48 protein-coding genes and 2 tRNA genes are annotated in these 44,360 nt (G+C 35.0%); 10 read left to right on the top strand and 40 right to left on the bottom strand.

The annotated features are described in order from the left end of the window. Window positions 1-363 (bottom strand): septation ring formation regulator EzrA (locus Q0Y70_RS03580; RefSeq protein ID WP_297816680.1); only part of this gene is annotated, 363 nt, incomplete at its 3' end. A 282-nt stretch (window positions 364-645) separates the two neighbouring features. On the opposite strand from Q0Y70_RS03580, the gene rpsD reads away from it, so the two are divergent. The 5 genes from rpsD (at window position 646) to Q0Y70_RS03555 (ending at window position 4,223) form a co-directional block, all read left to right on the top strand. Next, window positions 646-1,257, top strand: a complete 612-nt coding sequence (gene rpsD / locus Q0Y70_RS03575) for a 30S ribosomal protein S4 (protein ID WP_297816677.1) — start codon at window positions 646-648, stop codon at window positions 1,255-1,257. A 78-nt stretch (window positions 1,258-1,335) separates the two neighbouring features. Beyond that, complete coding sequence (locus Q0Y70_RS03570) at window positions 1,336-1,803, top strand: YueI family protein (RefSeq protein WP_297816674.1); 468 nt, start codon at window positions 1,336-1,338, stop codon at window positions 1,801-1,803. After that, window positions 1,804-3,102, top strand: a complete 1,299-nt coding sequence (locus Q0Y70_RS03565; protein WP_297816671.1) for a replication-associated recombination protein A — start codon at window positions 1,804-1,806, stop codon at window positions 3,100-3,102. A gap of 301 nt (window positions 3,103-3,403) precedes the next feature. Then, entirely contained in the window at window positions 3,404-3,688 is a 285-nt protein-coding gene (locus Q0Y70_RS03560; RefSeq protein ID WP_297816667.1) for a hypothetical protein, read from the top strand. 55 nt (window positions 3,689-3,743) lie between these two features. Then, entirely contained in the window at window positions 3,744-4,223 is a 480-nt protein-coding gene (locus tag Q0Y70_RS03555; protein ID WP_297816664.1) for a universal stress protein, read from the top strand. 47 nt (window positions 4,224-4,270) lie between these two features. Here Q0Y70_RS03555 and Q0Y70_RS03550 read toward each other — a convergent pair whose 3' ends face one another. From Q0Y70_RS03550 to Q0Y70_RS03430, 24 genes are all read right to left on the bottom strand, one after another. Then, entirely contained in the window at window positions 4,271-5,101 is an 831-nt protein-coding gene (locus Q0Y70_RS03550) for a helix-turn-helix domain-containing protein (RefSeq protein WP_297816661.1), read from the bottom strand. A 139-nt stretch (window positions 5,102-5,240) separates the two neighbouring features. Further along, window positions 5,241-6,500 (bottom strand): zinc-ribbon domain-containing protein, encoded by a 1,260-nt coding sequence (locus Q0Y70_RS03545; RefSeq protein WP_297816658.1) that lies wholly within the window; start codon window positions 6,498-6,500, stop codon window positions 5,241-5,243. Between the two features lie 57 nt (window positions 6,501-6,557). Continuing rightward, complete coding sequence (locus Q0Y70_RS03540; RefSeq protein WP_297816655.1) at window positions 6,558-7,502, bottom strand: zinc ribbon domain-containing protein; 945 nt, start codon at window positions 7,500-7,502, stop codon at window positions 6,558-6,560. A 116-nt stretch (window positions 7,503-7,618) separates the two neighbouring features. Beyond that, window positions 7,619-8,362 carry a helix-turn-helix domain-containing protein gene (locus tag Q0Y70_RS03535; RefSeq protein WP_297816652.1) on the bottom strand — a complete coding sequence of 248 codons (744 nt, stop codon included), beginning with the start codon at window positions 8,360-8,362 and terminating at the stop codon, window positions 7,619-7,621. 88 nt (window positions 8,363-8,450) lie between these two features. Further along, complete coding sequence (locus Q0Y70_RS03530) at window positions 8,451-9,209, bottom strand: helix-turn-helix domain-containing protein (protein ID WP_297816649.1); 759 nt, start codon at window positions 9,207-9,209, stop codon at window positions 8,451-8,453. 227 nt (window positions 9,210-9,436) lie between these two features. Then, entirely contained in the window at window positions 9,437-10,876 is a 1,440-nt protein-coding gene (locus tag Q0Y70_RS03525; protein WP_297816646.1) for a zinc ribbon domain-containing protein, read from the bottom strand. Between the two features lie 174 nt (window positions 10,877-11,050). Then, window positions 11,051-12,241, bottom strand: a complete 1,191-nt coding sequence (locus tag Q0Y70_RS03520; RefSeq protein ID WP_297816644.1) for an FtsW/RodA/SpoVE family cell cycle protein — start codon at window positions 12,239-12,241, stop codon at window positions 11,051-11,053. A gap of 18 nt (window positions 12,242-12,259) precedes the next feature. Further along, entirely contained in the window at window positions 12,260-12,487 is a 228-nt protein-coding gene (locus Q0Y70_RS03515; protein WP_297816641.1) for a DUF2969 domain-containing protein, read from the bottom strand. A 14-nt stretch (window positions 12,488-12,501) separates the two neighbouring features. After that, a complete protein-coding gene (gene yidD, locus Q0Y70_RS03510) occupies window positions 12,502-12,795 on the bottom strand; it encodes a membrane protein insertion efficiency factor YidD (RefSeq protein ID WP_297816639.1) in 294 nt (97 codons plus the stop codon). Window positions 12,796-12,984: 189 nt separating this feature from the next. After that, the gene (locus Q0Y70_RS03500) at window positions 12,985-13,974 is read right to left on the bottom strand and encodes a rod shape-determining protein (protein WP_297816633.1); all 990 of its coding nucleotides are present in this window, start codon (window positions 13,972-13,974) and stop codon (window positions 12,985-12,987) included. A gap of 104 nt (window positions 13,975-14,078) precedes the next feature. Next, on the bottom strand, window positions 14,079-14,312 hold the full coding sequence (locus Q0Y70_RS03495; protein WP_297816630.1) for a DUF1146 family protein: 234 nt from the start codon (window positions 14,310-14,312) through the stop codon (window positions 14,079-14,081). A 42-nt stretch (window positions 14,313-14,354) separates the two neighbouring features. Then, complete coding sequence (locus Q0Y70_RS03490) at window positions 14,355-14,795, bottom strand: F0F1 ATP synthase subunit epsilon (RefSeq protein WP_297816627.1); 441 nt, start codon at window positions 14,793-14,795, stop codon at window positions 14,355-14,357. 11 nt (window positions 14,796-14,806) lie between these two features. Then, a complete protein-coding gene (gene atpD / locus Q0Y70_RS03485) occupies window positions 14,807-16,255 on the bottom strand; it encodes a F0F1 ATP synthase subunit beta (protein ID WP_297816625.1) in 1,449 nt (482 codons plus the stop codon). Window positions 16,256-16,273: 18 nt separating this feature from the next. Beyond that, on the bottom strand, window positions 16,274-17,230 hold the full coding sequence (locus tag Q0Y70_RS03480) for a F0F1 ATP synthase subunit gamma (RefSeq protein WP_297816622.1): 957 nt from the start codon (window positions 17,228-17,230) through the stop codon (window positions 16,274-16,276). A 17-nt stretch (window positions 17,231-17,247) separates the two neighbouring features. Then, window positions 17,248-18,759 carry a F0F1 ATP synthase subunit alpha gene (atpA, locus tag Q0Y70_RS03475; RefSeq protein ID WP_297816619.1) on the bottom strand — a complete coding sequence of 504 codons (1,512 nt, stop codon included), beginning with the start codon at window positions 18,757-18,759 and terminating at the stop codon, window positions 17,248-17,250. Window positions 18,760-18,773: 14 nt separating this feature from the next. Further along, window positions 18,774-19,322, bottom strand: a complete 549-nt coding sequence (locus Q0Y70_RS03470; protein WP_297816616.1) for a F0F1 ATP synthase subunit delta — start codon at window positions 19,320-19,322, stop codon at window positions 18,774-18,776. Next, complete coding sequence (gene atpF, locus Q0Y70_RS03465; protein WP_297816613.1) at window positions 19,322-19,822, bottom strand: F0F1 ATP synthase subunit B; 501 nt, start codon at window positions 19,820-19,822, stop codon at window positions 19,322-19,324. The genes Q0Y70_RS03470 and atpF overlap by 1 nt, the downstream gene beginning before the upstream one ends. Window positions 19,823-19,861: 39 nt before the next feature. Next, on the bottom strand, window positions 19,862-20,074 hold the full coding sequence (gene atpE, locus Q0Y70_RS03460) for a F0F1 ATP synthase subunit C (protein ID WP_008471828.1): 213 nt from the start codon (window positions 20,072-20,074) through the stop codon (window positions 19,862-19,864). 20 nt (window positions 20,075-20,094) lie between these two features. Continuing rightward, on the bottom strand, window positions 20,095-20,811 hold the full coding sequence (gene atpB, locus Q0Y70_RS03455) for a F0F1 ATP synthase subunit A (RefSeq protein ID WP_297816610.1): 717 nt from the start codon (window positions 20,809-20,811) through the stop codon (window positions 20,095-20,097). A 103-nt stretch (window positions 20,812-20,914) separates the two neighbouring features. Continuing rightward, the gene (gene upp, locus Q0Y70_RS03450) at window positions 20,915-21,544 is read right to left on the bottom strand and encodes a uracil phosphoribosyltransferase (protein ID WP_008471832.1); all 630 of its coding nucleotides are present in this window, start codon (window positions 21,542-21,544) and stop codon (window positions 20,915-20,917) included. Between the two features lie 96 nt (window positions 21,545-21,640). Beyond that, window positions 21,641-22,639 carry an L-threonylcarbamoyladenylate synthase gene (locus tag Q0Y70_RS03445; protein WP_297816603.1) on the bottom strand — a complete coding sequence of 333 codons (999 nt, stop codon included), beginning with the start codon at window positions 22,637-22,639 and terminating at the stop codon, window positions 21,641-21,643. After that, entirely contained in the window at window positions 22,640-23,482 is an 843-nt protein-coding gene (gene prmC / locus Q0Y70_RS03440; RefSeq protein ID WP_297816600.1) for a peptide chain release factor N(5)-glutamine methyltransferase, read from the bottom strand. It lies immediately after the preceding gene. Beyond that, entirely contained in the window at window positions 23,475-24,563 is a 1,089-nt protein-coding gene (gene prfA / locus Q0Y70_RS03435) for a peptide chain release factor 1 (RefSeq protein ID WP_297816597.1), read from the bottom strand. Before prfA ends, prmC begins: the two co-directional genes overlap by 8 nt. A gap of 27 nt (window positions 24,564-24,590) precedes the next feature. Then, entirely contained in the window at window positions 24,591-25,193 is a 603-nt protein-coding gene (locus tag Q0Y70_RS03430) for a thymidine kinase (RefSeq protein WP_297816594.1), read from the bottom strand. 131 nt (window positions 25,194-25,324) lie between these two features. Here Q0Y70_RS03430 and Q0Y70_RS03425 point away from each other — a divergent pair, with 131 nt between their 5' ends. Next, window positions 25,325-26,677, top strand: a complete 1,353-nt coding sequence (locus Q0Y70_RS03425; protein WP_297816591.1) for a Mur ligase family protein — start codon at window positions 25,325-25,327, stop codon at window positions 26,675-26,677. Between the two features lie 28 nt (window positions 26,678-26,705). On the opposite strand, the gene Q0Y70_RS03420 is transcribed toward Q0Y70_RS03425, so the two are convergent. Next, complete coding sequence (locus Q0Y70_RS03420; protein ID WP_297816588.1) at window positions 26,706-27,725, bottom strand: serine hydrolase; 1,020 nt, start codon at window positions 27,723-27,725, stop codon at window positions 26,706-26,708. Between the two features lie 107 nt (window positions 27,726-27,832). On the opposite strand from Q0Y70_RS03420, the gene Q0Y70_RS03415 reads away from it, so the two are divergent. Then, a tRNA-Glu gene (locus Q0Y70_RS03415) sits at window positions 27,833-27,904 on the top strand. A 5-nt stretch (window positions 27,905-27,909) separates the two neighbouring features. Further along, window positions 27,910-27,982, top strand: a tRNA-Gln gene (locus Q0Y70_RS03410). Window positions 27,983-28,426: 444 nt separating this feature from the next. Here the strand turns inward: Q0Y70_RS03410 and Q0Y70_RS03405 are convergent. Genes Q0Y70_RS03405 through Q0Y70_RS03395 form a run of 3 tightly spaced genes read right to left on the bottom strand, consistent with a single transcriptional unit; the run spans window position 28,427 to window position 29,404 of the window. Next, window positions 28,427-28,693, bottom strand: coding sequence for a hypothetical protein (locus Q0Y70_RS03405; RefSeq protein ID WP_297816585.1), 267 nt, complete (start codon window positions 28,691-28,693; stop codon window positions 28,427-28,429). Window positions 28,694-28,696: 3 nt separating this feature from the next. Beyond that, window positions 28,697-29,098, bottom strand: coding sequence for a type II TA system antitoxin MqsA family protein (locus Q0Y70_RS03400; RefSeq protein WP_297816582.1), 402 nt, complete (start codon window positions 29,096-29,098; stop codon window positions 28,697-28,699). Window positions 29,099-29,110: 12 nt separating this feature from the next. Then, a complete protein-coding gene (locus tag Q0Y70_RS03395; RefSeq protein WP_297816579.1) occupies window positions 29,111-29,404 on the bottom strand; it encodes a type II toxin-antitoxin system MqsR family toxin in 294 nt (97 codons plus the stop codon). A 167-nt stretch (window positions 29,405-29,571) separates the two neighbouring features. Here Q0Y70_RS03395 and Q0Y70_RS03390 point away from each other — a divergent pair, with 167 nt between their 5' ends. Continuing rightward, complete coding sequence (locus Q0Y70_RS03390) at window positions 29,572-30,414, top strand: GRP family sugar transporter (RefSeq protein WP_297816576.1); 843 nt, start codon at window positions 29,572-29,574, stop codon at window positions 30,412-30,414. Window positions 30,415-30,453: 39 nt separating this feature from the next. Here the strand turns inward: Q0Y70_RS03390 and Q0Y70_RS03385 are convergent, their stop codons facing one another. The 3 genes from Q0Y70_RS03385 to Q0Y70_RS03375 all read right to left on the bottom strand — a co-directional run bounded on the left by Q0Y70_RS03385 (window position 30,454) and on the right by Q0Y70_RS03375 (window position 33,991). Next, a complete protein-coding gene (locus Q0Y70_RS03385) occupies window positions 30,454-31,848 on the bottom strand; it encodes a DHA2 family efflux MFS transporter permease subunit (RefSeq protein WP_297816573.1) in 1,395 nt (464 codons plus the stop codon). A 118-nt stretch (window positions 31,849-31,966) separates the two neighbouring features. Then, window positions 31,967-33,307, bottom strand: a complete 1,341-nt coding sequence (locus Q0Y70_RS03380; RefSeq protein WP_297816571.1) for a glucose-6-phosphate isomerase — start codon at window positions 33,305-33,307, stop codon at window positions 31,967-31,969. Window positions 33,308-33,376: 69 nt separating this feature from the next. Next, the gene (locus Q0Y70_RS03375) at window positions 33,377-33,991 is read right to left on the bottom strand and encodes a VanZ family protein (protein WP_297816569.1); all 615 of its coding nucleotides are present in this window, start codon (window positions 33,989-33,991) and stop codon (window positions 33,377-33,379) included. A gap of 161 nt (window positions 33,992-34,152) precedes the next feature. On the opposite strand from Q0Y70_RS03375, the gene Q0Y70_RS03370 reads away from it, so the two are divergent. Next, entirely contained in the window at window positions 34,153-36,342 is a 2,190-nt protein-coding gene (locus tag Q0Y70_RS03370; RefSeq protein WP_297816566.1) for an LTA synthase family protein, read from the top strand. Between the two features lie 70 nt (window positions 36,343-36,412). On the opposite strand, the gene Q0Y70_RS03365 is transcribed toward Q0Y70_RS03370, so the two are convergent. From Q0Y70_RS03365 to alsS, 8 genes are all read right to left on the bottom strand, one after another. Continuing rightward, a complete protein-coding gene (locus Q0Y70_RS03365; RefSeq protein ID WP_297816563.1) occupies window positions 36,413-37,864 on the bottom strand; it encodes a HAMP domain-containing sensor histidine kinase in 1,452 nt (483 codons plus the stop codon). 3 nt (window positions 37,865-37,867) lie between these two features. Further along, complete coding sequence (locus tag Q0Y70_RS03360; protein WP_297816560.1) at window positions 37,868-38,572, bottom strand: response regulator transcription factor; 705 nt, start codon at window positions 38,570-38,572, stop codon at window positions 37,868-37,870. Further along, window positions 38,569-38,964, bottom strand: coding sequence for a hypothetical protein (locus Q0Y70_RS03355; protein WP_297816558.1), 396 nt, complete (start codon window positions 38,962-38,964; stop codon window positions 38,569-38,571). Before Q0Y70_RS03355 ends, Q0Y70_RS03360 begins: the two co-directional genes overlap by 4 nt. 26 nt (window positions 38,965-38,990) lie before the next feature. Next, window positions 38,991-39,959, bottom strand: coding sequence for a type I phosphomannose isomerase catalytic subunit (locus Q0Y70_RS03350; RefSeq protein ID WP_297816556.1), 969 nt, complete (start codon window positions 39,957-39,959; stop codon window positions 38,991-38,993). A 32-nt stretch (window positions 39,960-39,991) separates the two neighbouring features. Then, window positions 39,992-41,164: a MalY/PatB family protein gene (locus Q0Y70_RS03345; protein WP_297816554.1), complete on the bottom strand. Its 1,173-nt coding sequence runs from the start codon at window positions 41,162-41,164 to the stop codon at window positions 39,992-39,994. Window positions 41,165-41,167: 3 nt separating this feature from the next. Further along, window positions 41,168-42,061 carry a DUF3737 family protein gene (locus Q0Y70_RS03340; protein ID WP_297816549.1) on the bottom strand — a complete coding sequence of 298 codons (894 nt, stop codon included), beginning with the start codon at window positions 42,059-42,061 and terminating at the stop codon, window positions 41,168-41,170. Between the two features lie 219 nt (window positions 42,062-42,280). Then, on the bottom strand, window positions 42,281-43,000 hold the full coding sequence (budA, locus tag Q0Y70_RS03335; protein ID WP_297816547.1) for an acetolactate decarboxylase: 720 nt from the start codon (window positions 42,998-43,000) through the stop codon (window positions 42,281-42,283). Between the two features lie 10 nt (window positions 43,001-43,010). Next, window positions 43,011-44,360: acetolactate synthase AlsS (alsS, locus tag Q0Y70_RS03330; RefSeq protein ID WP_297816543.1), on the bottom strand; the 1,350-nt coding region annotated here is incomplete at its 5' end.

Below are 44,360 nucleotides of genomic sequence, written 5' to 3'. Positions count from 1 at the left end.
CTGAGCTTGATCGCATAAATCTTGAGCCTGTTTGATCAGTTTTCTTGCTTGCCATAACTTATATTTTGCATTAGTTTCAGCAGCTTGCTCTAATAAATGTTGCAATTGTCCAATTTGCTTAGTTTCAACTTTTTGATAATCACTTTTACTTTCCTCAAAAGTTGCCAGGCTTTTACCTGCCAGGCCCATTTTTTCCAAGCGAGAAATATCTTGTTTTGCTGCTAGATCATTGAGTTGCTCACTTTCTTTGTCAATTTGAGCGATTTGATGATTAAAGTATTTATTAATGATCACAGCACCAGCAACTAGAGCAATTACAAATACAATAATTAAAATAATGATGATTGATTGAGCTGATGACATAATTTCCTCCAAATTTCTGCTTATATTATAGCAAAAATCAAATATAGAAACATTGCCAAATGCAACTATATTGCTTGCTTTTATTAATCATTTCTACTATAATTGTCGTCGTGTAAAATATTTGCAGCAATAAGTGACAAGAACGTCAACATCTTAAGACGTTTAGTGAACGAGTAACCCGCGCTGCACTGGGCGAAACATACAACTTAAGATGCACGAATGTTGAACTTATTCCTTATATTTTACTCCAGAATTTTATTTATTTTATGGAGGATTATATTTATGTCAAGATATACTGGCCCAAGCTGGAAGCGTTCAAGACGTTTAGGTATTTCACTTTCAGGTACTGGTAAAGAATTAAGTCGTCGTAACTACGCACCTGGTGACCATGGTCCAAATAACCGTGCTAAGGTTTCTGAATATGGTCAACAATTAAAAGAAAAGCAAAAGTTACGTTGGATGTTTGGTTTGAATGAACGTCAATTCCAAAACTTATTCATTCGCGCAGGTAAAATTCGTGAAGGTAAGCACGGTGTTAACTTCATGATCTTACTTGAACGTCGTTTAGACAACATTGTTTACCGTTTAGGCCTTGCAACTACTAGAGAACAAGCTAGACAACTTGTTAACCACGGTCACATCTTAGTAGATGGCAAACGTGTTGATATTCCTTCATACGAAGTTAAAGTTGGTCAAGAAATCAGCTTGAAGGAAAAGTCAAAGAACTTACAACAAGTTAAAGATGCTCTTGAAGCAGTTGTATCACGTCCACCATTTGTTTCATTTGATGACAACAAGATGACTGGTACTTTAGTTCGTCTTCCAGAACGTGACGAAATGGAACCAGAAGTTGACGAAGCACTTGTCGTTGAATGGTACAACAAGAAGCTTTAATTTTACAGCTTCTATTTACAAAGTCTTTTCACATTTGTGGAAAGACTTTTTTATTAGACAAATATTTAAGGAGACAAGATGACCGAAGATTTAAGTAAACGAGTTCAGCAAGCCGCTAGCGGTGTAACTCCTCAAACTAAGCCTGATGAACGTCGACGCTATTTGGGCTCATTAAGAGAAAGAGTTTTACTGCGAATGACAGTTGCTCAAGTAGCTGACCCCAAGTTAGACACCCTCTTTTTAAAAAATATTGATGATTTTAAGGGCTACACTGTTTTAATCAATGGTAAAATGCCACAGAACGATTTTATCAGTAAGTTGATGGGAAAATGCAGTCAAGATGATATTAAATTTACTCTGATAAATGATGAAACCGCTAAAAATGAACCGGATGCAACTGGAATTTTAGTCGTTTCAAAAACAGCAATCAATCGCTATCGCATTGATATTCAACAAGTTTACGCTCCAACTGTCACCCCTAACGCAATTCAAGAGCCTAAAAAGAAGAAATCATTTTGGTCAAAACTATTTAACAGAGGTAAATAAATGAGACCACTTGCCTATCGTATGCGACCAACTAATATTGATGAAATAGTTGGTCAAAATCACCTAGTTGGACCTGGAAAAATTATTAGAAGAATGGTTGAAGCTAAACTTCTTTCTTCAATGATTTTGTACGGCCCACCTGGAATTGGTAAAACATCAATTGCCAGTGCAATCGCTGGTTCTACTAAATATGCTTTTAGGAAACTAAATGCAGCAACTGATTCAAAAAAAGATCTGCAAATTGTCGCTCAAGAAGCTAAAATGAGTGGAACAGTAATTTTATTACTTGATGAAATTCATCGACTTGATAAAACAAAGCAAGATTTCTTATTACCTCTTCTAGAATCAGGAGAAATAGTTTTAATTGGGGCTACAACTGAGAATCCATATATATCAATTTCACCTGCAATCCGCTCAAGGTGTCAAATTTTTGAATTAAAGAGACTTGAACCAGACGATGTAAAAAAAGCAATTGAGCGAGCACTAAAAGATGATAAAAATGGATTAGGTCTTGAACATGCTCTCTTATCAGATGAAGCAATGAATTTATTAATTCAAAAAGGCAACGGTGATTTACGCTATACCTTGAATGCACTAGAATTGGCAGTGCGTTCAACTAAGCAAGAGTTGATTGATAAAGAAAAAGATATATCTCAAATTTCAATTAATGTAACACAAATGGCCGATTCGCTTCAGACTAAAGTACAAAATTTTGATGCAAGTGGCGATGGCCATTATGATTTAATATCTGCTTTTCAAAAATCAATTCGTGGTTCAGACACTGATGCAGCTCTTTTTTATTTAGCCCAATTGTGTGAATCTGGTGATTTACCGGCAATTTTTAGGCGGCTACTAGTAATTGCTTATGAAGATATTGGCTTAGCAAATCCCCCTGCTTGTCAGCATGCAACTGCTGCAGTTCAAGCAGCCCAAATGGTGGGATTACCTGAGGCTAGAATAATTTTGGCAAACGCAGTGATTGAATTGTGTCTTTCGCCCAAAAGTAACAGTGCAATTTCAGCAATTGATGCTGCTATTAATGATGTCAAAACAAAGTCTTCGATCTCAATTCCAAATAATTTAAAAGATGCACATTACAAAGGTGCATCAAAACTCGGACATGGAGTCAAATACTTATATCCACATGACTACCCTAATGATTGGATAGCCCAGCAATACTTACCTAATAATTTAAAAAATCAAAAATACTTTAATCCTAAGGGAAATTCTAAATTTGAGAAGGCATTCAAGCAGCAATATGAAACCCTTAAAAAAATGCAAAAAGATGGCTTAAGCTAGAGTTGTCTTTATTGACAGTTAGTCATATTTTGATACAATATAGTTGATCTGAGTTGATCGCGAAGATTAATAGTACAGTTGACCGATCAAACAATAGACGTTAGAGTTTGCGAATAACTACTGAATCGGAATACTAGTCAATTCTAGGATCCATATTCACTGCGACGCAAGCTCAAATTTTGAACACTGCGGGTTCAACAAGCGTCATTATTCGAGCACGTCAACTCAGATTTTCTTAGTAAATTAATGGAAGCGGCTTTTGGCCGCTTCTTTTCATATCTATGAGTGAGAGGATATTAATTTGGTTATTACAGTCTTTATGTTAATCTTCATTGTCTTGTTGATTTTGACGGCTGCTTATTTACTTTGGTCTCAAAGGCACGGACAATTTTTAATTTATAATTTCGAAACCAATCCTAAAGTGAAGAATTTATTTGTCTTTACTAGCATTGGTCTGCTGATTACAGCAATAATTGGTATCTTGATCTTATTTACTTTAGCTCGTGAATATAACTTCATTACTTTAATTTTGGGAACCATCGTCGTGATGTTTTTTTCACTCAGCTTTCTCAAACTAAATGCATAGTTTTTCTCTGAATTTACTATTTTTTGGTAAAATATTATATGAGAGGTGAAACATTATGTTAAAACAATATCATCATATACAAGTTGCTGTCGATGGATCAAAAGAAGCTGAAATGGCCTTTGGCAAGGCTGTAGAAGTTGCTAAAAGAAATGGTGCCGAACTTGAAATTTTGCACGTTGTTGATACTAGAGCGTTTCAAGATGTTTCTAGTTTTGACTCCGCCATGGTTGAACAAGTTTCTAAAGAAGCACAAGAAAAGATTGAAGAATATTATAAGCAAGCAAAGGATGCTGGCGTAAAAGATGTAAAATATTCAATCGAATTTGGCTCACCAAAGAATATCATCGCTCACGAATTTCCTAAAAAGCATGATATCGATTTAATCATTATTGGTGCGACTGGTCTTAACGCTGTTGAAAGACTATTAATTGGTAGTATTACCGAATACGTTACTAGAACTTCTGAATGTGACGTGTTAGTTATCAGAGAACCAGCTGCACAACAACAAGATATTGAAAAGAATACAAAAAACTAATTATTTTAATTTAAAAAGCTGCTCACTACGAGCAGCTTTTTGTTTAGCTATAAATTCAATTCTTTGGCTATGTCTTTGTTTAAAGTATCTTCGATAGTAGAAATCTTTTTCAAAATGATGGCAATACGTTTTTGCATTTGTAGATCATTATTAAAAAGAGCCTCATAATACGCTCCCACCATCCGATGAAACCCAATAGTTGGCTCTAGTGGTAAAGAGTACAAAAATTCAACTGCACAGTCAGTATATTTCTTACTTGCTTTTTGGTAATAGCAGCAATTCAAATAGTTGACTGCAATCATAGCAACAAATTGTAAGGTAAAGTAATCCTGTTTTTTATTTTTATGAAATGCCTTAAAGGCCGAGTTAACCAAATAATATGCATCATCTAGATCAAGAAAAATTACAGCTTGACTCAAATAATGATAGGCTGGACGATTCCAGTTCTCATCTAAAATCAAAGATTTTACTTTTTTCTTCATCTCATCTGGAACAAATTTGTTAGAATGTAAAATCCAAGCATAAGCATTCTGCAAACGATATTGGAGATAGAAGTTATTTTTACCCCCCCCATTTGATATTTCTGAAGCAATTTTATCCAGCGCCTTCAGATCTTTTTTGTTTTGGGCATAGGTGATCTTGTCTATCAAATTAAAATTCGGTTCAGCGCGAGACTTTTGATATGTTATCAATTGAAAAAATTGAATTACATCAATATGATGAGCTGATAATAATTCGATCAAAGTTTCAGCATCAATTGAATGGACTCCACGCTCAACTTTTGAATAAAAAGATTCAGTTATTAATCCTGATGTCATTTGTTTTTGAGTAAGGCCTGCTTGTAGACGAACTTGCTTTAGTGCTTCACCAATTGTCATTTTTTCCTCCTAAGTAAGCTTTCCAAGTACTAATATTATACTTAATGGAGAGAATATTCACATAAAACAAGAATTATGCGAAAAAAAGCTAGTAAATACGAAATTATTGTATTTACTAGCTTAATTTTCTGATTAAGTATTAATCATCACTGTCGTCATCGTCATCATTATCATTAGTATCAGTAGAGTTATCACTTTGCTGATTATAAATCTGCTTACTCAATTCATCATGATGACTTTTACTTTTTTCAAGTCCATTCAAAATGTCGTCTAAGTCTTGCTTATACGGACCATATTTCTCAATGAGTTCTTTTTTAGAAATTTTCTTTTTCTCTACTGATTCCAATCCTGGTGCATGTGTAAACAAGCTCACGAACTCTGCATGGGTATCATTATTTAACTCTACTTTCGCCCATCTCGAACTTGAGAAATTATAGGCAACGCTATATGAAGTAACACCTGCATCGGTTTCTTCAATCAAACCCCAAATATAGTTTTGCATATCTATTTTCTTAGCAGTGCTATTTAAAGACTGGTCGATATCAGTTTTTATTACGTTAATCTGGTCTTTTACTGAACTTTTTTGTACCCGTGTAAGTATAGCGGCTACAATCATTTCTCCATCACTCAATGTCACATTAGACTTATTCTTTTTTTCTTTATTAGCTGACGCTTCAGAAACTGTATTCTCACTTATTCCTCCACTCACCTTTTCAATCTGACTCTTATACTTGCCAAAAGTCTTCTTCAACTCAGATTTAGAAGTGACCTTCGTTCCATCATTAGTTACCTTAACGTTTTTCTTATTAACAGCAACGTCCACACTACCATACTTATTAGAAACAGTATAAGTTGATTGAGAGTTTTGCTCAGCTTCAAGAGTGCCATCACTAAAATCTCTAACAACTGCTTTTACTAAATCGCCTGTGTTATCGGTATTTTCACTTTTTTCATAGTTCTTGCGAGCATATGCCATATATCCCATCAACATCCAGATCTTATTAGAATACTCTTTCTTTTTTTCTTTCTTAGGAACTTTTTTTGGAGTCTTTTTGTGAGTTTTGGTCGTTTTAGCTACACTAGCTTGGTTATTACTACTCTTTTGAGTAAAATACCAAAATCCTCCACCTGCTAGCAAAATAACCAACACGCTTACAACAATCGCAATTACTTTCTTATTTGACTTTTTTGGTCTGTGGGGTCTTTGCATATTAGGTTGGCCTTGAGTGCGATTATTAGTTAATTTTGGCTGCTGAGTTGGTCTCTTAAAATCTGCTTGAGCCGGCTGCTGACTATCACGTTGGGGAACTTTATTAGCATTAACCGGACTACCACATTTTTTACAAAACTTATCGTCAGGTTTTAACGGACCACCACAATTAGGACAGAACTTTTTCATAAACTTCTCCTTATAAAAAAGCTGAATTATTCATTCAGCTTCTATCTAGGTATTATATTAAAAATGAATATTGTTTAAATTAAAGTATTGACTGATATCGACTTGGAAAGTATCTCTAATTTGACTGACTAATTGGCCCTTCACAACGAGATATGCAAGTGCAGCAAATAAAACTACAATTACCAAATAAAGAATTACCCCATAAAACGGATCTCTAATGCTTTCTTGATCTTCATGAATTGAAAATGCTCCAGCCATTAAATACAAAATTGCTACAAATAACATCAATCCAATAATTACTTGCGGCATGCTTTTAAAACTTAACCAGCAAATTAAGGATAAAACTAAAACAACAATTGCATTGATATTACTTAATTGAACAATCTTATTAATTAGGGACCAAATTGATGAATTTTGATTATAAACGATCTTATGAGCTACATAAGAGCCTACAATCACTCCTGCTCCAGTAATTAATACAACTAAAAATTGGTCAAATCCCAGTGAGCGGAAAAATCCATTAAATTTATCCTGATAATAACTAGGAATAGCAGTAGGGATATTTGACATTACTGCTTTCTTAACACCAGCACCAAATGCCCAAGAAAAGATGATCATTTCTAAAAGCAAAGTTGCAATCCCGTACCACTTTTCTCCATTTTGTTTTGCACTTGGAGTCTTCCATGAAGTTACAAACCAATTCCACAAACTATCCTTATCAAAATTTTTCACAGCTTCACTTACTCGACTTAAAGTCTGATTTGGAGTAGTTGAATTATTTGTCACTTGTTGAACTTGAGGTTGCTGATAAGAATTATCAATCACCTGATTCATATTGTTATTACTTTCTTGCCAATTAGTTTGAGTTGGTTGCTCAACTTGTTGTATATCTGCGGTCTGTGAATTTTGATTGGGTGCTACATTTCTAATATCACTACCACATTCAGTACAAAAATTTACATCGGCTTCCATTTGAGCACCACAATTTGGACATGTTTTCACGTTAACTTTCACTCTCAACTTTCTATCTATAATTCTCTTACTTTGTAATAACACCATTTTCTATTTTATGATTTTATAAGAGATTCGTCTTTAATTCTGCATATTTGCCATTTTTATTATTTGAGATATTTAATGTATCCCATATCAGTTAGTAATTTTTTAATCTGCTTTGCTTTTGATAGGTCTTTTTTTATTAAAGCTAAATAATACTGTGCGACCACTCTCTCTAGAGCTGTAATTGATTTTTGCGGTAGAGAATCAATCAACTTTATAGCCTCTATAGCTTTACTATCGTCTCCATTTTCATAAAAACGCCGCATACATACTAGCAAAGCTTGTATTTTCAACCTTAAAGTCAGATCGTCACTTTCACTATTTGGAAATTGTGCTAGCTTATCCATTAATATGCTTAACTCATCTAACTCACAAAGATGAACTAACAAACATTGAACAAGAACTATTTTTTGATTATCTTCTGCTTTCAAAGCATACGTACGTAATTTTTGATAACACTGCTCTGAAATTTTAAAATTTTGATTTTCTAAAATAGCAATCATTAGCTTGATTACGATTTGATGAGATTTGGTTATATTTAGATAATTTTTCAATTTTGGGATATCTTGATCAATAAAAGCCACGATTACCTCATGTTCAAAATGTTCTTTAGTAAGTGATTCAAAAAAATCATACAAAGACACATGGTTATGATTAAGTATCTCAATTAGTTGGGTCATGCTGATATTACTATGATTGCTTTCAACACGAGAATAAAAAGATTCAGTTACAATTCCTGCGCTGAATTCCTTTTGGGTTAGCCCCAACAATATTCTTATTTTCTTTAACTGAGTCCCAATCTTCATTTTTCTACCTCATATTAAATCTTCCACTTCATAATACTCAGAAAAGAAAATATAAGTCTGAAATCTTCTAAATCGACATTTTTATAGATTAGAGAGATTCTAAAACCACTGACATTGAACTCCTTGTTTTGGCAGATCTTTGTTTTTGTTCAAGACATTTTGCCTTCAATTTTTCATAGAAGATACTTGAACAGTTAGGTAATTGATTAATATAGTCGATTACTTTTTGTTCCTTAGCAGAAATTAGATTATATTCTAAATTAATTTCTAAATAGTTAAGCGCAATTTCGGCAAGCAACTTAATTTTATAATCACTATAATCCTCAAAATGATCAAAAGTGGCTAATATTCTATTAACAACACTATTAATCTCATCTATCTCATACATCCCCAAACAATTCGCAATAATCCATAACGCATCGTCATCCCATAATTCGACCTCTAACAAGAACTTTTTGATGGCAGCTTTACTTTTTTCAGGATAAGAATCAGTTTGATCATTTAATGTAGCAATTAACCACTCAATAACCATTCTCATAATAGTGCTAGAATTAGCAGGATTTTGGCTCATTTTATCTAAGGTTGCTATATCATGATTGACATAAGCTTCGCTTGCTTTAATCTGAAAAAAATAGTTCTGAAAATGAATATCATCAAATTCACCTAAAAAATCACTTAGAGAAATATTCTGCTTAGCAAGTAAGTCAATGAAAGTCGTTGCCCTAATTTCGTTTTTATTTTTTTCAACACGTGCCAAATATGAACTGTCTACTATGCCTTCTGCAAAGGCTTTTCTGCTTAAATGCATTTTTGTACGTTTATCTTTTAAATAATCACCAATCGTCATTAGTCTTTTCACCACTTTTGTAGATTTTACTTTTATCTTAATTTGTTAATTATAATTAAGCGGCAAATCTTCCAAATCGACATTTTTATCAAATTTATTTAAGTTATAAATATTCCTTTCTCATACAACCATATTTTTTCTTTGCTGTCCTTGTTCTTGCATATTTGCCAGATTTTTTATCAAAAAAAAGACTGAGGAGCTCAATTGCTACTCAGTCTGTTAATCAACTAATCGTCATCATCATTAGTGTCACTGTCTTCATCATCTGAATCTCCAGTAACCTTTTTATCTTGTTTTACATGAGCGGATCCGATTTTGTCGACTTTAAAGTCTCTATCAACATTCTTCAAAATGCACCCAGTATATTCAATTACTTGGACATGAGTATAATCATCATGTTCAAAGGTAAATGTAACCACGTAATTAACTTGACTTTCATCAGTATCATATGGTGTGATACTTTCGATTTTAACATCTGTATCAAAATTATTAACTGAGTCATCATCCCTAAAGCCATCAAACATCTTTTTCATTGCGAGATAACTACTGTTGCCAGCTTCACCGACATATTGGCTCTTTTCTCCGCCACTTTCAAAAACATCAGAAAGCAAATGACCTGCTTCCTCATTTGAAGCTAGGCCTTTCCATTCAGGACGAATGACATATTTCTTGCCACTAGCTGAAATTATCGCACTATCATCATCTGTCGCCGCATTTTCAAGTCCTTCATCAAGATCAGTTATGGTCTTGGATTGAAGTTCTTTTTTACCGAACTTTCCACTTACATACAACGTCATATGCTTAGTAATCGGATAATCAGATAAGGTTAATTCTCCCTTATTACTTAAACTACCCACTTTTTTATCATTAATATAAACAGTCCCATTTGGAACACTCTTAATTACTAAAGTTTCAGTATTAATATTTAAATCAACATTTTGGTTAGACCAAATGTTAGTATTAGCATTTGCAGTTAACGTTCTTCCAGCTACCTTGGACTTGATAGAGAATTCATAATGACCGGGCAAAACTGGATCTAATTCCTTAGAAAAATGAGAACTCGAACCAGTAAGTTTTCCAATACTCTTACCATTCATTTTCACAATTGAATTAGCATGGTTAGTTTCAATTTTAGGTGTATAGCCATGAAACTGAGCTGTATATTTTGGAAAAATCAAGAAATGATGACCAGATTGTACTAACTGCACATCGCTATTACCTGCATTTGAGGTCAGCGCATATTTTAATTCATCAGCTTGATTTGAATGATTCTTGTAGTAATTTTGAAGTGGCTTGACAGAACTATCTGTTATCTTTACGTTAGGATCATCACAGCTGACATATTTTCCACCAGCTTGTTTTGGATCTTTGAGTGCTGATAAAATTCGGTTTACTTGATTTGAATTTGAATAGTAACTTGATCCCCAAGCATAAAAGATTCCAAAGACAACCACAAGCGCGCCAATTATTGATAAAATAATCTTATTTTTCTTACTCATTGGTCTTTTTGGTGGACGTGGAGCTACCTGCTGCGGGGCTTGATTTCGACCAGACTGGGCAGGTTGATTGTTATCTTCTTGACATTCACGCAAATCTTGTTGACAGTTGGGACAGAACTTTTCTCCTCCATTTAACGGATGTCTACATTTTGGACAAAATTTTAACATACCTTACCTCTATTTTCTTCTTATAATTAGCTAAAACTAATCAAATGATTATAATTTTAGCCTGCCTTACCAGTAAACCATAAAACTCAATGATCATGCGCGATTTCTGCATATTTGCCATTTTTTATGTAATAAAAAACACGTAAGCTTTTAAACTTACGTGTAAATTTATTATTAAAAATCTCCAGCAGTACTGAAAATATAATCCTTATGGTGCCATTTCATTGATAAAATTAGCCCAATACCAATCATATTTACGATTAAAGCTGAACCACCTGATGACACAAAAGGTAACGGAATACCAGTTAATGGCAATAAATCGATCCCCATTCCAATATTTTCAAAAACGTGGAATAAGATCATCATAATGATTCCCGTTGAAATATAAGAATAAAATGCATTCTTAGTTTCAAAAGTAATCTTCACCATTTGGAGAATCAGATAGAAATAGATCAAAATTAGTGCACAGCATCCAACAAATCCAAATGATTCTCCAATTACTGAAAAAATCATGTCTGTTGATCTCACTGGCACATAAACACTGACTTTACCAAATCCTTGACCAAATAATTGTCCAGATCCAATTGCCTTCATACTCTGCCATAGTTGAAAAGCACCAGAGGAAGTATCTTGAGATGGACTCAACCAAGAATTGATACGTTGGAATTGATATGCTCTAAAAAAGTGCCCTAAAAAGGCCTGCCCACCGGGTGTTACCACAAGTAATATCGCCGATGCACCAATAATAAAGACTATTGCAAAAACAGGTACAATTATCTTCCAAGTTATCCCTGATACCAAAATAACCCCACCAACGATGGCTATAAACACCAGCATAGTACCAAAGTCATTTTGCTCTTTTAACAAGACTGCAACGGGAATTAACCATAAAAAGATCTTACCAATCAAAATCCAGTCAGTCTTCCAAGTATGACTATACTTGGCATTATGAACCTGAACAACTCGTGCTAGCATTAAAATGAATGCTGGTTTCATAACTTCAGATGGCTGAAATGTTAATGGTCCTAATTTAAACCAACTCTTAGCCCCAGTATCATTAAATACTTGCCGGTTATACAAGAATAAAACAGCTATTAAAAGTACAATGCCGACACCATAAGCTATCGGGGCCAATTTAAATAGCTGTTCAGCATCAAATTGCATCACCACAATAATAATTGCAATAGATATTAAATACCAAATAGCCTGCATCATTACACTTTTTTTGGGGCTTCCAGCACCGGGATCATTAACAGTTGCTACCCAGATAGAATACAGACTAATTAATGCTAACAAAGCTACGGGAATTACTACTCCCCAGGCAATTCGATCGAACCAATCTGTTTTATTTTCAACTTTTGCCATTAAATCGCCTACTATATATTATTTTTCATGTAAAGTGAAGTAAGAAAGTAATTCGTTAATTGCACTTTCAAGAGTTTTAGAATATAAATCGTGGTTAGTTTTACTTGAAACTGCGTGGTAACGCTCCTCAACTTGCTCGATAATTCCGATAGTTTTCTTACCGGGAATAATAACTTCCCAAGTTGGATTTACGCTTCCTTTGCGTTCATTTACTTCGATATTAATGTTTTCTAATTTTTTAGACATAAACTGCTTAACTCCTATTTTTTATTATTATGGAATGCCTTTACTATAATCTCATCTTCATAGCGTTCAGGATGAGGATTTCTGCGTAAAGTAAAATTATCAGGTACCGGATCTACTCCGCCTCTGATAAAAGGATTACAACGTAAAATGCGGGCAAATCCCATCATACTTCCCAATATTATCCCATGCTTTTTTAAAGCATCAATCATATAAGTTGAACACGTAGGATAGTATCTACATGTCGGAGGCAATAAGGGTGAAATACATTTTTGATAAAAACGTACAATACCTATTATAAATTTTTTCATGTTAATTTAAAAACTCAAAAAAGTGGATCCATGTTGATGGAAAGAATATAGCGAACGGATTTCCACTTGCCACCGTACAACCAATTAAAGCACCTATCAACATTGTTACTATTAAACACAGAAAAACTTTTCCAAATTTTCCTAATCTTGATAATATTGCTTCCGGATTAAAAATCTTATTATTCATAATTAGTGTCTCTGATGATTCTCTATATTTTTAAGTAAAATTCCAGTTCCTAAAGCAACAGCTTCAAGTGGATCATCGGCCTTTAAGACAGGTACTTGCAAGTAATAAGTAATTAGCTTATCAATATTAGCAAGTAAAGCGCCACCACCAGTGAGCATAATACCGCGATCAATAATATCAGCAGATAATTCCGGTGGGGTTTGCTCTAATACTTCTTTAGTTGCCGCTACAATAGACATTAAGCCATCTTCCAATGCTTTTTGAATTTCTGGAGCTGTCACTGTAGTTTGCTTTGGTAAACCATCAACAACATCACGTCCACGAACAGTAATTTGTTGATCATCTTGTGCTTCAAAAGCAGTTCCAATTTGAATCTTAATTTGTTCTGCAGTGTGTTGACCAACCAATAAGTTCTTACTATTTTTAATGTAGTTAACAACTGCTTGATCCATCTTATCGCCAGCCCATTGAAGTGACTTCGAAGTTACAATTTCTCCCATAGATAAAACGGCAATATCAGTAGTACCGCCACCAATATCAATCACCATATTACCTTGAGGTTTGAAAATATCTAACCCTGCTCCTACTGCTGCAACTTTAGGTTCAAAGTCGAGATAAACTCGACCTCCACCGGATTTTTCTGCAGCCTGAATGATAGCTTTTTGTTCAATTGAAGTTACACCAGTTGGCGCACAAATTAAAATATTGGGCTTAGACATAAAGCCTTTAACATTTAATTTTTCAATGAAGTAACTCAGCATTGCTTCAGTTATATCAAAATCAGCAATCACACCATTTTTCAATGGTCTAATTACACGAATATTGCCAGGGGTACGACCGACCATTTTATAAGCTTCTGTACCAACAGCAACTACCTTATCTGTATCTGTATCTACAGCTACAACGGAAGGTTCATTTAATACGATTCCTTTACCTGATACATTGATCAAGACGTTAGCTGTACCTAAATCGATTCCTATATCTCTTGCCACGATTGTGCCTCCAGTTTTTAATCAATAAAAATTGTAACACAAAAAAGCTGCTTCTTTAAGAAATACTGTGAACTTAACCATTCTTAAACAATTTAGTGACTAAATTATGAAAATAACATTCTAATTGCTAGCGATTGATCAATCAGAGCCAGCAAAAATTGACCAACTAAATAGCCTAATGCAATAGATGCAAACAAAATAAATAATTGTATTTCAAAAGTATGACCCTTTTTGAAAAATTTATCTAATCTCAAACTTTGTAATGATCTGAAGGATAAAGCAATCATTAATAAATAAGTAATTATACTAACTACGGCATGAATTCCAATCTGTTTCATTATTTCCTCACAAAAAAAGAGACGTTTCCGTCTCCTTTAATCTTATTGACCATATTTTGAACGAACATTCAGACGGTTGATTGCTCGACGAAGAGCAATATCAGCCTCGAGTACTTCACGTTCATCATGTTTAGCTTTTGCTTCTTGAATATGCTTTTCAGCACGTTCCTTAGCCGATTGAGCACGTTTAACATCGATGTTTCTAGCTCTTTCAGCACTATCGGCGATAATAGTTGCAACATTATCAGAAAACTCGATATAACCACCATTTACAGCGATATGGTCGGTTCTATTTTGCATATCTGCTCCACGTTCAACTCTAACTTCACCAATAGTAAGCGGAGTAACAATCGGCAAGTGATCATATAAAATTGTTCTTTCACCATCAATTGCCCGCATTGCTACTGCTTTAGCATGGTGGGAATATATAATCCCATCAGGAGTTACTACAGTTACTGTTAAAAGTTTTTCTGGTTCTGCCATATTGCATCACCCTACTTTGTTTCTAACATAGCTTTAGCTTCAGGATTCTTTGGTGTTACACCCATCTTTTGTGCTTTTTTAATTACATCTTCAATTGGGCCAACATTACGGAATGCATCTTCAGGTAAATCATCTAACTTACCATCGATAATCATCTTGAAACCTTTGATAGTTTCCTTAATTGGAACATATGAACCTGGTAATCCAGTAAATTGTTCTGCAACAAAGAAGTTTTGTGATAGGAAGAATTGAATCTTTCTTGCACGTTCAACAATCAATTTTTCTTCGTCAGATAATTCATCCATACCTAACACAGAAATAATATCTTGTAATTCTTGGTAACGTTGCAAAATATGTTGTACTTGAACAGCAACTTCATAGTGTTCTTCACCAACAATTTCTGGATCCAAAGCACTTGAAGTTGACTCTAATGGATCAACGGCTGGATAAATACCTTGTTCAACTAAACGACGTTCTAGGTTAGTAGTTGCATCCAAGTGAGCAAAAGTAGTAGCTGGAGCTGGGTCAGTATAGTCATCGGCTGGGACATAAACAGCTTGAATAGAAGTAATAGATCCCTTCTTAGTTGAAGTAATTCTTTCTTGCAATTGTCCCATTTCAGTAGCCAAAGTTGGCTGATAACCAACGGCACTCGGCATACGACCAAGCAAAGCTGAAACTTCGGAACCAGCCTGAGTAAATCTAAAGATATTGTCAATAAACAACAATACGTCCAAACCTTCAACATCACGGAAGTATTCCGCAATTGTTAAACCAGTCAATGCAACACGCATTCTGGCACCAGGTGGCTCATTCATTTGACCAAATACCATGGCAGTTTTAGCTAGAACTCCTGAAGCTTTCATTTCAAAGTAAAGGTCATTACCTTCACGAGTTCTTTCCCCAACACCAGTAAATACTGAAATACCACCGTGTTCTTGGGCAATATTATGAATCAATTCCTGAATGATAGTCGTTTTACCAACACCGGCACCACCAAACAAACCAACTTTACCACCACGTACATATGGTTCAAGCAAGTCGATAACCTTGATACCAGTTTCAAGAATAGATTCACTAGTACTTAATTCATCATACTTAGGAGCTTCTTTATGGATACCTTCACGTTTTACATCTGCTGGTAATTCAGGACCACCATCAATTGGATCACCTAAAACATTGAAAACACGTCCTAAGGTGTCTTTACCAACTGGGACAGAAATTGGAGCACCAGTATCTTCAACTTCCATTCCACGTCTTAAACCGTCGGTAGATTCCATTGAGATAGTTCTTAAAACTCCATCACCAAGTTCAAGAGTAACTTCTAGAACAAGGATGTCGCCATTATTATTCTTAACGCGCAAAGCATTATTAATGTCAGGCAAATTTTTGTCGATTGGAAATTCGACATCAACGACTGGTCCAATAACTTGGACGATTTCGCCTTTACTCAAAAACATCTACCTCCTTTTCTATCCTTATTGAAGAGCATTGGCACCACCAATAATTTCTGTAATTTCAGTAGTGATTTGTGCCTGTCGAGCTCTATTTAATCTTGTTGTCAAACCAGAAACCACGTCTTCAGCATTCTTAGTTGCAGACTGCATTGCTGTCATTGAGCTAGCGTGTTCAGCGGTTTTAGCATCCAAAATTGCACCAAAGATCATTGATCTAGCAAATTGAGGTAAAACTCTCTTTAAGACTGAATCAACATTAGGCTCAACCAAATATTCAGTTGGCATTGAATCATCATGACTAATGTCGATATCTGAAATTGGAAGCATTTTTTCAACACGAAATGCAGAAGTCAATGTATTCACATGGTGCGTATAACAAACATATAATTCATCATAGACACCATTTAGATACATTTTTACAGCAGTTTGAACGATATCTTTAACTTCATCATAAGTCGGGACATCGCTAACACCGCTATATTCATAAACCACGTTTAAATTCTGTTTTTTAAAGAATTGAGCAGCTACACTGCCGACAGTCAGGATCTTGATATCTTTATTTTCAGCTTCAGAGTCTTTGAAAATACTCATCATATTTTTAATAACTTGACTGTTGTAAGACCCCACCAAACCACGATCACCACTAATAACTAAGTAACCTGTAGATTTGATATGTTCACGAGGCTGAATTAAAGATGTCAGAGTTCCCAAATCAAAGACATCGTTATAGTCAATGCTATCAAGATCAATATCTTCGACGTGACTATGACTTTTTTTATTGATTTCCTTAAAAATACGAGAACTCATCAAATGAGAAACAGTAGCTCTGATTTTATCATTATAAATTGAATAGCCTTGATCCAGTTTTTCGGTTTTACTTAACTTAGCGCCTGAAACCATTCTCATAGCTTCAGTAATACGACCAGTCTTTTGAATCGAGGCAATCTTTCTTTTTAATTCAAGGAGAGATTCTGCCAATGAAAAAACCTCCTCTTCTATTTCTTACTGATTGAAAAACCTTCGTTGAAGTTCTTTAAAGCTGCATTTAGCTTATCTTCATCAGGTAAATCCCCAGTCTTACGGATTACATCAAGTAAGTCATTATAGTTACTTGCAAAGTAATCGTATAATTCCAATTCGTAACGTTGAATATCAGGTACTGGAATGGAATCTAGGAAGCCGTGAGTTAATGCGTATAAAACGAGAACTTCGTCTTCAACAGATAAAGTCTTGTGAAGTGGTTGCTTCAAAACTTCAACTGTTCTTCGACCACGACTCAATTTAGCTTGAGTAGCTTGATCAAGGTCACTACCAAATTGTGCGAAACTTTCAAGCTCTCGATATGAAGCTAAGTCCACACGCAAGGTACCAGCAACCTTCTTCATTGCTTTAATCTGAGCACTACCACCAACACGAGAAACAGATTCACCGGCGTTAATAGCAGGACGAGTTCCAGCAAAGAATAAATCAGCTTCCAAGAAGATCTGTCCGTCAGTAATAGAAATAACGTTAGTTGGAATATAAGCTGAAATATCTCCAGCTTGAGTTTGAATAAATGGCAAGGCGGTCATTGAGCCTCCACCAAGCTTGTCACTCAACTTAGCACTTCTTTCAAGTAATCTTGAGTGTAAGTAGAAGACATCACCTGGGTAAGCTTCACGACCAGGTGGACGACGAAGTAATAATGAAATTTCACGATAAGCAACAGCTTGTTTACTTAAATCGTCAAATACAATCAATACATCCTTACCATTGTACATAAATTCTTCACCCATCGCAGTTCCTGCGTATGGGGCGATATAAAGCATTGGGGCTGGTTCGCTAGGACCAGCTTCTACAACAATAGTGTAGTCCATTGCTCCATAACGCTTTAATGTTTCTACAGAGTTTTTAACTGTAGACTCTTTTTGACCAATTGCAACGTAAATACAAATTACATCTTGTCCCTTTTGATTGATGATCGTATCTAAGGCAAGAGCGGTCTTACCAGTTTTACGGTCACCAATGATTAATTCACGCTGCCCACGACCAATTGGAACTAAAGCATCGATGGCTTTGATCCCAGTTTGCAAAGGCTGGTTAACAGATTGTCTATCCATAACACCAGGAGCTTTACTTTCAATTGGTCTAGTTTTATCAGTCTTGATCTCACCTAAACCATCTACTGGTTGCCCTAATGGGTTAACAACACGGCCAATCATAGGTTCTCCAACAGGTACTTCCATGATTCGACCAGTACGCTTGACTTGGTCACCTTCACGGATATCATCAAATTTACCTAAGATAATGATACCGACGTCATTAGCTTCAAGGTTTTGTGCAATACCATATGAACCGTTAGAAAATTGTAACAATTCACTTGATAAAACATTGTTTAAACCGTGAGCGCGGGCGATACCGTCACCGACGTAGGTAACAGTACCCACTTCGTCAACGTTGAGCTTGTCATCATACTTTTCAAGTTGTTGCTTGATCAAAGCACTAATTTCTTCTGCTTTAATGCTCAATGGTTTCACCTCTTTTATCTATTTTCAATCAATTGCTCACGAATTTTTTGCAATTTAGTTCTAATAGAACCGTCTATTATCTTATCTCCAACTCGGAGAATTACGCCTCCCAAAATACTTGGGTCGACTTCATTTGTTAAATATAGATTGTTCAAATTATTCTTTTTAGCATAAGCTTGAGCAATTCTATCTAATTCCTCTTTTTCAAGAGAAACTGCAGTGATAGCAACTCCTTGTGCCACATTCATTGATTTATTGTAGAGAGCATCATATGCTGTCACAATATCAACAAAGTCTCCAAAACGACCATATTCAAGCAATAACTTCAAAAAGTTTTGCGTTGAATCAGACATTTGGCTAGAAAAACTTGCAAGAAAATCTTCTTTTTCATTTTTCTTCAAAACAGGATTACTCAATAATTTAATGAAGTTCGGATTTTGTTTTGCAATTTCAAGTAAAACATTCATCTCTTCATGAACTTCATCTACTGAATTCATATCACTGCTATATTCAAATAAAGCTTTGCTGTATCTGGAAGCAATTTCTTCTCTACTTAAAGCCATTAGTCACTCAGCCCCTTGATGAAACTATCTACCAAGTCTTTTTGATCAGCAGCAGTTAAATTCTTGGCAATAACTTTTTCAGCAATTGCAACAGAGATATCAGCTACTTGATCACGTGCTTCATTTAAAGCATCAGTCTTGGCTTGTGCAGCATCTTTGGAAGCTTGTTTTCTAATTGCGGCAGCCTCACTATCAGCTTGACTAATAATTTCATTTTTAGTCTTTTCCGCATTGCTCTTTGCAGTAGAAAGAATTTGTGTAGCCTCTTGCTTTGAGTCTTTTAATGCTGCTTGTCTTTGGTTAGCAAGAAGTTCTGCCTTCTTACGATCACTTTCAGCTTGGTCTAAGTCATTGATCACCTTTTGACGACGTTTTTCCATCATTTCGGTAACTGGACCCCAAGCAAAGTGCTTAACAAGGATTAAAAGCAATGCAAAAATCAAAAGATAGTATAAAGTATCTCCTAATTCAAGCTTTAAGGCGGCAAACATTAATTGCATGTTTTCCCTTCTTTCTAGTAATTACAATCCTTAATGAAATTACAGGAAGAGAATTAAGAATCCAATAACAATAGCCAAGATAGGAACAGCTTCGATCAAACCAACACCGATAAACATAGTTGATCTTAAGTTGTTTGCAGATTCAGGTTGTCTTGCGATACCTTCAATAGTTTTTGAAATAACTTTCCCGTTACCCCAGGATGCTGCTAAAGCAGCTAAACCAGCGGCAATTGCGGCAGCTATATACTTCATAGAAAAAACCTCCGTAAATTTTATTCTTCAGTAACCTTTTTACCGATGTAAACCATAGATAAAGTTACGAATACATATGCCTGGATAGAGCCAATAAAGACAGAGAAGCCTTGCCAGATTAAAGTTAATGGAACCGAAGCGATGATGGTAAACCAACCCGCACTCTTAGCAAAACGGCCACCGATTAAGGTTAACAAAACTTCACCAGCATAAATATTACCGTAAAGACGCAATGATAGCGTCAAGAAATTGGTAAATTCCTCAATAATATTGATTGGCAATAAAAAGCCAACCGGTTTTGCATAATTGCCAAAATAACCTTTAGCACCAAAACGCTGAACACCAAAGTTATATGATAAAAGCAATGTCATCATTGCCATAGTCATAGTAATTAATGGGTTGGCAGTTGGTGATTTGACAAGGATGTGATCGTTAATTGAAAACTCAAAGAACAAACCTAACTGGTTCATGAAAAAGATGAACATAAATAAGGTAAATGCATATAGTGACAAGTGCTTTTGAGCGTCTTTGTCTTCAACGTTGTCTTTAACGATTCCATTAGTGAAATCAATTAAATACTCTAAAACGTTTTGTCTCTTATTTGGCTTCATTGTAACTTTTTTAGCCAAATAGTAAACCAAGGCAAATACTGCAATTGCAACTAATGTTCCACCAAAACAGTTGGTAATGTTGAAATTTAAGCCGAATAAATTACGAACAACAGATTTCTCACCCACTTCGTGACCTCCCTTCTTGTGCTGAATACCTCAAACACATTAAAAATCATAACACCTTAAATATCCAAATTCAAAACCATATTTAAAAAAATATATAAGTTTTTTACTTGGTTCCAAACAATCTATCGCCTGCATCCCCAAGGCCTGGATAGATGTAACCGTTATCCATCAATTTTTCATCTTCGGCAGCTGCATAGATGTCAACATCTGGATTTTCTTCTTGAACTTTTCTAACACCTTCGGGTGCAGCAACTAAAACAGCAAGTCTAATATTCTTAGCTCCACGTTTTTTCAAAGCTTCAATAGCCATGTTTGCTGAACCACCAGTGGCAAGCATTGGGTCCACGATGATACATTCTCTTTCTTCAATATCTGGTGGCATCTTGAAGAAATATTCATGTGGCTTTAATGTTTCTTCGTCGCGATACATCCCAATGTGTCCAACTCTAGCTGATGGAATCATTTGCAAAACGCCATCAACCATTCCCAAACCTGCACGCAAGATTGGAACAATAACTGGCTTTTTACCAGCCAATTGTTTTTGAGTAGTTTTACCAATTGGTGTTTCGATTTCGACATTTTCCAATGGCAAATCTCTGGTCATTTCATAAACCATCAATCCAGCAATTTCACCAACAATTTGACGAAATTCGTTTGTACTTGTGTCTTTACGACGAATAATTGTCAACTTGTGTTGAATCAAAGGGTGATTTAAAACAGTAAACTTACCCATAACAAACCTCCTAAAAATGAATTAATACTTCGATGCTTATTTTAACAAACAATTGGCTCTAAGTTCCCAAAAATACAAAAAAAGTAAGCATAAAGCTTACTTTTTTATAAAATGGTGACCAGCGGCTGACTTATTTAACCGATTCATATAGGCTGCACTGATATTTCCTTTTGAAAAACCTTGTACATAAATTTCAGCAATATTTGGTTCATTATCAAAATATCTGAGTGCTCCAAATAAGTTATGAGCTGCTTGATCAATTGTTTTACCCAAACTAAATTTGTTTTTATTTGTAATTTTATCTAAGACCTCATCTAAAGCTGCAACTGCTACATCATCACTTTTCGGAATAAATTTAAAATCTTCTTCTGAATCCACAATATAAACTGGTGCACTTGGAGCATAATGACGGTATTTCATTCCTGGCGCTTTGGGAACACCTTTTGTTTGACTTGTTCCTTTATTCATCAAGACTTCTTGGCCTAAAACTTTACCAATTTCTTCAGGAGTAACTTCCCCTGGCCTTAAAACAATTGGCTGATCGACAGATAAATCGACAATTGTTGATTCAAGTCCAATTGCTGTAGGTCCATTATCAATAATGCCAGCAATTTTACCTTTTAAATCATGATAAACGTGCTGGGCTGTAGTTGGAGATGGCTTAGTTGAAGTATTGGCAGATGGACCAACAATTGGATCACCTAACCTTGAAATTAATTCATGTGTCAGCGCATCTTTTGGACACCTAAAAGCAGCTGTAGGAAGACCTCCAGTAACTGCATCTGGCAAAGCAGCTTTTTTAACATTCAAAATAAGAGTTAATGGGCCTGGCCAAAAATGTTTGATCAATTTCTTAGCACGTTCAGGAACCTCATCTACAAATCGGCTCATCATTTCTTCATCAGAAACAGTAACGATCAATGGATTGTCACTAGGGCGCCCTTTAGCTTCATAGACACCTTTAACTGCTTTTTCATTAGTAGCTAATGCCCCCAAGCCATAAACTGTTTCGGTTGGAAAAGCAACTAGCTCGCCTTTTTTTAATAATTCAACTGCTTCAGGAATTTGGTCTTTAGTAAATATTCTTGTTTCCAATTATTTTTCCCACTTTCCATGAACCATTCTTGGCTTTTGGGCCATATCATCACGAAATTCAATCTTAAAATCAGGTAATTCTTTGGCAAATAATTCAGCTAATGCTTCTTTTTCATCAAAGCCAAATTCTAAAAAGAATTCTCCATCAGGATTTAAATGTTCACGAACCTGTTTGACAAACTCACGATAAAAATCAAGTCCATCTTCTCCGCCATAGAGAGCTTCTTCTGGTTCATTTTTGATAACATTGTCATCCATCAAATCTTTATCTCCAGTTTTAATATAAGGCGGATTAGAAATAATTACGTCAAATTTTTCCAGACCAACTAAAACATTTGCTTTACGTGTTGTAACATCTAGATCATATAATAAAAAGTTTTCTTCGCTTTCAAGCAAAGCACTATCAGTAATATCACTAGCATACAAAGTAAGATCTTTAATGCCGCTTTCTTGAGCCTTTTTAGCTAATGCTACTGTGATAGCACCAGAGCCAGTCCCTAAATCTAAAATTTTAGCACCATCTTTAACTGATTCTAATGCCCACTTGACTAATTCTTCTGTTTCAAAGCGTGGGATCAAAACTCCACGTTTCACCAAAATCTTATACCCATAAAACCAGCTGTAACCCAAAATATATTGCGGCGAAACTCCTCGGCGCAATTTTTTCATATCTAAGTTTGCTTGCTTTTCCTGCTCTTTACTTAGCTGATCATCCTTATGCATCTGATATTGGCTTGGAGTATATGAAAGACGTTCTGCTAACACATATTCGATATCTTCTTGACGTAAATTCGGATTATCTTGTAGAGTCTTTTCTTTGATTTGTTCTAAAGTTTTAGGCATTGTCTTCAGCCATCTTCTCTAATTGTTGAGTTTGGTAGTAAAGCACTAGCGCATTAATAATTTCATCTAACTCGCCGTTCATTACCCGATCAAGCTTGTTTAAAGTCAAGCCAATACGGTGGTCAGTTACACGGTTTTGAGGATAATTATACGTTCTAATTCTTTCAGAACGATCCCCAGTACCAACTGCGTTCTTTCTTTTTTCATCGTATTGATCACGATTTTGACTTTCATAGTAATCATAAACACGTGATTTCAAAATTTGCATAGCCTTTTCACGGTTTTGCTGCTGGCTACGTTGATCTTGCATGGCAACTACAATTCCTGTAGGTAAGTGTGTCATACGTACGGCACTAGAAGTTTTGTTAATGTGCTGACCTCCGGCACCAGATGAGCGGTAAACATCAACACGGATATCTTTTGGATCTATATCAATATCAACTTGTTCATATTCCGGCATAACAGCAACTGTCGCGGTAGAAGTATGCACTCTACCTTGTGATTCAGTCACTGGCACACGTTGAACACGGTGAGCGCCGTTTTCATATTTCAATTTTGAGTATACTTTATCACCGGTGATCATCACTGCAACACGCTTGTATCCTCCAACTTCTGTTGGTTCTGAATCAATTAAAGATACGTTCCAGCCTTGAGTTTCAGCATATTTTTCATACATTCTAAGAAGATCGCCTGCAAATAAGGATGCTTCATCGCCTCCGGCAGCTCCACGAATTTCCATAATGATATCTTTATCATCATTAGGGTCTTTAGGTAACATCAAAATTTTGATTTCTTCTTCTAATTCTTTAACTTCTTGCTCTAAATCAGAATTTTCCTCTTTGGCCATTTCAACCAAATCGCTATCTGATTCATTCGAAATAATTTCCTTATTATCGGCAATTTCTTTTTGATCATCCTTATATTTACGATACTTTTGAACAACCTCACGCATATCGGCTTCTTCTTTAGAAATTTCCATATAACGTTTAGTATCGTTAATAACTTCCGGATCAGCCATCATTTCTTGTAATTCTTCATAATGGGCTACTAATCCTTCTAATTGAGCCATTACCTTATCCATAAACAGTCTATTTCCTTTCTAGAATAATTAATCTCTCTTTTTATCTGGAGCAAAATAATGAAATCGACAAACCGGATAGTAACTCTCATCGCCACCAATTTGTACTTGTTCTCCCTGATATACAGGCTTACCATTATTCACACGCAAATTCATTGTTGCTTTATGACCGCAATAATGACAGATAGTTTTCATTTCTTCTATTTTATCAGCATAGATTAATAAATTCTTGCTTCCTTCAAAAAGATGATTCTGAAAATCATTTTTTAGTCCAAATGCCATCACAGGAATCTTTAAATCATCTACAATCTTAGCGCATTCTAAAACATGATGCTTTTTTAAAAATTGTGCCTCATCAATTAAGACACATGCAACACTGCCATCTCCATCAGCAACATCTTTTTTATTCAATCCTGCTACATAATTAAAGAGATTCATTTCATCTGTAATCGGAGTAGCAGATCGATGTAATCCAATTCTTGAAGCAACCGTTCCCACACCGCTACGATTATCAAGCCCGCTTGTCATTAAGGCAATTTTTCTTTTTTGAGCTTCATAGTTATGGGCCACTTTTAAAATTTCAATTGTTTTTCCTGAGCTCATTGCTCCATAACGAAAAAATAATTGCGCCATCTTTTGTCCTCTTTTCAATGTTATCTGCCTTAATAAGTATAGAGGAAAATTTAAATTTGTGCAGTTAAAATATCGTTTTCTATTTATTCCTATGCTATAGTAAAAAATAGTTTTAAAGTGAGGGATAGAATATGAGTTTTAAAGCAAATGTTGCCAAAGTAGCTGGTAAATCTTCTTACTGGTTCTTACATAATGTACTTAAAGGTGGTACAAGCTTTCCAGGAAAGTTCGCAATGAAGATTGACCCCAATGTTTTAGCTAGTTTATCTAAAGGATATGAAACAATTATTGTCACAGGAACCAATGGAAAAACCATGACTACTGCTTTAATTGTTGAAGCTTTAAAGAAAAAATATGGTGATATTTTAACCAACCCATCAGGTTCAAATATGCAGCAAGGAATCGTTACTGCCTTTTTAGCCCACCGCCATAAAAATGTTAAGCGTAAGATCGCCGTTCTTGAAGTAGACGAAGCAAATGTAAAAATGGTAACGCAGTTATTGCATCCCAGTGTTTTTGTCTTGACCAATATTTTTCGTGATCAAATGGATCGCTATGGTGAAATTTACACTACATACGACAAGATCGTTAACGGAATAAAGCTTGCTGCTGATGCAACAATTATTGCTAACGGAGATGCTAGCATTTTTTCTTCAGTTGATTTACCAAATAAAAAAGTCTTTTATGGTTTTAAACTAGAAAATGATAAAGAAGAAAATGATCTAAAAGCACCAGTAAATACAGACGGCGTGCTTTGTCCTAAATGTGATCATATCTTACACTTTCATGAAAGAATTTATGCTAATTTGGGTGATTTTTTCTGTCCAAATTGTGGCTATAAGCGACCTGATTTAAAATATCAAGTTAACAAAATTATTGAACAAACTCCTAACCACCTAGCATTTCAGATGGGACAAGAAAAATACAGTATCAATATTGGAGGAACATACAATATTTACAATGCTTTAGCAGCTTATTCAGTGGCTCGTGAATTTGGCTTAAGCGAAGATGAAGTTGCTCAAGCTTTTGCAGAAAACAAGCGCATCTTCGGTCGCCAAGAATTAATTAATTACAAAAATAAAGAAATTGATCTTATTTTAGTTAAAAATCCTGTTGGTTTAGACGAAGTATTACATATGCTTAATACTGAACAAGATGATTATTCATTAGTTACCCTGCTCAATTCCAATCATGCTGATGGAATTGACACTTCTTGGATTTGGGATGCTGATTATGAAGGCTTAAATAAATCAAAAATCAAAAAAATCCTAGTTGGTGGTCACCGCTGGCATGATATGGGCTTTAGATTGGAAGTTTCAGGTTTTGATCCAGGTTTAATGACTACGGTAACAGACAATAATGAATTAATTGACGAATTAGGAAAACTCCCAACTAAGAAAGTTTATATATTATCCACATATACTGCGATGCTAGCTTTGCGTAAATCTATGGCAGAACGCAAGATTATCAAAGCTGGTATGTAATAAAAGGCATCTCGAAACGAGATGCCTTTTATGATTTATAAACGTTTTCCTTGAGAAAAGTATTAATAATATGTTCGCGCATAGCTAAGAAAACATGATTATGCCCGCTAGGATGAATCCGATTAGTTAAAACTATCAAACCGGATTGATTTAATCGATCTAAAATCATAAAGGTTCCCGTAAATCCAGTATGATAAATTAAGGGATGTTTATCTACCGGATCAAAACGTAAATCCCATCCCCAGGAACGTGGATGAACATTATCTGGCGTTTTTATATTAAATAAATCTGCAACAGTATCGGGATTTAATCCCAGTATCTCTTCATCAAGACCTAGATATCCCTTTGCCATCGCTATTAATGCTGGCAAAGAGGCAAACATGCCAGCTGACCCACAATCTTGTCCTAATATACGGGCTTTTGGATCGTGAACAATCCCCTGTAAGATCTCTCCATTTGGCATTAAGGCGGTTGGAATGCATTTTTTAGGGTCCGGATTAAAAGTAATTTCTGCTAAATGAGTTGGCTTTAAGATCTGCTGATCAATAACCTCTTGGACGGGTTTATGGTAAATTTTTTCCAAAACTAATCCTAACAAAATAAAATTTGTATCTGCATAACGCATTTTTGTTTCAAATTCAGACGTCACTGGTAAGTGTTCAATTGCCAATAACAATTCTGGTGCTGGTAATTGATCGCGATTTTCTATCCAGCCCCGAATCCCGCTTGTATGTGTCAGCAAATGAAATAATCTTACCCGATTATCATTAAACTCTGGCAAAAATTCTGATAAGGGTTCAGAAAAATTAATCTTTCCTTCTTGTTTTAATTTCAAAAAAACATTGGTTGTACCCAATACCTTGGTCAAACTCGCTAAATCATATAATGCAAAAGGACTTAACTGCGTCAGATTAGGCAAAAGAGACGCAAATCCCACTGTAGAAGAAAAAACTTGATCTTGTTTAATAAATGCATAATTTATTCCAGGGACAATTCTGTCACTAATCATCTCTTCAATAAGATGCTGTGTCTTAAAATACTCTATCATAATTAAATTCTACTCCTCTTACATAATACCTTATGCATTCGAAGTAAAAAAGTGTCCTAGAACTTGACACAAACAAATTTATCAATTATATTTACATATGTTGAATTTGCCCGTTGGTCAAATGGTTAAGACGCCACCCTCTCAAGGTGGAGTTACGAGTTCAATTCTCGTACGGGTGATTTACTGAGATATAGCCAAATTGGTAAGGCACAGGATTCTGGTTCCTGGATGTTTCGGTTCGAGCCCGAATATCTCAATTAAGAATACCGTCAGATCAACGATCTGACGGTTTTATTTTACCCTAAAACCCCCAAGTGTGTGCCAACTTGTTTATTTTTTAATTCTATACAAGAAAGAACTACTTAAAATTTTGAAAATAGTCTAAGTAATAAAAGGTTTTACCCACATATCTGAGCTTTTTCATAAGATATATTTCATATCCAGATTACTTTATTTCTATTGACATAATCTCCGATTCTGCGATCCCCAGAATTCCAAAATCTTTAACTTCTACATCTATATATTGTTGTCCATCTTCTGCCGAGAATCATAACCTATTACTACACCTTGCCATTTATGGTTATTAATATCACTTATCTTAACTTACTTACCAACGAATTTATATAAATTGGTCATGATTTCCACTCCAACCCATTATGGCTTAAAATCAAAAACTAATATTACTACAAACGGATAAGCATTTAATATTCAATATTAGATATATTTCTCCATTGATCTTTTATTGTCTTACCTTCAATTTTAAATTCTAAGACTGCATTAGTATCCTTAAATTTCTTTATATAATCAAGATTATTCTGTTCCGTAGAAGCTAGTTCTCGTCTTGGAGAAAATTCTTCAGCATCTTGATCCGGTTCAATTAAACAGCCTTTACCGTTTAATGTAAACTCAATCTCAAAGCCAGTATCAATAAATTCTCGAAACTGATCTAAGCTTTGAAGCTTTTTCACTTTCTACATCTCTTTTCTTTCATGATCACTTTTGCTTTCAGCAATAAAATCCTGCATTACTTGCGGATGCTTGATCAAAACTTTCAATAAACGATTATTGCTGATCGTAGGTATTTCTCCAACTTCATAGAGTGCCACTGTGGATGGGCTCCAACCAATGATCTCGGCTAACCTTTTTTGAGAAATTTTCCACTTTTTACGCAAGGCTTTTATTTCTTCAGGTCCAATGAAGTCATACTTTTTGCGATATTTGTCTTGTGCCAGTTTCACTGCCTTATTATCAAGTTCGCTGTCAGCTACAATTTCATTTGTATCAGCGTCAAATTTAGCAGGTGCGGTTACTTTTATTTCAGTACCCCGAATGTTAAAAGTATTGGTGTAATCTTTTATATATGTTTTGGTCATAAAATTACTCCTTTAATAAACAGCGATGTGGAATGATATAAATTTCACCATATCCAATTCTGATGAAAATTTACATTTAAGATAATATTTAATGCCTACATCCGTCTTATAAATCCATAAAAATTCTCCAGGACGATCCCTGTCTTCACTTTTTCCTATAAAATCTTCTAGACTTAATTGCTTGACTATGATCTTTGCTACTTCGTTAGATACAGGATGCGCATGCTGAGCACGTCGATTGATAATAATAAATTTATCTTCTTCAACCAGCCTTTTTAATATTTTAAGTGCAAAAGCTTCATTCACAAAATTCACCTTAAATTATATCAAGATTTACTATGAATTCATAGTAGAGCTATCCTCTCACTATCTATTACACGAAAACTCTAATTTTTTGTTTTAAATTTTCTTAACTTTTATCCAGGTAATTTCTAGTATAATGAAAACGGTTTATCTAGAAATGGAGATTTTTAATGAATATAATTATCGCTTTAATTCCCGCCCTAGGTTGGGGAATTTTTCCACTAATCGCTGGAAAGATAAAAAACAGCAAACCTAGCAACGAAATTTTCGGCCTCGCCATCGGCGCCTTGCTGATCGGCATCATCACTTTCATTATCCATCCCTCTCACTTAAGCACCATGACGTTTACGCTATCACTTTTGTCAGGGATGTTTTGGACTATGGGGCAAGCAGGACAATTTATCTCAATGGCCAAAATTGGCATCAGTAAAACCATGCCGCTTTCAACCGGACTGCAGCTAATTGGCAATACCTTAATCGGAGTTGCCATGTTCAGCGAATGGACCAGCATGCGACAATATGTTGTCGGCATCTTTTCACTAATCTTAATCATCGTCGGCGTAACTTTAACTGCCATCAGTAAGGGCAACGAATCAAAAGTTACTTTGCGCGACTTCTTGCTCTTACTATTTACTTCGATTGGTTACTGGATCTACTCAACTTTTCCTAAAACCATCAAAGCCGATGCTCAATCTTTATTTTTCCCACAAATGCTCGGCATCTTCCTGGGCAGCATCATTTTCTTACTGCTTACGCACCAGACTATTGCCTTTAAACAAAAAGCGACCTACTTGAATATTTTTTCTGGTTTTTCATTTGGGATCGCAGCTCTGGCTTATATCTTTTCTGCAAAAATGAATGGTGTCATTAATGCATTCGTCTACAGTCAATTATGTGTGATTATTTCTACTTTAGGTGGAATCTTTATTGTTGGTGAAAAAAAGCCAAAAATGGAGTTTATTGCTACAATAATCGGGTTGGTATTAATCATTATTGGAGCAGCGCTTCACTAGTTAAAAATAGCGTTTGGATTATCTCCAGACGCTATTTTTTTACTTATTTTCTAATTTTTCGATTCTAAATAATTTCCAGTAACTAAACAAAATGATCAAACCTAAGATCGTCGTCATAACAAAAGCTGCTTGACTACCTTGGGCAGTCAAAACACTATATGGTGCATTATTTTTATTTTGCCAAATTGCAATTATCGCAGCTAAAATCGTTGTCCCAATTGAGCCAGCTAACTGCTGACTAGTTTGACAGATAGCTGTTGCATCGGCTTGAAGATTGCTTTCTTGAAGTTTAAGAGTTTCAGCTAAAGTATTTGAAAATGCCATTCTGTGTCCTAACATCAAAACACCATAAAAAATAATTATCATTAATGACGTCAAATTCATTCCGAAAACGGCAAATAAAACACCGCTGACAGTCACTAATCCACCACCTAGATAAAGTGGTAGTTTTGCCCCAAGACGATCGTATAAGCGTCCAAAATATGGATTTAACACCCCAGCCAAAATACTACCAGGAAGTAAAATCAACCCTCCAACTAATGAAGTTTGTTTTCCAACAATTTGAATGTAATTAGGTAAAACAAAGCTGGTTCCGATATTTATGAACTGTAATAAAAAGTAAGCTAAAGTGCCAAAGATAAAACCTTTTTGTTTAAAGACCTTCAAGTCGATTATATTGTTAGCTGTAGTCTTTGATAAATAGATAAATAAACCAAATAATAAACCACATAAAACTAATAATACCCACAGCAGCCAATTATTTAAACCATGACTAATCTGATTTAATCCTACTGTCAAGCTAATTAAAGCCAAAGACAAAATAAGAAAGTTTAGCCAAGCGAATTTTTCTTTTTGAATTTCATGATATTTCTTTACTACTGCTAATCCACATAAAAAAACGATCAGAGCAAAGACTGATACTAAAATAAAAATCCAGCGCCAGTTAAAGTAATAATTAATTGCTCCACCAAATGCTGGACCCAAAGTTGGAGCCATCGCAACAACTAGTCCGGCAATTCCCATATAAAAGCCCCATTTAGGGCGAGGCATAATTTCTACAATCAAGTTAAACATTAATGGCGTACTTAATCCTGCTCCAAAAGCGGAAATCAATCTTCCAAGTAGTAATAAAGCAAAATTGGGTGCTACTGCCGATATTAAACTTCCTGCTATAAAGGTTAAACATGCTGCGATAAACTGCTGACGGGCAGTAAAACGTTTATTTAAATAAGATGATGCTAGCATAATAATTGCAATCATCAGTAAGTACCCTGTTGTCGTCCATTGAATTACATCAAGCGTGACACCAAATTGCTTCATCATTGTCGGAAAAGTTACATTCAGACTAGTCTCTGTTAATATTCCAACAAATGACATAAAAGCCATTGCCAATACTGCCATTATGTTTTTTACTTCATTATCTTTATGCGCCATCTAAAACTCCCCTTCTCATAGAAAAAGAGCAGGAGTAAATAACTCCTACCCTTTCTTTAGTCAAAACGACTATATTCAACTGTATAGTGATCAAACTATACTGAGTATGCCTTAAATATTAAAGACGCTTAGTCAAATCGTCATGTAAATCTTCATAGCCAGGCTTGTTCAAAAGACCAAACATGTTTCTCTTGTAACTTTCAACACCTGGTTGGTTGAATGGGTTAATACCATTCAAGTAACCTGAAATACCAACAGCTAATTCGAACCAGTAAATTAAGTAACCTAAAGTGTGAGCACTTTGATCCTTAATGTCTACAGTCATAACTGGTACACCACCGTCAGTGTGAGCTAAAACAACACCTTCGTAAGCACGATCGTTTACGTAGTTCATAGTCTTGCCTGATAAGAAGTTCAGTTGGTCAAGATTTTCTTTATCTTCAGGAATAGTTACATCGTGACGAGGATTTTCAACTCTGACAACAGTTTCCATTAAATTACGACGACCTTCTTGGATGTATTGACCAAGTGAGTGAAGATCAGTAGTGAAGTTTGCACTAGATGGGTAAATACCTTTTTGGTCCTTACCTTCAGATTCACCCATTAATTGCTTCCACCATTCGCCAAACATTCTTAAAGTTGGTTCATAGTTTTCAAGTAATTCAGTAGTGTAACCCTTGCGGTAAAGAATGTTACGAAGTGCTGCATACTTGTATGGGTTATCACCAGTATCATCTGGATCAGTGTAAGCACTACGTGCGTCAGCAGCACCTTTCATCAATTCGTCAATATTGCCACCTGCAACGGCAATTGGAAGAAGTCCTACAGCTGATAATACTGAGAAACGTCCACCAATATCATCTGGAACAACAAATTCTTCGTAACCTTCTGCATCAGCTTCAGTCTTAAGTGCACCTTTTTGACGGTCAGTAGTTGCGTAAATTCTCTTAGCAGCTTCTTCTTTACCATATTTCTTAATTAGCTTGTCTTTCAAAATACGGAATGCAATTGAAGGTTCAGTAGTAGTACCTGACTTAGAAATAATATTGATTGAGAAATCCTTGTCGCCCAACCATTCGATTAAGTCGTAAAGGTATGAACCTGATAATGAGTTACCACAAAATACTACAGTTGGGTAGTCGCTCTTTTCTTTACCGTAAAATGCACCGTTTAAGAATTCGATTGCAGCTTGAGCGCCAAGGTATGATCCACCGATACCAATTCCGATTAATACTTCTGAATCGCTTTGAATCTTCTTAGCAGCTTTTTTGATACGTGCAAATTCATCTTTATCATAATCTACAGGTAAATCAATCCAGCCGCGGAAATCACTACCAGCACCTGTGCCTTCACGTAACTCTTTATCAGCAGCAGTAACCATTGGTTGTAATTCCTTAAGTTCATTTTCGTGAACAAATGGCTTTAATTTACTTGCGTCAAGATGTACAACTTTATCCATTTACTTTTACTTCCTTTTTTATTACTTTTATTACATTTTTATTTTAACAGAAATAACATAGAAAACTAGTTAAATTACATTCTTTGTTTTAAAAATCACATGATAAATCCCATAACCTATCATCGCTCCACAAACATTGAAAAACACATCGTCTATATCACTAACTCCTGTTGCCAAAACAAACTGAAGAGTTTCAATGGTGACAGAAAAAATCAATCCTGTTAAGAAGGTCTCTTTGAAGCTTTTTTTCTTCATAATTATGATTGGGAACAAAAATCCAAATGGTATAAACCATACAATATTACCCAAAGAATTATAAAAGAAGTCTAATAAGCTGGTAGCTTTAGTCAGCTTCAAAGTTTCTTTTAAAAATATCAAATTGATATCGCTTAAAGGACGATTGAAGTTAAAAGATAGCTGCCATGGAAAATAAGTATCTCTAAATGTAGTTAGCATTAAGAGTAAAATTATGTAAAAAGCAAATATCCAAACGCAAACTTCAGAAAATAAGCGTCGACGATGTCTTACTAATAAGAGCCAAAGCAAACGCAGAATCGCAAATATAATAAAATAAAATATAGTTTTATCTAAGCTATAGAAAATCAACTTGATTAATGCAAAGTGATTTATCCTTCCTGCTAGGTTATGACTTAAAATATCATAAAATGGTTGTAAAAAAAGCATAGAATTCAGACCTTCTTGAGTTTAATCCCATTATATATTAGATAAACAACATTTGTTTTTATCGAGCTAAAATATTAAAAAAATTAAAACCTTTTATATAAGCTAGCAGTTTTAAAGAAACATAAGTAAAATAAACTTTATACAATAAGAGGAGAATAATTTTGAATAAACGAAATTTTTGGCAAACAAGAATTGGCTTCTTTACGCTTTTAATGCTTTGCTTTTGGGCAAAGTATATGTTTGCTTCCTACTTCAATTTTAAATTAGGTTTATCTGATCCCTATCAGCATTTTATCATTTGGTTTACTCCATTAGGTACGGGTATCATTTTACTAAGTATCGGATTATATTTTTCTAAGCCGATTGTGTCATACATCGCTATGCTTTTTCTCGATATTTTAAATACCATTTTGCTTTTTGCAAATGTGATTTATTATCGTCAGTTCAACGACTTTTTGACATTTAAAACTGTTCAAAACACAGGCAAAGTCTCTCAGGGACTTGGGAAAAGTACAGTAGCGCTTTTGCAACCAACTGATATTTTGTTATGGATCGATATTATTGTGATCATTGTCTTATTGATCATTAGAGTTATCAAAATTGATCCACGTAAATACGGGTTGAAGCGGCCTTTTGCCGTAACATCTTTTGGTGTTTTTATACTAGCTTTAAACATGATGCTTGCCGAAACTTCTCGCCCACGTTTACTTAGAAATACATTTGATCGCTCTTATGTAGTTAAATATCTCGGTCTTGACGCTTATTCAGTTTATGACATTGCAAAAAGCGCCCAATCTAATCAAATTAAGAAAAATGCCAATGCTGATGATATAAATCAAATTCTGAAATTTGTTCAGAAAAATTATACTCCCCCTAACCCTAAATATTTTGGAAAAGCTAAGGGAAAGAATGTTATTGTCTTACACTTAGAAAGTTTCCAACAATTTTTAATTGGGTTGAAGGTTAATGGTCAAGAAGTTACTCCATTTCTAAATTCTATCTACCATAACAAGAATACAATTTCGTTTGATAATTTTTATCACCAAGTAGGTCTTGGTAGAACTAGTGACGCAGAAAACATGCTTGAAACTGGTACTTTTGGAATTTCAGATGGATCATTGTTTTCTTCTCTAGGATCTGAAAATACTTTCCAAGCAGCACCTCAAATCTTGCGCCAGCAGGGGTATACTTCAGCGGTTTTTCATGGTAATACTGGTACTTTTTGGAATCGTAACGAAGTATATAAGAATTTAGGGTATAACTACTTCTTTGATTCAAATTATTTCTCTCAAAATAAAGACGATAAAATTGGTTATGGGCTTAAGGACAAATTGCTCTTTTCTCAAAGTATTAAATACTTAGAACAAATGCAGCAGCCATTTTATGTTAAGTATCTTACGGTTACTAACCACATTCCTTACAATATGGATGAAGAAGATAAAGATAAAAACTTCACTACTACCAATACACCAAATACTACTATCAATAATTACTTTGAAACGGCTCATTATCTCGACCAATCGATTAAAGAATTTTTTGATTATCTCAAAAAAAGCGGCCTTGGGAAAAATACCATGGTCGTGATATATGGTGACCACTATGGTGTAGGGAGTTCTGATAGTGAAACTTCAGCGTTAGCGCCCGTTTTAGGAATTAAGAGTTCTAGCTGGAATGAATACGACAATATTCAAATTCAAAAAGTACCATTCATGATCCATATGCCTGGCCTTAAGGGAAAGATCGATTCAACTTATGGCGGTGAAATTGATGTGTTACCTACCGTCCTTCATTTATTAGGAGTTCATACTAAAGATTATATTGAATTCGGCAATGATCTACTTTCAACTCATCGCAAGCAAGTGGTCGTCTTTAGAAATGGAACGATTGTGACTCCTAACTATGTGATTATAGGTAATAAAGGTATTAAAGGAACAGTTTATGACAATCGAAGTGGCGAAAAGATCACCAAGTTTACTGATTCTCAGAAAAAACAGATTAAAAAATTGGCAGACTATGCTAAGCAATTGTTACATGATTCGGATTTACTAAATAACCGCAATTTATTACGTTTCTATACTCCAAAAGGTTTTATCCCAGTTGATCCAACTCAATTTGATTATTCCTTAAATTATCAAAGAATGCTTCAGCTAAGTAAGGATCTTGGCAATAAATCTACTTCTTTATTCAGCCGGTACAAATCAAGTACCACCAATATGTTCAATACTGATGCCGTTGAAAGCAATCGTGATGAAATTGACACAGTACCTGAAAACATTCTGAATAATGAAAATAAGCAAGAACCCGATCAAAATGATTCTGCGAAAAATAAAAAACAGAATGCTGAAAGATAATCTTATAATTAGATAAAATTAAACCCACTAAGTTGACTCACTCATTATGAGTTACTTAGTGGGTTTTTAATTAATTATCTGAGTTAAACTTTTCAAAACCTTTGTCGTAAATAACAACCGTAAACGTTGATCCCATACCTGGATGCGATTCAACTGTAATTTGACCACCATGTTGTTTGATCAAAGACATTACAATTGCTAGGCCTAAGCCAGATTCTCCTGACCCCAACTTTGCACGAGAAGGATCTGCCTTATAGAAACGATCAAAAATAAATTTTCTTTGCTTGTCTGTCATCCCAATTCCAGTGTCTTGAATTTTAAATTCACTAGCATGCTCTAAACGTCTACCATTAATTGTAATCGTTCCATTTTCAGTGAATTGAAGTGCATTTTGAACCAAATTAACCATAATCTGAGTGAAGCGATCTTTATCCGCATATGTTTCAAGATCGGGTGGACAGTTCACCTTTAAAGTATCATTTTTATCTTCTGCCTTTTTCTCCATCTGAGTCTTCAGATTTTCTAATACTTTAGCAGCATTAAACTTAGTCTTGACAAGCATTATCTGGTTGCTGCGGATCTTTTCAAAGTCTAAGTTTTCATTAACCAATCGAATCAAGCGCTTAGTCTCACTCTGCATCAAGGCAATCGACTTGGGTTTTGCTTCTTCAGGTATTGCATCATACTGCAATCCTTCCAAGATTCCGTTAATTGTTGTAAGCGGCGTACGCATTTCATGAGCTGCATCAGCCATAAATTGATCACGACGCTGCTCTTGAGCCTCAATTTCTTCAGATGATTTTTTTAGTGCAACAACCATTTGATTAAAATCGCTAGCTAAATCATCGATTTCATCATTGTCTCCATGGGGAATTTCAACATTAAAGTTACCAGCTGCCACCTTTTTAGTTGCTTTAGATAAACGGGCAATCCTTTTAGAAATGAAATAAGACAAAATAAAACTCAGAATTAAAGCTACAATAACTGTAATCAATAAAGCATTTAAGATATTGTGCTTTTCTCTGACAATTACTGACTCCACATTTTGAGCTCTAGATCCAATCCAAATAACACCGATCAATTTCCCTTTATTTTTCCAAGGCACTAATACACTAGTGTATGGTTCCTTACTAGAAAATGTCATCTGACTTGACTTATGATCGTTTTGAATCTGAATTGTCTCATCTTTTTTCAGGCGTTTGAAATAACTCTCTGGCAAACTCCACTTCATCGGTGAACGGGGATAAACTAGGCGATTATTCTTTGAGAAGATGCGTAAAGTTGTATCCTCACCTTGCATCACAACTTGTAAATTATCCAAAAACTTGGGATCGATTTCTCCATCGGGATTCTTTTTTGACAATGCAAGTTGTTCTAACGAATGGGCGTAACCTTCCAAACGACTATAACTTTGTTCATAAGCTTGATTAGTGGCAAAGTTAATTGAAGCATATCCAATAATGGTTACACTTGTAAAAATAATTAACAAAAAGCCAAGCATTTGCTGATAAAAGAGTTTCAAGAATTACACCTCAGAGTCATCAAACTTATAGCCTACGCCCCACACAGTTTGGATAACTTGTGGACCAGCTTTTTCTAGTTTTTGACGTAATTTTTTAATATGGGCATCAACAGTTCTTTCTTCTCCAAAATATTCATATCCCCATACTAATTCGAGTAACTTATCACGTGAAAATACTTGTTTTGGCTTTTTAGCCATTGTAAGTAATAAATCAAATTCTTTTGGGGTCAATCCTTCGACTACATTATCATCAAACAAAACTTCTCGACGATCTTTTGAGATCTTGAGGTGATTGGTAATAACATCATAATTCCTATTCGAGCTAGCTTTTTGACCATCCATATTGCTACGACGATAAAGTGCCTTAATTCGGGCAATGAGAGCCAAAGGACTAAATGGTTTAGTCACGTATTCGTCAGCTCCAATACCCAAACCTAAAATTTGATCGGATTCTGAATCTCTTGCTGTAAGCATGATAATCGGAATTTGTTTAGATATTTCTCTAATTTCCTTAGCTACTTGCATCCCATCTTTTTTGGGTAAATTCAAATCCAAGGTGATAATATCGTACTTGTTTTTATTTTTCTTAAATTCTTCTACTGCCTGGATGCCATCTTCTGCAATATCGACATTCCAATCTTCCTTAGCAAAAAACATCTTCATCATTTCTGCTACGGAATTATCATCTTCAACCATTAAAATATTCATTTTTTATCTCTAAATCCTTTTACCTTTTGGTGCTTAATCTGATCGGGTTCCACATAATCATGGGGTAACTCACCACGTTTTTTGAGAAACTCTTGTAATTTCTTTTCAGTTAAAATTATAGGCGCTAAAATGAACAGATAAAAAGTCAATAGCCACAATATAAAGTACCTGTCCCAGTTCAGAGCATGAATAATTAGACCAAGGATTGTCTGAATACTACCAAACAAAATCAGGTAATTTCTTGCCCACTTTTGTGCATATGCAAAACTAGCCTTATTGACGGTTGCTAAATATGACAAATATCCATACATTCGATTCGGAGTCTTAGCAGGCGAAAAAAGCCAGATGACTCCTATTGCAAGCATTATTACACCACAAGCTAGATAAATCATTTGGCTTCCTTTCTAAATATTCAAATTTATTCTTTGCCTGGGGCAGAAATAACTAATCTCAAATTATCTCCGCTAAAGCTGAATTTCTTTATTTCATTCGGAATGATAAAGTTAGTTCCTAACTTAATATTATAGTCCTTTCCATCTGCACTGAATTTTCCATTTCCTTTAATGACAGAAACTAAAAGATATGGATGATCATCTAGTGTCCAATTAAATATACCATTTACATCGATTTGCCACAAATAAAAATGAGGAGAAACTGGTGGCTGGGCTAATGTAGTAATCTTAGCATCGCCAACAGTTTCATGAGTGATGTTTAATTTCGGATCCTTGTGTGGAACTTGTATTGTATCAAGTGATTGTTTGATGTGAAGTTCACGTTTCTTACCAGTCTTTTTATCAACACGATCCCAGTCATATAAACGATAAGTAACATCACTAGATTGTTGGGTTTCAATAACCATGATTCCCTTAGTTAAAGCATGAACCGTACCAGCTGGAACGTATAAGAAGTCTCCTTCTTTAACTGGAACATATCTAAATAACTTGTCCCACTTGCCATTTTTGATCCAATCTTCTAATTCTTCTTTAGACTTGGCATTGTGACCATAAATTAATTTTGCACCTGGTTCTGCATGAAGAACATACCAGCTCTCGGTTTTACCAGAATCATTTTCATGTACTCGAGCATAGTCATCATCAGGGTGTACCTGCACTGATAAGTTGTCATTAGCGTCTAAGAATTTAACTAATAATGGAAACTCTTTAGCTTTAGGATTACCAAACAATTCTGGATGCTTTAAGTAAAGGTCGCGCAAAGTCATACCCTTGTATGGTCCTTGAGTTACAGTAGATGCATCATCTTTATAACCAGAGATTACCCAAGCTTCTCCGACTTTTCCATCAGGAATTTTATAACCTAATTCTGTATTTAATTTACGTCCACCCCAGATTTTTGGACGAAAGTAAGGAGTTAAAAATATTGGTTCCATAAAAAATCACCTCAAATAAAGTATATACTTTTTCAAATAGTTTTTCGATACAATTTAATACCTTTTTGCAAGCGCTTCATACCATCTTTAACTAAGTCTAAGGGGCATGCCAAATTCATCCGTAAGAATTGATTGCCGTTTCCACGATAAACGCTTCCGCTAGATAAGATGAGACCAGTTTTATCTACCAAAAACTTCTGCAACTGATCTGAATTATCACAAAATGCCTCAACATCAAGCCACATCAAATATGTTGCATTCCCACTTACTACTTTGATATCAGAAATATTCTGCTTAATAAAATCTGCTACGTACTCAAAGTTTTCACGTAATTGTTGTTTTAAAGCGGCAAGCCAAGATTCACCCTGCTTATAGGCGGCAATCGTAGCTGGAATTGCCAATAAATTTGGCTCAGCTACTTCGTCACTATTAAGGTCGCGATTTACAATATTACGTAAAGTCTCATTAGGAATGATTGCAGTTGCGGCATGCAAAGCTGCTACGTTAAAAGTTTTACTTGGGGATATGAGAGAAATAATCTTTTTATTTTCATCATCAGTCACACTAAAACTTGGAGTATAGTCAAATCCTTGTCGTACTAAATCTCCATGAATTTCATCAGAAAGTAAAACTACATTGTACTCGTGACAAAGATTTGCAATTTTTTCAACTTCTTGTTTTGACCAAACTTTCCCAATTGGATTATGAGGATTACAAAAAATCATTAAAGTTGTAAGTGGATTAGCTAGCTTTTCTTCTAAATCATCCCAATTTATATGGTAATTACTCCCATCAAATTCAAGATCATTAGATAAGACATGACGCCCATTATTTTCAATTGAATTATAAAAAATATTATAAACAGGTTCTTGAACTAAAACATTATCGCCAATATTGGAAACATGGCGAACAATAGATGAGATTGCAGGCACAACTCCAGTAGTAAAAATCATCCACTTTTTATCCGCTTGCACGTTGTGTTGAGATTTCAACCAATAACTGACACTATCGAAATAATCATCACCGGGCCATTCATAGCCAAATGCACCTAGTTCAATCTTCTCTTTCATTGCATCAATAATTGCCGGTGCAGTCTTAAAATCCATGTCCGCAATCCACATTGGCAACTGATCTTTTTTAATATTCCATTTAACTGAATCGGTTTTTGTGCGATCAGGCACAGTTTCAAAATCAAATTTTTCCATTTTTTAATCCTTAGCTAGTTGATTATTATCAGAACTATCTAACTTTTGATCGATCTTGTCACAAATAATCTCAGTTTTGGCTGGATCAATTTTTCTAGGATCCATAATTAGAGTACCTATTTGAGGGATCTTGATTTTTCCTGAAATTGGGTTTTTAACACTATCTAATTTGTTGTTTATTTCGACATCCATATTAGAAACATATTCAAAGGCTAGATCAGTTCTTAAAAAGCTGCAGTTTTTGATAACAAGGTTATCTATATAATTTAAACCTTGATCACTTTCAATTCGACAATTGATCAAAGTGAGATTCTTCGTATTCCAAGCTAAATACTCACCATCAATTGTTGAATCATAAATCGTTACATTCTCACAATTCCAAAAGGCATCTTTTGAAACAAAAGTTGAATTATGTACTTCAATATTTTTCGCACCGTCAAAAACGTAATTACCGATCACACTTACATTATCTAAATAAATATTTTCACTATCTTTTCCAAAATAATCACCATTAACTTGACTATTAGTGATCTTAATATCCTTGCAAGTCCACATTGTTTCTTGAGCGTCGCTAAAATGCACATTATCTAAAGTAATATCACTACTTCTTCTAAAAAGCTTAGGAGCTTGCAAGGCAGAATTCGTAACAGTAATATTTTTGGTATACCAAATTCCACTACGCGACATGGTTTCAAAAGTTGTGTTATCGATGGTAACATTTTGATCATACCAAAGTGGGTATTTCCATGTAAAAATAGAGTCTTTAATTTCAATATTTACCGCTTCTTTTAAAGGTGATTCTCCCTTTCCAAAAGTAACTCTCGCTAAGCGAGCGTCTTTAAGTCCATAAAGAATTCTTTCACCTTCAAAGTATTTATCTTCAATTGTTTTTTCCATATGACACTCCTAGATTCTTACTGTTTACGCATCTTTTAGTGTAGTCTTTTAAAGCATTATTTCTAATACTTATTTACTTAATGCAGATATAGCTAAAAGTTATAGCTATTATTTTTAAACTACATCTATTCCACAAAGAATTATAGGTCATTGCGACCTACTAAAGAATTTAGTCTTTTGAATGCTAGGATAAATTCTATTTATGGTGTAAATCTGAACTTATTTATTTGAAGAACCCTCTGATTTTTCAATACCTTCTTTAACTGAAGCTAAATCAACCTCTGAATCACGAAAATCTGAATCATTGATTGGAAAATGCTGCTGTAAGGTATCAAAAATTTCTAGATTACCACTTAAATTTTCCGCCTTAAAATCTAACACATGACCCGCAATTTGATGATCATCGCTGATAAAATGCAAATGCCACCCGCTAGCAGTAACGCTGCCAAAAATTGCCGGGGCATAGTAACCAATAATTGTTCCAGTAAGGTCTTCAAATGTAAATTCAGGTTGATTTTGAGCTACTTCAAGTAAACTAGGATAAGGTTTTTCTTGTTTAGGCGCAATTCTAGTGTGCAAAAAGGGAAAACTTCCTTTTAGTTGAATTGCTGCGAAGACATTTTGTAGTTTTTGCTCTTTGACCAAAGTTTGATTGACATAATTAAAGTCAGCATTTTCTGGACTTAATTCAATTAAATCTTTTGGAAAGTGAACAGAGGCAAATGGTAATTTAGTATTCATATCAGTAATATGATTAACTTTACCACTTGAAGTCGCTTGGTAAACTTCGTTATCTAAAATTATCACTTCGCCATCTAAGCCACTGAAAGTTCCCAACCCATATGAGCCGTGAGTGAGCAAGTCCTTTAACGTAATCGTACCATCAAAATTACCAGCCATTAATGAAGCAAGTGTACTGTGTTCATATAAAGTATTCATCGATTTCTCCTTATCCTAATTGTGAATCAATTAAATGAGCGGCGAGTTGTTGATTATGCGAGTAGTCTACAGGTACGTCTACGACAACTGGACCTTGAATACTAAATGCTTTTTTCATAACACTGTTCAAGTTTTCAGGTTTATCTACTCTTAAGCCAGTAGCACCGAAACTTTCAGCGAATTTGACTAAATCAACCTCTCCGAATTTTACTCCTGCATTATCATCATATTTCATTTCTTCTTGGAAACGTACCATATCGTAATGACCACCATCATTCCAAACAACAACTACGATGTTTAAATTATGCTCAACAGCAGTAGATAATTCAGCTGCTGAAAACATAAATCCACCATCACCGCAAACCGCTACTGATTTCGTTTCTGGTTTAAGTAAAGCGGCAGTGATTGCCCAAGGAAGACCAACACCAAGCGTCTGCATTCCATTACTAATTAATAAATGATGTGGCTGATATGATCTAAAATGTCTAGCCATCCAGATATAATGTGAACCCACATCTAAGCAAACTGTCATGTCATCATTCACATTTTCTTGAATGGCTCGAACAATTGCTAACGGATGATTCAAATTACCATTTGCAGGCATTGCATGCGTTTTATCCTTATCAAGTTCCGCTTTAAAGTTAGCAAGTAGGTCATTTGATACTACAGGATAAGTAAATCCTTCTAAACGATTGCTTAATTGATCAATACTTGAAGCAAGATTTCCAACAAGCTGCATAATTGGTGTAAAGTTATTATCTATTTGAGCAGGTACTGTATCTAAGTTGACAATTCTCAGCTTACCTTCTTTATTCCAGTTACGAGGTTCGTATTCAATTGGATCATAACCAATAGTGATTACTAAATCACTATTGGCAAGCAAACGATCACCTACTTGGTTTCTGAATAATCCTACCCGGCCAAAGTATGATCGCTTTTCTAACTCACGAGAAATAACACCAGCTGCTTGATAAGTTTCAACAACAGGAAACGAGTAATTTTCAAGTAACTTTCGTAAAGCTTGAGTGGTTTTTTCGTCACCAGCCCTTTGACCTACCAAGATTACCGGTAATTTACTTAATTTGATCAAATCAGCCAATTTAGTGAGATCATTTAAATCTGCTGGCCCCATCTTAGGTTTTGAATATACTGGAAGTGGCTTTTCGGTAACAATGCTATCGTCAATATCTTGAGGCAAGCTGATAAAAGCGGCCCCTTTTCTTGCACCTTGTGTTGCTTCAATAGCATTAGATATAGTTTCAGAAATATTATTTGGATCCTGGATTTCTGCACTAAAGTGAGTAATTGGTGCCATTAATCTTTTAGAAGGAGTGCTTTGGTGGGTGGCACGATAAAGGTC

The organism is uncultured Lactobacillus sp., assembly GCF_947367085.1.
In the GTDB taxonomy this organism is placed as follows: domain Bacteria; phylum Bacillota; class Bacilli; order Lactobacillales; family Lactobacillaceae; genus Lactobacillus.
The sequence above is the reverse complement of the archived record's forward strand: the minus strand, read 5'-3'. Positions and strand labels throughout refer to the sequence as shown.

What these genes read in the sequence shown, in the direction of transcription:
- Q0Y70_RS03535 (WP_297816652.1), bottom strand. Translation starts at nt 8,362, where the DNA reads ATGAAGATTGGGACTCAGTTAAAGAAAATAAGAATATTGTTGGGGCTA.
- Q0Y70_RS03345 (WP_297816554.1), bottom strand. Translation starts at nt 41,164, where the DNA reads ATGGAAAAATTTGATTTTGAAACTGTGCCTGATCGCACAAAAACCGAT.
- prmC (WP_297816600.1), bottom strand. Translation starts at nt 23,482, where the DNA reads ATGCCTAAAACTTTAGAACAAATCAAAGAAAAGACTCTACAAGATAAT.
- Q0Y70_RS03360 (WP_297816560.1), bottom strand. Translation starts at nt 38,572, where the DNA reads ATGAATATTTTAATGGTTGAAGATGATAATTCCGTAGCAGAAATGATG.
- Q0Y70_RS03355 (WP_297816558.1), bottom strand. Translation starts at nt 38,964, where the DNA reads ATGATTTATCTAGCTTGTGGTGTAATAATGCTTGCAATAGGAGTCATC.
- prfA (WP_297816597.1), bottom strand. Translation starts at nt 24,563, where the DNA reads ATGGATAAGGTAATGGCTCAATTAGAAGGATTAGTAGCCCATTATGAA.
- upp (WP_008471832.1), bottom strand. Translation starts at nt 21,544, where the DNA reads ATGGGTAAGTTTACTGTTTTAAATCACCCTTTGATTCAACACAAGTTG.
- Q0Y70_RS03430 (WP_297816594.1), bottom strand. Translation starts at nt 25,193, where the DNA reads ATGGCGCAATTATTTTTTCGTTATGGAGCAATGAGCTCAGGAAAAACA.
- Q0Y70_RS03530 (WP_297816649.1), bottom strand. Translation starts at nt 9,209, where the DNA reads ATGACGATTGGTGATTATTTAAAAGATAAACGTACAAAAATGCATTTA.
- Q0Y70_RS03525 (WP_297816646.1), bottom strand. Translation starts at nt 10,876, where the DNA reads ATGTTAAAATTTTGTCCAAAATGTAGACATCCGTTAAATGGAGGAGAA.
- Q0Y70_RS03420 (WP_297816588.1), bottom strand. Translation starts at nt 27,725, where the DNA reads ATGATAGAGTATTTTAAGACACAGCATCTTATTGAAGAGATGATTAGT.
- Q0Y70_RS03490 (WP_297816627.1), bottom strand. Translation starts at nt 14,795, where the DNA reads ATGGCAGAACCAGAAAAACTTTTAACAGTAACTGTAGTAACTCCTGAT.
- Q0Y70_RS03385 (WP_297816573.1), bottom strand. Translation starts at nt 31,848, where the DNA reads ATGGCGCATAAAGATAATGAAGTAAAAAACATAATGGCAGTATTGGCA.
- Q0Y70_RS03375 (WP_297816569.1), bottom strand. Translation starts at nt 33,991, where the DNA reads ATGCTTTTTTTACAACCATTTTATGATATTTTAAGTCATAACCTAGCA.
- atpD (WP_297816625.1), bottom strand. Translation starts at nt 16,255, where the DNA reads ATGTTTTTGAGTAAAGGCGAAATCGTCCAAGTTATTGGACCAGTCGTT.
- Q0Y70_RS03520 (WP_297816644.1), bottom strand. Translation starts at nt 12,241, where the DNA reads ATGGCAAAAGTTGAAAATAAAACAGATTGGTTCGATCGAATTGCCTGG.
- atpE (WP_008471828.1), bottom strand. Translation starts at nt 20,074, where the DNA reads ATGAAGTATATAGCTGCCGCAATTGCCGCTGGTTTAGCTGCTTTAGCA.
- Q0Y70_RS03425 (WP_297816591.1), top strand. Translation starts at nt 25,325, where the DNA reads ATGAGTTTTAAAGCAAATGTTGCCAAAGTAGCTGGTAAATCTTCTTAC.
- rpsD (WP_297816677.1), top strand. Translation starts at nt 646, where the DNA reads ATGTCAAGATATACTGGCCCAAGCTGGAAGCGTTCAAGACGTTTAGGT.
- Q0Y70_RS03565 (WP_297816671.1), top strand. Translation starts at nt 1,804, where the DNA reads ATGAGACCACTTGCCTATCGTATGCGACCAACTAATATTGATGAAATA.
- Q0Y70_RS03545 (WP_297816658.1), bottom strand. Translation starts at nt 6,500, where the DNA reads ATGAAAAAGTTCTGTCCTAATTGTGGTGGTCCGTTAAAACCTGACGAT.
- Q0Y70_RS03400 (WP_297816582.1), bottom strand. Translation starts at nt 29,098, where the DNA reads ATGACCAAAACATATATAAAAGATTACACCAATACTTTTAACATTCGG.
- Q0Y70_RS03380 (WP_297816571.1), bottom strand. Translation starts at nt 33,307, where the DNA reads ATGGATAAAGTTGTACATCTTGACGCAAGTAAATTAAAGCCATTTGTT.
- Q0Y70_RS03350 (WP_297816556.1), bottom strand. Translation starts at nt 39,959, where the DNA reads ATGGAACCAATATTTTTAACTCCTTACTTTCGTCCAAAAATCTGGGGT.
- Q0Y70_RS03570 (WP_297816674.1), top strand. Translation starts at nt 1,336, where the DNA reads ATGACCGAAGATTTAAGTAAACGAGTTCAGCAAGCCGCTAGCGGTGTA.
- Q0Y70_RS03470 (WP_297816616.1), bottom strand. Translation starts at nt 19,322, where the DNA reads ATGGCTTTAAGTAGAGAAGAAATTGCTTCCAGATACAGCAAAGCTTTA.
- Q0Y70_RS03515 (WP_297816641.1), bottom strand. Translation starts at nt 12,487, where the DNA reads ATGTCTAAAAAATTAGAAAACATTAATATCGAAGTAAATGAACGCAAA.
- Q0Y70_RS03340 (WP_297816549.1), bottom strand. Translation starts at nt 42,061, where the DNA reads ATGGAAAAAACAATTGAAGATAAATACTTTGAAGGTGAAAGAATTCTT.
- Q0Y70_RS03550 (WP_297816661.1), bottom strand. Translation starts at nt 5,101, where the DNA reads ATGACAATTGGTGAAGCACTAAAGCAAGTTCGTCTACAAGCAGGCCTT.
- budA (WP_297816547.1), bottom strand. Translation starts at nt 43,000, where the DNA reads ATGAATACTTTATATGAACACAGTACACTTGCTTCATTAATGGCTGGT.
- Q0Y70_RS03390 (WP_297816576.1), top strand. Translation starts at nt 29,572, where the DNA reads ATGAATATAATTATCGCTTTAATTCCCGCCCTAGGTTGGGGAATTTTT.
- Q0Y70_RS03555 (WP_297816664.1), top strand. Translation starts at nt 3,744, where the DNA reads ATGTTAAAACAATATCATCATATACAAGTTGCTGTCGATGGATCAAAA.
- Q0Y70_RS03495 (WP_297816630.1), bottom strand. Translation starts at nt 14,312, where the DNA reads ATGAAACAGATTGGAATTCATGCCGTAGTTAGTATAATTACTTATTTA.
- atpF (WP_297816613.1), bottom strand. Translation starts at nt 19,822, where the DNA reads ATGCAATTAATGTTTGCCGCCTTAAAGCTTGAATTAGGAGATACTTTA.
- yidD (WP_297816639.1), bottom strand. Translation starts at nt 12,795, where the DNA reads ATGAAAAAATTTATAATAGGTATTGTACGTTTTTATCAAAAATGTATT.